Raw genomic sequence first — 55947 nt, forward strand, 5'->3', positions numbered from 1 at the left:
CCGGTCGAACTTGCCGAAGAAGCCCTGGAACGACCATTGCTCCTTCTCGACATGAACTTCGTGGCGCGGCTCGGCGGCCACGAACAGCACGGCCGTGATGCCGACCAGTGCAGTGATGCCCTTCAGGAGCAGAGATTTGGCGCTCATCAGAGCTTCTCCATCGGCTTGGGCATGGTTTGGGCAATGGCGGCATGGCTGCCACCCGCACCAAGGACCGGGCGTGAGATCGAGAGGGGAACCGGCAGTGCACGTTCGAAGATCGAGAGCAGCGGCAGGATCACCAGGAAGTAGCCAAAGTAATAAAGCGTCGCTAGCTGCCCTATAGTGATGATGCTTAGGCGCAGACCGAAATTTATCCCATCGGTCCCGAACGCGAAGAAGAGTATCTGTCCGCGCCCGTCGTCAGGTCCGATCGAGAATGTCGCCGGATCCCAAATCCAATCCGGGGCGTTCTTGCCGCAGATGACCAGGATGGCGCAATCGAACACCAGCATCCAGAAGAACCATTTGAAGGCCGGACGATAGGTGCCCGAGCGGACCGGCGAACGGTCGAGCCAGGGCAGCACGAACAGGACCAGGATCGAGGCGAACATGGCGATGACGCCGAACAGCTTGTCCGGGATCGACCGCAGGATCGCGTAGAACGGCAGGAAGTACCATTCCGGCACGATGTGCTGCGGGGTCGAGAGCGGATTGGCCGGGATGAAATTGTCCGGATCGCCCAACGTCACCGGTGCATAGAACACCCAGTAAGCGAAGAAGATCATGAACACGCCGAGGCCGAACAGATCCTTCACCGTGTAATACGGGTGGAAGGGGATGCTGTCCTGCGGACCCTTGGTGTCGATGCCGATCGGGTTGTTGGAGCCGAAGCGGTGCAAGGCAACGACATGCAGCACGACGACACCCAGCAGCACGAAGGGCAGCAGGTAATGGAGCGAGAAGAAGCGGTTGAGGGTCGGGTTATCGACCGAGAAACCGCCCCATAGCAACGTCACGATCGACTTGCCCACGACCGGCAGGGCCGAGAACAGGTTGGTGATGACGGTCGCACCCCAGAAGCTCATCTGGCCCCAGGGCAGCACATAGCCCATGAACGCGGTGGCCATCATGAGGAGCAGGATGACGACGCCGATCTGCCACAGCAGTTCGCGGGGTGCCTTGTAGGATCCGTAGAACAGGCCGCGGAACATATGGACGTAGACGACGATGAAGAACATCGACGCGCCGTTCATGTGGATATAGCGCAGCAGCCAGCCGTAATTCACGTCGCGCATGATGCGCTCGACCGAATTGAAGGCGTAATCGACATGGGGCGTGTATTGCATGGCAAGGAAAATGCCCGACGCCATCATCACCATCAGCATGAAGCCGGCGAGGCTGCCGAAGTTCCACCAGTAGCTGAGGTTCTTCGGGGTCGGATATTCGTTCGCTTCGTGATGCAGGAAGGTAAAGACCGGCAGACGATGGTCGATCCAGCGGATGACCGGGTTCTTGAAATTGGCGCTCATCTTTACGCGCTCCCTCAGCCGATCTTCACGACGGTGTCGCTCACATACTGGTAGGCCGGAACCTCCAGGTTGAGCGGCGCGGGGCCCTTACGGATACGGCCCGACGTGTCGTATTGCGAGCCGTGGCAGGGGCAGTACCAGCCGCCAAATTCGCCCTTGGGCTCGGCGTCCTTCTGTCCCAGCGGCACGCAGCCAAGATGGGTGCAGACACCGACCAGAACCAGGAAGGCCGGCTTCTGGGCGCGGACTTCGTCTTTCTGCGGATCGCGCATCTCGACAGTGTCGTCTTTCACCGCCTGCTCGATCTCGGCCGCCGTGCGATGGCGGATGAAGACCGGCTTGCCGCGCCATTTGACCGTGATCGCCTGGCCTTCGGCCACTTGGCTGATATCGACCTCGATCGATGACAGCGCCAGCACGTCCTTCGACGGGTTCATGCTGCTGACGAACGGCCACACCGCGGAGGCTCCGCCAAAGGCGGCCACCGATGCTGCGGTCAGATAAAGAAAGTCGCGGCGCGTGCCTTCTACGCCCGAAGATTGCCCACTGGGCGCTTGCGCGTGATCCGCCATATGTCTTGTCCCTCCGGCAAGAGAAACCTGCCCGCGCCTATCACCACATTTGCCGTGGCTCTGGGAACGCAGACAAGCTTTGAATACCCAAAATTATCTGGGGTTTATACCACGGCGCCAGAAACCGGCCGCAGGCCCGAGACGCGACAGAACGCCGCATTAGGACAGCATTACGTCCCCTCACAGCATCCCGATCCCTGGCCGCGACCCGACAGGCCCCGGCATTCCCCCTTAACCGCGCCAAGGGTATAAACATTTCCACTTGATTTGCAAGGCAGGGCCACTTCCCCTCCGCTCTGCAAGGATTACTGAAAGCATAACCGAATCATGCGCTTGGTCTTGTTTGAGCCGGACATTCCGCAGAATACCGGGGCGCTGTTGCGCCTAGCCGCCTGCTGGAATCTCAGCGTCGACGTGATTTTCCCCTGCGGCTTCATCTTCGACGACAAGCGCGTGAAGCGGGCGGGCATGGATTATGTGGCCGAGGTCGACATCAAGCGCCACAGTTCCTGGGCCACCTACCAGGCTTGGCGCAGCGAAAATCCGGGCCTTGCCGGACGGCTCCTGCTGCTCTCGACCAAGGCTGCATCCCCCTATCAGGACTTTGCCTATCGTGCCGATGACAGTCTGATGGTCGGGCGCGAATCGAGCGGTGTGCCGGAGGCGGTGCATTTGGCCGCAGATCACCGGCTGGTCATTCCGTTGCGCGCGGGCATGAGATCGCTCAATGTTGCCATGGCCGCCGCCATCGTCACGGGCGAGGCCCTGCGGCAAACCGGATTTTCGAGCATTTCATGATTCTCTATACCGACCAGGCGCCCTGTCCCACGGACTACCAGGCACAGGCGCAAAGCTGGTTCACGACCCTCCGCGACGAGATCTGCACGAGCTTCGAACAGCTTGAGAATGCGTACGAGTCGCACCCAAATCTGCCCGCCGAATCGACCCCCGGCCGATTCGAACGCACGAGCTGGGAGCGCGATGGTGGCGCCCAGGAATCCGGTGGGGGTGGCACCATGTCGGTGATGAAGGGGCGCCTGTTCGAAAAGGTCGGCGTCAACATCTCGACCGTCTTCGGCACCTTCTCGCCGGAGTTCCGCCAGCAGATTCCAGGGACCGCGGAAGACGGCACCTTCTGGGCCAGCGGCATCAGCCTGGTGGCGCATATGCGCTCGCCCCATGTGCCGGCGGTACATATGAACACGCGCCTCATCGTCACCAGCAAAGCGTGGTTTGGTGGCGGCGCCGACCTCACGCCGACGTTTCCAGACGCCCATGCGGCGGATGCGGCGCTGTTTCACCAGGCACTGCAAGGTGCCTGCGACGCCCAGGACGCCAGCTATTACCCGCGCTTCAAGAAATGGTGCGACGAATACTTCTACCTGCCCCATCGCCATGAGCCGCGTGGCGTGGGTGGCATCTTTTATGATCAGCTGAATTCCGGCAGCTGGGAGCGCGACTTCGCCTTCACGCAATCGGTGGGGAAGGCCTTCCGGGATATCTATCCAGAGATCGTGCGCAGGAACATGGAGCGTCCCTGGTCGGCAGACGAGCGCCGCCAGCAACTGATCCGTCGCGGTCGCTATGTCGAGTTCAACCTGCTCTATGACCGCGGCACAACCTTCGGCCTGAAGACCGGCGGCAACACCGAAGCGATTCTGATGTCCCTGCCGCCGGAAGTGATCTGGCCTTAAGCCAGCAGCGACCGCGCTTTCTCGAGGCACGCTGCGCGGTCGGCGGTGAAATCGCCGGCGATCCACCAGGCTTCGATCTCGGCGAGTTTGGCGCCGAGGTCGGGACCTGCGGTGTGGCCGAGGGCCAGGAGATCGCGGCCGGCCAGGGGAAATACCGGCTTTGGCCAATTGCGGATGATGTCGAGCGCGCGGTGCCAATCGCTCTCCAGACCCGCGCTGGCCCAATCGAGCAGCAGCAGATCGAGCGCCCGCGCATTGCCAAGATCGTAGATCTGCCGGCGCACCAGATGCGCGTGCGACACATTGAAATCGGGGCGCACGCCGCTGGCCATTTCCAGCCGGCCGCGATCGGCGTTGGAGAGTTTTAGCGTTTCGGCGATGGCGGGGCCGCTTCCCGTCACGGTGAGGGCCGCCAGGCGCCGCAACGGATCGGGCGTCACCGCCAATGTCGCCTCGAGCCCCGCCACCTTGATCAAACGATCCTGGCTGGTGGCCCAGGGCAGATAGCTCGGCCCGAAATCGCGCAGCAGCATCTCGCCCCAGATGTCGACACCGCGCCGGGCGACGAGCAGCTTCAATGTTTCCTGGCGCAGGCGCTCACCCGACAGGCGCTTCAATTCATCCCGGCGGGCGGTGGCAGCCACAATCGCCGCCGCATCGAAATCGCCCGCCGCATAATCCGCGTGGAAACGGAAGAAGCGCAAAATGCGCAGATAATCCTCGTCCATGCGCTGTGCCGGATCACCGACGAAGCGGACACGGCCGGCCTTGAGATCAGCCAAGCCATCGAAATAGTCATAGACTTGACCCGCTGCGTCGCAGAACAGCGCATTCATGGTGAGGTCGCGGCGGGCTGCGTCCTGCTGCCAATCGTCGGTGAAGGCGACCACCGCATGGCGCCCGTCGGTTTCGACATCATGGCGGAGCGTGGTCACTTCAAAGCCGACATGATCGGCGATGGCGGTGATGGTGCCGTGCTTGATGCCGGTCGGCACCGATTTGAGGCCGGCCGCTGCCAGGGCTGCGATGACCGCCTCAGGGGCCAGATTGGTCGCGATGTCGAGATCGCGCACGGGCCGGCCGAGCAGCCCATCGCGCACGCAGCCACCGACAAAGCGCCCTTCGCCGCCAGCAGCGGCCAAAGCGTGCAGCACCTTTTGCGCCGCCGCGGCATGCGGCCAGGAATGAGGATCGAGGGTCGCCGTGATTCGCATGCCGGCATCCTAACTGAGAGGTGACAGCTCTGATAGATCATCTGGCCCGTTGATCATCTGGCCCGGCGGATCATCTGGCCCGGGATTATCTGGCCTGCCCCTCGCTTCGCCATTGGCTCTTGCCAGCAGGTCAGCTTCCTGGCCTAGGATCGCTGCCATGCAGCAGATCCTCCTTGCCATCAACGCCGGTTCGTCCAGCATCAAGTTCCAGGTCTTCGCCACGGCCGGCGACAAGCTCACGCGACGCGTGATTGGTCTGCTGGACGGCATTGGCAGCCAGCCGCGCCTCCTCATCCGCAACGGCAGCGGCGACACACTTGTCGAGCATTCCTTCGCCACCGATGCGGTCGCCAGCGTGGAAGCAGCGCAGGAGATCGTCGCCGACTGGCTCGAAGGGCCTGCTGGAACCACTGCCATCGGCGGGCCGCTCACCGCCATCGGGCACCGCGTGGTCCATGGCGGGGCGGATTTCGCGGGAGCCGTGCGCATCGACGATGAGGTCCTGGCCCGCATCCATGCGTTGACGCCCTTGGCGCCCTTGCACCAGCCCAAGAATCTGGCGCCGATCCTCAGCTGGCGCAGGCGGCAACCGCAACTGCTGCAGATCGCCTGCTTCGACACGGCCTTTCATCGTGGCCACAGCGAGCTTGCCGACCGGTTCGCCATTCCGGACGAGCTCTATCGCGAGGGCGTTCGACGCTATGGCTTTCACGGCCTGTCCTATGAATATGTCGCACAACGGCTGCTAGAGGTGGCGCCCGACATCGCCGACGGCCGCATCATCGTGGCGCATCTGGGCAATGGCTGTTCGCTGTGTGCGCTCAAAGACGGGCGCAGCGTCGACAGCACCATGAGCTTCACCGCCCTTGATGGCATTCCCATGGGGACACGGCCGGGCGCCATCGATCCCGGCATCGTGCTTTACCTGATGCGCGAGAAGGGCATGGACGCCGCCGCGATCGAGCGCTTCCTCTATCATGAATGCGGCCTCAAGGGCCTCTCGGGCATCAGCAACGATGTGCGCATCCTGGAAGCAAGTGACGACCCGAAGGCGCGCCTTGCCTTGGATCATTTCGTCTATCGCATCACCAAGGAAGTGGGTGCCCTGGCGGCTGTCCTTGGTGGTATCGACGCCCTCATCTTCACTGCCGGCATCGGTGAGAACGGCGCCGATCTCCGCCGGCGGATCGTCGCCGGTTCGGCTTGGCTCGGCCTGTCGCTCGATTCCGATAAAATGCATCCGCGCGTGCTCATCATCCCCACCGATGAGGAACTGATGATCGCGCGCCATACGCAGCGTTTGCTGCAGCCGGCCCGAGCCTTCAATTTCAGCCGAACAGCCGCGCCGGCACCAAGGCGAGATTGTTGAGAAATTGCTGGGTTGCTGCCCGCCAGGAGAAGCGCTCGGCTTCTGCCCGGCATTGTGCCCGCGGGATGTTGAGCGCCCGCTTGATCGCCTTGCCGAGATCAAGATCGAGAGCGCCGGAAACGCCTTCACGCAAAATATCCTTCGGTCCGGCCACGGGAAAGGCTGCGACCGGGACACCGCTTGCCAGGGCTTCCAGGATCACCAAGCCGAATGTGTCAGTGAGGCTGGGGAAGACGAAGACATCGGCTGCGGCATAAAGCTGTGCCAGATCGTCGCCGACCTTCTGGCCGAGGAAGACCGCCTTGGGAAAACGCGCCTTGAGGTCGGCATGCTGCGGTCCGTCGCCGATCACCACCTGGCTGCCTGGCAAATCGAGCTTCAGGAAGGCTTCGATATTCTTCTCGACAGCGAGGCGACCCACATAAAGATGGACCGGGCGCGGGAGATCCGGGAGCGGCGGCGCTTCGTTGGCTTGGGGCCGTGGCCGGAACTGTCTGGTATCGACGCCCCGCGACCAGCGGCGGATCTTCATGAAACCCCGGCTGCGCAGATCGGCCTCGATCGAGGCTGTGGCCACCATCGTTGCCTGCGCCGCCCCGTGAAAGCGCCGCAGCCAGGCATAGCTCAGCCACAAGGGCAGGCCGAAGCGGGCCGCCACATATTCCGGAAAGCGCGTGTGATAGGCCGTGGTGAAGGGCAGGCCACGGCGCAGGCAATAACGCCGAGCCGCCAGCCCCAACGGGCCTTCGGTCGCGATATGAATGGCATTGGGCGCCAGCGCATCGAGCCTTGCCGCCAGCCGCCAATAGGGAAAGATCGCCAGGCGGATTTCCGGATAGGTCGGACAGGCGATTGAGCGGAAGGATTGCGGGGAAAGGATCGTCGGCCGGTGCCCAGCCTGTACCAATTCGTCCATGGTGCGGCCGATGGTGCGCACGACACCGTTGGTCTGTGGCGCCCAGGCATCGGTGACGATGGCGATGTTGAGGGATTTCATTGATCGAGTGCCAGCTTTGCCGGCAGCAGGGCCGGTGTCAGCATCGACAATTGCCGGTTGGCAGCCCATTCGACGATCTCCAACCTGCCGTCACGATGCTCTACCAGTGCGGTGCAGCTTTCCACCCAGTCACCGTCATTGGCATAGAGAATGCCATCGATATCCTTGAGTGCTGCCTGATGGATATGACCGCACACCACGCCGTCGAAGCCGCGGCGCTTGGCCTCGGCCGCGACCGTATGTTCGAAATCGCCGATGAACTTGACCGCATCCTTGACCCGCGATTTGAGATAGGCCGAGAGCGACCAATAAGGATAGCCCAGCACATGGCGGGCGCGGTTGAACCATTGATTGAGGGCAAGTGCTGCCGTGTAGGCTGAATCGCCCAATCTTGCGAGCCAGGGCGCATAGCGCATGATGCCGTCGAAGGCATCGCCATGGATGATCAGCAGACGCTTGCCATCGGCAGTGACATGCACCGCCTCGTTCATCACCAGCACATCACCGAAAGCATGGTCGTCATAGTCGCGTAACGGCTCGTCATGATTGCCCGGCACATAGATGACTTGCGTGCCTTTGCGCGCCTTCCGCAGCAGCTTCTGCACCACGTCATTATGGCTTTGCGGCCAGAACCAGCCCTTGGACAGGCGCCAGCAATCGATGATGTCGCCCACCAGATAGACGTAATCGGCTTCGTTATGCTTCAGGAAGTCGAGCAGATACTCGGCCTTGCAGCCGCGCGTGCCCAGATGCACGTCGGAGATGAAGATCGCGCGGTAGCGCGTCGTATCGCTCGCCATCTGGGACATCGCGTTCATATCGCCCGTTCCGATTCGCAAAGCTCTTAAGTCACTGCTCTTAAGTCACTGGGCTCTCAATCCGTGGCCCGCACTTAGCGTCTATTGCGTTGCAGGATGATGACGCGGCGGGCGCGCAGGCGAATTTGCAAATGATTTCATGGGGGCGTCATGGGAAAGACGCGGATATGTCATGAGGCATAGCGCCTCACTCCCCGACCCTCTCAAACCCCCGACGAATGTCGGCCTTCGCCGGCTGCGGGGAGGGAGCAGAACGCCGCGACCGAGGGGAAACATTTTTCAGCTGTTTAACGCTTGACCAGCTCCGCGAGTGCATATTAGTTTGGATCCATGGATCCAAAGTCAATTTTCAGCGAACTGCAAGACCAGATCGAGTCGGGCGAATTGGCGCCAGGCTCCGTTCTCAAGCAGGAGTTGATCGCCGAGCGTTTCGGGGTCAGCCGCCAGCCCATCAGGCAGGCCTTGGACCGGTTGCTGGGGTGTGGCTTGGTCGTGCGGCGTCGCGACCGGAGCCTGGTGGTAGCGATCCTCTCAGAACGGGAGGCGACTGAACTTTCCGAACTTCGGGCTATCCTGGAAATTGCTGCCTTGGAACAGTCGGCGCCGTTGCTCTCGCCTTCCACCTTGCGGGCGGCCAAAAGGCTCAACGAAGAACTATTCGCAGAATACGATCCGCTGCGGATTGAAGAGCTGGACCAGCAGTTTCATCGCACCCTGTACAGCGCGTGCAAAAATGCGCGACTGCTTACAACCCTGGCGGGACTTCGCCGAGAAGCCCGGCGAACGTGTTTTCATCAAAAACGTGGCGCCAAAGAGCGCACTGATTTTTACGAGGAGCACGCCGCAATCATTGCTGCTTGCGCGAAGGGAGATGTCGACGCTGCCGCGCGGCATCTTCGCCACCACCTCACTCAAACGGCTGCGAAACTTCTTTCCATTCCGACAGAGGATCTACCATGAAAATGACCGTCGAAGTGCATTGGGAGCGAGAAGGCGCAGTATTTACCGACAAGCGTTACAGCCGCGCGCACATTTGGCGCTTTGACGGTGGCCAAGTCGTGCCGGCGTCAGCTTCGCCGCATATCGTGCCACTTCCTTATTCTGTGGAAGCCAACGTCGATCCAGAGGAGGCCTATATCGCGGCGATCTCCAGCTGCCACATGTTGACTTTTCTCTCGCTCGCGGCGCCCAAGCAGATCGTCGTCGAGAGCTATACCGACAACGCGACCGGCGTGATGGAAATGGTCGACGGGAAATTGGTCGTCAGCCGCGTTGAACTCAATCCGATCATCGTCTACGCCGGGACGGCGCCAACCGCCGAAACCCAGGCGGAACTGCATCACTCGGCGCATGAACAGTGCTTCATTGCCAATTCCGTCAAGACGGACATCCAGCTAGCCAGTTGAGACACCATTTTCCGTCGCGATGCTCTGTCGCTATCGCTGATCCACCGGGCAGTAAAACGTCGACCGCGCACCCTGGGTGATCTTCTTGATCGGGCCGCCGCAGACGCGGCATTTGTCGCCCTCGCGGTCATAGACTTTCCAGCGGTGCTGGAAATAGCCGAGCTCGCCATTGGCCTGGACATAATCACGCAGGGACGAGCCGCCGGCCTTGATCGCTTCCTTGAGCACGGTCTTGATCGCGGCGGCCAATTTCTCGGCGCGTTCGCCCTGGATGGTGCTGGCGCGGCGCTTGGGGCTGATGCCGGCACGGAAGAGCGATTCCGAGGCWTAGATATTGCCGACGCCAACAACCAGCCGCTGATCCATGATGGCAAGCTTGACCGAGGTCTTGCGCCCTTTCAGCATCGCCGCGAGCGACGCACCGTTGAAGTCCGGCGACAGCGGTTCAAGACCCAGACTGCGAATGAGCTTGTGGTCGCCAAGTTCCGCCGCACTCACCAGATCCATGAGGCCGAAGCGGCGCGCATCGTTGAAGCGGACGCAGGTGCCATTGTCGATGTCGAACACGACATGGTCATGGCGGTCGAGGAGCGCCGGCCGCTTTTCGTTGACGACCATCGAGCCGGACATGCCGAGATGAACCAGAAGGACCATCCCGTCATCGAGCTCGATGATGATGTATTTGGCGCGCCTACGGATGGCATCGATGCGCCGGCCCGTGAGGCGCGCCACGAAGCCTTCGGGGAAGGGAAAGCGCAAATTGGGACGGCGCTGCTCCACGGCCGCGAGACGCCGGCCCAGCAGCTTCAGCGCCAGCCCGCGACAAACCGTCTCAACTTCAGGTAATTCAGGCATGATTTGCTAGCGGTAATGGGGCAAAAGGGCGTCGTCAAGTTATTGATCTCAAAGACTGGTATCAGGCGGCAGCAACAGCTAAAGTCCCGGCCAAACGGGAAAGAAACATGCCGGTCGAAACACCCTCTGATCACGAAACTAACGGTAACGACAGCACCTGGTTCGGCTTTCGCCGCATCGAGGCTGGGCAGAAGGCCGCCTTGGTGCAGGGTGTGTTCTCGTCGGTTGCCGGCAAATACGACCTCATGAACGATCTGATGTCGGGCGGCATCCATCGCCTGTGGAAATCAGCCATGCTGGACTGGCTCAGCCCCCGTCCGGGCTGGAACAGCCTGGATGTGGCAGGCGGCACGGGCGACATCGCCTTTCGCATCCATGAGCGCCAGYCCAGCGCCCATGTGACCATCTGCGATCTCACCCCTGCCATGCTGGAGGTCGGCCGCGACCGCGCCATCGACAAGGGTATCCTTAGCGGCCTCGACTGGGTCAGCGGCAACGCCGAGGACCTGCCCTTCGAGGACATGCATTTCGACAGCTATACGATCGCCTTCGGCCTGCGGAATGTCGGGCGCCAGCAACGCGCCCTTGAGGAAGCCTATCGCGTGCTGCGGCCGGGCGGGCGGTTCCTGTGCCTGGAATTCAGCCATGTCGCCCTGCCAGCACTCTCCAAGCTCTACGACGTCTATTCCTTCAAGGTCCTGCCCTGGCTGGGCCAGCAGGTCGCCGGCGATCGCGATTCCTATCAATATCTGGTGGAATCGATTCGCAAATTTCCGACCCAGGACAATCTTGCAGGCATGATGAGCAAAGCAGGCTTCCGCAACGTGACCTATCGCAATCTCACAGGCGGCATCGCGGCCCTTCATTCCGGCTGGCGCGTCTGATGCTCCGCACGCTCCGCTCGCTCTATCGCCTGTTCGTCATCGCCCGCGTCTTTGCCCGGCACGGCGCCCTCGCCCCATTCGAGGCCGCCTTGTCCAATGCGGGCCTTGCCCCCGTCCTGCTGTTCTTCGCCCGCATCCTGTTCGGGGGTGAAGTGGCTGGCCAGCGACCCGGCGAGCGTCTGGCGGCAGCCTTGGCCGAGCTCGGTCCCGCTTTCATCAAACTGGGCCAGGTGCTCTCGACCCGCTCCGATCTTCTGGGCGAGCAGGTGGCGGCCGACCTTGCCAAATTGCAGGACCAGCTGCCGGCCTTCAGCTCCTTTGCTGCGAAATCGCGCATCGAATTGGAATTGGGGGCACCGCTCGCCACCCTTTTTGCCAGCTTCGACGACGAGCCGGTCTCCGCGGCCTCGATCAGCCAGGTGCATTTCGCTGTCACCACGCCGGAACTGGATGCACTCGACGGCCGCCCTGTGGCGGTGAAAGTGCTGCGGCCGGGGATCGAAGAAGCGTTCCAGTCGGATATCGACCTCCTCATGTGGATCGCTGAAATCATCGAGCGCACGCAGCCGAAGCTCCGGCGCCTGAAGCCGGTCGAGGTGGTGAAGACCTTCGCCGCCACCGTGCATATCGAAATGGACCTGCGGCTTGAAGCCGCCTCCGCCTCGGAACTCCGCGACAATTTCGAAGGCGATCCCAGCTACCGTGTGCCGGCGATCGATTGGGCGCGCACCGCCAGGCGTGTCATGACCCAGGAACGCATGACCGGCATTCCGATGGATGACGGCCCCGCCATGCGCGCGGCCGGCCTCGACGTTGACGATGTGCTGACCAAGGCCGCCAACATCTTTTTCAACCAGGCTTTCCGCGACGGCTATTTCCACGGCGACCAGCATCCCGGCAACATGACGGTCGGCTATGATGGCGCCATCCAGGTGGTCGATTTCGGCATCATGGGGCGCCTTGAGAAGAAGACGCGCTTCTATCTCGCCGACATGCTTCTGGGCTTCCTGGAGCGCGACTATATCCGCGTCGCCAAGATGCATATCGAGGCAGGCTATCTGCCGCAGAGCCAGTCGATCGACGAGTTTGCACTGGCCTTGCGCTCGATCGGCGAGCCGATCCAGGGCCGGCCGCTCCACGAGATCAGCTTTGCCCGCATGCTGGGCCAGCTGTTCGCCATCGCCGAGACCTTCGACATGGAAGTGCAGCCGCAATTGCTGCTCCTCCAGAAGAACATGCTGATGGCCGAGGGTGTTTCGCGCCAATTGAACCCGACGCTCAACATCTGGACGCTGGCGCGCCCGCTTATCGAACAATGGATGATCGAAAATCGCGGTCCCAAGGCACGCATCGAGCAGGGCATTGCCGATTTCCTCGACGTGGTCGAGCGTGGCCCCACCGTGTTGCGGACCGTCGAGCGATTGGTCAGCCATCTGGCAGATGGCGGCCTGAAGCTCGATCCCGAGGCCCTGCGCGTCATCAACCGCCAGGGCTCAAACTGGTGGCTGTGGCTGCTCATCGCCGTGCTGACCGCGGCACTGCTGTTCCGCTGATGCCTGCGTTCGAGTCGATCCTCTTCGACCTCGACGGCACGCTGACGGATCCCAAGATCGGCATCATCGGGTCGATCCGCTATGCGTTGGAGAAGATGGCGGCCGTCATCGATCCCGCGGACGATCTCACCTGGTGCATTGGCCCACCGCTTCTGGGCAGCTTCGAACGTTTGCTGGGTGACCCTGCCTTGGCGAGCACGGCGCTGCAGCATTATCGCGACCGTTTCGGCGTGACCGGCATGTTCGAGAACACGCTCTTTGCCGGCATCACCGCAACGCTTGCCGACCTCGTCGCCGCTGGCACAAGATTGTTCGTGGCAACCTCGAAACCGCATTTCTACGCACGGCCGATTGTCGATCATTTCGATCTCACGCGTTTCTTCATCGCCGTCGAAGGGGCCGAGCTCGACGGGACCCGGGCCGATAAGGGCGCGCTCATTGCGCATGTCATCTCGACGCACAAGATCGATGCGGCGCGTGCGCTAATGGTCGGCGACCGGGAACATGACATTATCGGCGCAAAGAAGAATGGCCTGCGAAGCCTCGGCGTCCTCTATGGCTATGGCAGTGAAGCGGAACTGGCCAGGGCCGGCGCCGATGCGCTCTGCGCCACGCCGGCAGAGCTCATGGCCAGCATCCGTCGTCTTGCATGAGCCTGCTTGCCTATCTCACGCTCTTCCTGTCAGCCTTCGGCGCCGCCACCATCCTGCCGGGCTTTTCCGAGGCTGTCCTCACCACCTTGCTGCTGGAGCAGCCGCAAGCGTGGCTCCCGGTCCTGCTGGTCGCCACGGCCGGCAACACGCTGGGCGGTGTCGCCAATTGGCTGCTCGGCCGCTATCTCCTCCACTGGCAGGATCGGAGATGGTTTCCGGTGAGCCGGCAGCGTCTGGACCAGGCGAGCCGGCTCTTCCAGCGCTATGGCTATCCCCTGCTGCTCTTGTCCTGGGTTCCCATCATCGGCGATCCGATCACGCTTGCGGCCGGCATGCTGCGGGCACGGTTCCTGCCCTTCTTCATTCTGGTCCTCATCGGCAAGGCAGCGCGCTATGCCTTCATCGCCTGGGTCATTCTGGGCGGCCTCCAGCTCGGCACGCCGTGACGGATTTCGTGCTAATGATAAGCATGCGCATGACTGAGGCTTACAGCTATCGCAGCGATCCGGCAGTGCCGGCCTTTCCGGATGAACACCCGCTGATCGTGTTCGATGGGGTCTGTGCACTATGCTCCGGCTTTGTGCGCTTCGTGCTGCGCCATGACAAAGTGGGCCGTTATCGCTTTCTCGCCGCGCAATCGGATCTGGCGGCAGCACTCTATCGTCACTACGGCCTGCCCACCGATCATTGGGAAACCAACCTCCTGATCCAGGAGGGACGCCTGTTCGTCCGCAGCGACGCAGCAATCGAGATCGTGCGCGGATTCAGCGGTCTCTGGCGCGCCTTCAAGCTCCTGCGTCTGATCCCGCGGCCCGTGCGGGATTGGCTGTATGACCGCATCGCCGGCAACCGCTATCGCTGGTTCGGCCGCCACGATCTCTGCCTCGTGCCAGACGCCGGGCAGGCCGACAGGTTTCTGTCGTAGAAGGCTGTGACAGAGAGGGTACGGAATTCGCCCTGGATTGTCCTCGATATGTCACTTAAATATCTGATTTAAAACAGAAAATTTAAATTCTGATATTCTTTCTTTAAGCCTTTCAGGGCTATTTCTGCAGTGCACCAAGCTGTCGCCTCGGCCGCTTGCATGCCCTTTGCAGAGAGATGTCATGCCCGTCCGTTACATATCCCCTACCGGCGCCGGTCTCATGGATGGATCGTCGGCCGCAAATGCCGGCACCTTGGCCAGCCTGTCGAAACTGATCGCCGCGGCCGGGCCGGGTGGCGAGGTGCGGTTGCTGGCCGACCAGGGCACCTATCATCCCAGCGGCCAGATTTCCGTGAGCGCCGGCGGCACCGATGCAGCACCGGTCACGATCCGCGGCGTCGATAGTGCTGGCCATGACATGGCAGCGAACATCAGCGGCACCCGGCTGGAGCATTGGACCACCGGGCAAAGCGAGGGAACCGAGCTGTTCCGCCTGCTGGACGGCGCCGACAATCTTCGCTTTGAACATTTGTCGGTCCGCAATGTCGGCGATGGTGCGTTCCGTATCGGCGCCGATATCGAGAATCTGACGATCGAACATGTCGATGCCCACAACGTCTATCGTTTCATTGGCGACAATGTATCGGGGGCGGAGACAACCGCCACCGTCAGCGGCCTCACCGTGCGCGATGTTGACATCACCGGCTATGCCAGGGGCGCCATCCTTCTCAAATATGACAGCCACGGAATCCTGATCGAAGATTTGACGGCGACCGGACCGACCAAGACGAGTGAATCCTATATCGGCGGCGTGGTTCTCGATGGCACTGCCCACGATGTTCTTCTGCGCAATGTGGAGATATCGAACAACCGGGCGACGGGAACTGCCGACAGCTACTGGAACGGCGACGGCTTCACCACCGAGCGGGGCGTTTACGATGTGCACTTCGAGAACACGGTGGCGCGCGGCAATACCGATGCCGGCTATGACATCAAATCGAGCGACACGGTTCTCGTCGGCGCCGTGGCGGAGGATAACAATCGCAGCTTCCGCTTCTGGAGCGATTCGGTGACGCTGGAAAACGGGACCAGCATCACGCCCACGCATAGCGGCGGCATCGCCGGCACCGCACATGTATGGTTCGGCGCAGGCGCTGCCGCCACCATCGACAATTTCCATTTCACCGACGACACCACGCCGCACACACTGTTTGACCTGTCGCAGGGCGGTGCCGTGCTGACCCTGCTCGACACCGCCATACCTGCCGCCTACACCGAACTCGTCTGGCTGTTGAAGGGCTCCCACATCGTGACAGCAGCGAGTGATGCCGATAGCACGCCCCACAATGACATCATCAATGGCACAGCGGGTGCCGACTTATTGCGCGGCTATGCCGGCAACGATTCCTACCTTGTCAACAATGGCGGTGATGTCGTGACGGAAGGCGTCAATGCCGGCGTCGATATCGTTACCACGTCTTTGGCACGGTATAATCTCACCGCCAATGTCGAAAACCTGACCCATCTTGGGACCGGCGATTTCGCCGGCATCGGCAATCAACTCAACAACAAGATGCTCGGCGGAAACGGCGCCGACGAATTCCATGGCGGAAAGGGCCAGGACACGCTCATCGGCGGCGTCGGCTCGGACCTGCTTTTCGGCGACAGCCGCAGCGATGTGCTCTTTGGCAATGCCGGCTATGACAAGCTCCATGGCGGCGGCGATGACGACCGGCTTGCCGGCGGCAATGGCAGCGACCGCCTATATGGCGAAAACGGCAACGACACGCTCGGCGGCGGCAACGGGTTGGACAGGCTCTTCGGCGGTGCTGGTGACGATACCTTCGTGTTCGATACGGCACCCCGCGCCGGCAATGTCGACGTGATCCACGATTTCAGCGCCGCTGCCGACACGATCCGGCTCGATGATGTGGTGTTTGACGATATCCACGCGACCGGCCAATTGGCGGCCGGTGCTTTCGCCCATTGGCAGCATCCCGGCCAGGCTGACGACAGAATCGTCTACGACCAGAACAGCGGGAAACTCTATTACGACCCGACCGGCGGCGCCCATGGCGATGCCCAGCAGTTCGCGACGCTCACCAACGCCCCGGACGATCTCAGCACCAAGGATTTCATCATCCTTTAGAGGATAAATTTCCGGTCCGTGCCGGCAGGTTGAGGTTTCCCCATTGTGAACCGGAGATGCTAACGTTCACTGTGGAATTAACGACAATGAACCCAGCCGGCACCAGCGCGCCCTTGCCGAGACCGCTATATGCCCGCGTGCTCGGGCCCGCTTTCGCGCGACTGCCAGCGCCCGTGCAGGCGATGCATGCCTTCACGGCAGATGCCCATGTTGCCGGGCGCGGCAGCGTGCGGCGGGGTGGCAATCTACTGGCCCGCTTGGTGGGATGGGCGTTCCGCTTCCCACCCGCAGAGGAGGATGTCCCCGTCGCGGTGACCTTTACACTGGATGAGGTAGGCGAGACCTGGTGGCGGGATTTTGCGGGCCGGCGCTTTCGCAGCCGCCTCTCCTCGCGCGACAAGGACGGCCATACGATCCTCACCGAGACTTTCTGGCCCTTCACCTTCGATTTCGATCTGCACGCCCATGAAGCCGGGTTGGAGATGGAAATCCGTGCCTGGCGCATGCTCGGCCTGCCACTGCCACGGCGCCTCGCCCCGCAGATCAGCGCCCATGAACGGGTCGCCTATGGGCGCTTCACCTTCGATGTCCGCATCGCCCTGCCCCGGGGAGTGCTGGGGGGACCGCTGGTCGTTCACTACACCGGCTGGCTGGAATCCTGACCCTCCTGATTGCCGGGTTATTTCCCAGCAAACCCATGGGGTATCTTGAATTTCTCCACAGCAAACAGTAAATACTAAAGTTCACTGTGGAATGAATGATCATGAGCTCAGCCGATACCAATTCTGGCAAGCGGGTCCTTCTCATCATCGCCGGCGGCATCGCCGCCTATAAGGCGTTGGACATCATCCGGCGCGGGCGCGAGCGTGGGTTGGCGTTCCGGGTCATCCTGACCAAGGGCGGCGAGCAGTTCGTCACCCCCCTGTCGGTTGCCTCGCTCGCCGGCAGCAAGGTCTATACCGAGCTCTTCTCCCTCACCGATGAAGCCGAGATGGGGCATATCCGCCTGGTGCGGGAAGCCGATCTGGTGCTGGTGGCGCCCGCCACCGCCGACATCATCGCCAAGATGGCCCATGGCCGCGCCGACGATCTGGCCAGCACCGCACTGCTCGCCAATGACCGGCCGGTGCTGATCGCCCCCTCGATGAACGTCGTCATGTGGACCAACCCCGCAGTCCAGGAGAATGTCGCCACGCTGCGCAAACGCGGTATCGCCACCATCGGCCCCGGCGCTGGGGATCTGGCCTGTGGTGAAGTGGGCGACGGACGTCTCGCCGAACCCCTGGATATCGTCGCCGCCGTTCTTGCGCGCCTGGCGCCCGGACCGCTCACCGGCTTGAAGGCTTTGGTGACATCCGGTCCCACTTATGAGGCGATCGACCCGGTGCGGTTCATCGGCAACCGGTCGTCCGGCCGTCAGGGCCATGCGATTGCCGCTGCCTTGGCTGCAGCCGGTGCCCATACCACGCTGATCACCGGCCCCACCGCCCTGCCCGACCCCGCCGGCTGCCAAGTCCATCATATCGAGAGTGCTGCCGAAATGCTGGCGCAGACCCTCCATCACCTGCCCGTCGATATCGCCGTGGCGGCAGCAGCCGTCAGCGATTGGCGGCCGACAGCGCAGGCTGACCAGAAGATGAAGAAGCGCGAGAACGCAGCGCCGCCCCGGCTCGAGCTCACCGCCAATCCCGACATTCTGGCCACCATCGCTGCCCCCGGCCCGAACCGGCCCAAGCTGGTGGTGGGTTTTGCCGCCGAAACCGAAAAGGTCGTCGAGCACGCCGTGGCCAAGCGCCAGAAGAAGCAATGCGACTGGATTCTTGCCAACGATGTTTCAGTAGACACGGGCACCTTCGGCGGCGCCGACAATAAGGTCTATTTCATCAACGGCGCCGGACCTGAGGAATGGCCGCGCTTGAGCAAGACCGAGCTTGCCCAGCGCCTGGTCGCCCGCATCGCCGCCGAATTCAAGAAAGCTGTTTCATGAGCGAGATCAAAGTTGCCATCAGCCGCCTGCCCCATGGCGCCGATCTGCCGCTGCCGGCTTATGCAACGGCGGGTGCCGCCGGGCTCGATCTGCTGGCTGCGGTGGCATCCGAGGTGACCTTGCCGCCGCTTGGCCGCGCCCTGGTGCCAACCGGCATCAGCATCGCCTTGCCGCTGGGCTATGAGGGCCAGGTGCGGCCGCGATCGGGTCTTGCGTTGAAACAGGGCGTCACCGTCCTCAATGCGCCCGGCACGATCGATGCGGATTACCGCGGCGAGGTTGGCGTCATCCTCATCAATCTTTCCGATGCACCGGTGACCTTGAAGCGCGGCGAGCGTATCGCGCAATTGCTGCTGGCCAAAGTCGAGCGCCTTGCCTGGGACGAGGTCGCGACCTTGCCGACCACCGAACGCGGCAGCGGCGGCTTCGGCTCGACCGGTCTCAAGACGGCCACATCATGATCCAGAAGCGATAGAAACCAGAGCGGGGAAGCTCCGTGCTACATCCATCCAAACGACTGCTGTTCGCCATCGAAGCCGTGCTCGACATCGCCTATTACGGCGGATCGCAGCCGGTGCAATCGGGTGACATTTCCGCGCGCCAGGGAATTCCCAGACGCTATCTGGAACAGGTGCTGCAGCATCTTGTGCGCACCAACATCCTGGCCGGCCACCGTGGCCCGAAAGGCGGCTATGTGCTGGCGCGCGAAAAGCGCCGGATCACGCTGGGTGAAATCGTCCGCGCGGTACGCCAGTTCGAGGGTTCGCCCGACCCGGTGCAGACGGCGGCAGGATCACGGGTGGCGCTGGAGATCGTGCGGCCGGTCTGGCGCGAATTGCAGCAGGAGATGCTGACCAAGCTCGACGACATGACGCTTGAGGATCTCTGCCAGAAGGCCCAGGCCGCCGGCATCCAGACAGACGCGCTGCAGCGCCTCGATTTCAGCATCTGAAGCAGACAGAATATTTGACTCAAGGAACATCAAGATGAGCACCTTCCGCGGCAAGATCTATGACAATTTCCTCGCCACCATCGGCGCAACACCGATCGTGCGGCTGGGCAAGCTGGCGCGCGCCGAGGGAGTGAAGGGCGATCTGCTGGCGAAGCTTGAATTCTTCAACCCGCTTTCATCCGTGAAGGACCGCATCGGCCTTGCCATGATCGAGGCGCTGGAAGCCTCCGGCAAGCTGCAGCCGGGTGGCACGCTCATTGAGCCCACCTCGGGCAATACAGGTATCGCACTTGCCTTTGTGGCCGCGGCCAAGGGATATCGCCTCATCCTCACCATGCCGGAAAGCATGTCGCTGGAGCGCCGCAAGATGCTGCGCCTGCTGGGGGCGGAACTGGAACTGACGCCAGCGGCGCGTGGCATGTCTGGCGCCATCCAACGCGCCGAGGAGCTGGCGGCCGCGACACCGGGCGCCGTCATCCCGCAGCAATTCAAACATGCCGCCAACCCCGAAGTGCACCGCCGCACCACGGCGCAGGAAATCATCGCCGATTGCGGCGGCAAGCTCGATTATTTTGTCTCCGGTGTCGGCACGGGCGGCACCATCACCGGCGTCGGCGAGATTCTGAAAAAGGAAATCCCCGGGGTGAAGATCGTCGCTGTCGAACCCGAAGACAGCCCGGTCCTCTCAGGTGGCCAGCCCGGCCCGCACAAGATCCAGGGTATCGGCGCCGGCTTCATTCCCGACATCCTCAACCGCGGCATCATCGACGAGGTGCTGCGCATCTCCAACGCCAATGCCTTTGCCATGGCGCGCAAGATCGCCAAGATCGAAGGCATGCCGGTCGGCATCTCATCGGGGGCCGCCTTGACCGCCGGCATCGAAATCGGCCAGCGTCCCGGCCATGAGGGAAAGCGCATCCTGGTCGTTCTGCCCTCATCGGCGGAGCGCTATCTGTCGACGCCCTTGTTCGAAGGGCTGGAGTAAAGAGCCCCCTCACCCCAACCCCTCTCCCCGGAGGGGCGAGGGGCTATTCAGATTGACTTGGTTGGATAGCTCCCTCGCCCCGCGATAGCGGGGAGAGGGCGGGGGTGAGGGGAACTTGCAACATCGAGGCTTCCATGACCGACCTTACCGACCGTCAGCTGGAACGCTATGCCCGCAACGTCATCCTGGATGAGGTGGGCGAAGAGGGTCAGCTGAAGTTGCTGGCCGCCAAAGTGCTGGTGGTGGGTGCCGGTGGGTTGGGCGCGCCGTTGCTGCTCTATCTCGCTGCCGCCGGCATCGGCACGATCGGCGTCATCGACGACGACACCGTCGATCTCACCAATCTGCAGCGCCAGGTGATCCACGATTCAGCCTCGGTCGACCGCCCCAAGGTGGAGAGTGCTGCCGCCCGCTTGCGCGCGCTCAACCCCGACATCGTCATCGAGCCCATCGCAGCACGCCTCAAGGCCGAGAATGCCGCGGACATTATCGGGCGCTTCGACCTGGTGGCCGATGGCAGCGATAATTTCAACACGCGCTATCTCCTGAACGATCTGTGTTACCGGCTGAAAAAGCCGCTGGTGTCCGCCGCCCTGCTGCGCTTCGAAGCGCAGCTCTCGACCTTCAAGGCGCATCTTGGCAGCCCTCACCCCTGCTATCGTTGCCTGTTCCCGGAACAGCCGCCGGAAGATCTGATCCCCCGCTGCGAACAAGCCGGCATCCTGGGACCTGTCGCCGGTGTCATGGGCTCGCTGCAGGCAACCGAGGTACTCAAGGAGATCTTGGGTCTTGGCGACAGCCTCTCCGGCCGCCTCCTTATGTACGATGCCCTGGGTCCCGCCTTCCGCGAAGTGCGCTTCAAGCGCGATCCCCAGTGCCAGACTTGTGGCAACTAAGAATCATGCGAAACGCCGCCCGGCCTTTGGGACCGGACGGCGTCACGCAGGATCGCCAGCCTATTTGTACTGAAACCCGTTATTGCCTTCGTCGGATTCCTTGATCCGGTTCGGGCTGTCGACTTTGATTTCGATCTGCTGGGCGGAGCTTGCCGTCACACCCAGCTGTACCAGCACGACTTGAGACGTGCCCGGATCGACCACCGGTACCGACGTGCCGCGGATGACCGTCTCACCATTCTTCTGGCTGATGGCCTGCAGATTGGTGGGCGTCGACGGGCCGGTGCCGACATTGGTGATCTTGACGAAGACCTTGCTCAGCAAATTCGCGGCCGGCTGTACATCTTCGACAACGAGATCGGCAAGGTCGGGCTTGGCGTTGAGGCCGCCCACGGTTTCCGCCATGCATTTCACCGAATAGTCGGCGATGTTGGAGAGTTTCTTGTGCGGCGACAGGACCTCAAGCTGGAAATAGCCTTGTTTGAGATCCGGATCATTGGGCGCCACCAGGCCGAACGCACCACCCTGCGCTGCCGGTGCCTTGAAGCCGAGATCGGCCGGTTTGCCCTTGTCATCGATGGTGATGACGTGATCCAGGAACTTCACCTCGGACTTGGTGAAGTTGACCTGGAATTCCTGGGAATGATGGCCGAGCTGGTCAATAAAGCGATAGCGCACGAGACCCTTGCCGGTGGCTTCGATGGTTGGGTTGAGATGGAGCTTCGCGGGACAGACCCCTTCATACTTGTTGGGCGTGATGGCCAGTGCCGCCTGGTTGACCTGGAATCCCATGGCGATGTCGTCGCTGCCGGTGGGCTTCGGGGTCGGGTCGCCGACGACCTCGCGGCTCGCATCATGCTGGCAAGTGACGCCGATATTGTACCAGGTCTCCTGTGATTGCTTCCATTCACGCGACGACGCGCCGGCCTCGACCACGTCGTGATTGTCGTTCTTGTGGCCCACGCGCGCCACATAGCGGAACGGCGTCGGTAAAGTGGTCTGGCGATCCTGGCCAAATATCTCGTCATGGCTGAGACCCTGCTGCGCCAGATCCTTGCGCAGATTCCGGCAGGCATTGCGCGCCCGTGTGCCGAGGCTGTTATTGCCTACTGCAACCCTCCACCAGCCATCCATATCGACCTTCTTCGTCGGACCATGGTCGATTAGGGCGGCGAAATTGGCTGGGTCGAATCCGTTCAGCGAACCGCAGCAGGAGCCGATCTGGCTTCCGGAATCGATCGGCGCTATGCCGATGACGATGTAGGATTCCTTGATCCGCCATTTGCTCTTGCTGACTTCCGTCTTGAGATGGAACGGCAGCGCGAGGTTGGTTGGCTTGGCGGTGGCATAATCATCCTTGTCGGGCACCACAACAATCAGGTTATGGGTGCCAAATCCTGCCGCCTGTTCATTCTGGGCAGGGCCGATTTCAGGATTCGACAATGCTTCCGACGTCGGCGTGTAGATATCTGCCGACGCGGTGGCGCTGGCCGTCAGGGAAAAGAGAGCTGCGGTGGCGGTACGCGTGAGGTGTCGATACGTCATCATGACCTGCCTCCTATGGACCCGCCGTGCCGGGGGGAATCCCGGCTTTCATGTCGGATGGGTTCCAAGAGCAGTCGTCAGGTGTCGCCCAGGCGTTCGACCCGTTCACGCGATCGTCAGACAGAGGCGCTGGAATGTGTCGTGGGTCACAGTCCTTCGCGCCGGCGCTGCGCCAGGATCATCTCGCGGTTGGCGGCACTAAGCTTCTTCAGCGTCAGCGCATTCTCGTCCAGCACGCGCCAGACCGGCGTGATCCTGGAGAGCGGCATGCCCTGTTGATGCGCTTCGAACGCCGCCTCGGCACAAGTGCGCAAATGATAGCCGGTATAGACGGGGCAGGCGCCATCGGCACCGTGGCGCTTGGCCAGTTCGGCGCGCATCCCGGCATTGCTGACGGATGTCCGCCGCGGGATGGCGCGGATGAAATCGTCGATCATGCGGGCAGACGGCAGCAGCATGAGGCCACCCTTCTTGACGCCGGCGCGGGTCACCGGCATGCGCTTCACTTGGTGCGGCGCCGGGTTTGCCAGCTTGTCGATCCAGCTCTTGGCCATCGCGCTCCTCCTTCGAAGACGGCAAGAATAGCGTCAGCTTCTTTGACAAATCTTGCGCATAATCTGCGTGCCGGACCCCAGGATGTGCGGTCGCACTAAGAGCTATCTCGCCCGAGAAGCACCCAGATGTGCGGCTTCCACCAAAACGACGCGCACGATCACGATCCTGCCTCCCATCACCAACTTTTGCATGCCTCGGCGCGACAGAGACATAGAGCAAGGGGCAACCCGCCCGTTTGCAGGTCAGCATGGAGGCTCAGATGTACAGCATGTATTACTCGGCGCCGTTGCCCATCACGTCGCCACGTTATTACTGGGGTACCAATGATGCCGATATCATCCGGGGCGCCAGTGTCACCTACAATTACGCCATGGGCTATGGTGGCAATGACTGGATGTTCGGCAATAGCGGTACCGACCAGTTCGATGGCGGCAGCGGCAACGACAATATTTATGGCTATGACGGCAACGATTCTCTCTGGGGTGAGGATGGTCGGGACTGGATCGAAGGTGGCGCTGGCGACGACGAGCTGAATGGTGGCGCCGGCATCGACAATGTCTTCGGGGGTACTGGAGACGACCAGATATTCGGCGAGAGCGGCGACGACTGGCTCTATGGCGGTGGCGGCTACGACAGTATCTATGCCGGCGCCGGTGACGATCATGTTTTGGCTGGCGATGAGGGCGCCGACAAGGTCTATGGCAATGACGGCGACGATACGGTCTTTGGCAGTGTCGACGGCGACTATGTCGACGGCGGCAATGGCGGCGATTGGGTTTACGGCGACAATGGCAACGACTACCTCTTTGGCAATGCTGGCGATGACACATTGCTGGGTGGTTTTGGCAATGACATCATTTGGGGCAGCTATGGCGATGATGATCTCGATGGCGGACCTGGCAACGACCAGCTGGCCGGATCATATGGTCATGACAAGCTCAGTGGCCTGGATGGCGACGACGAGCTCTGGTGCTTGAACACGGATATCGGGGACGACTTCATCCATGGTGGCAGCGGCATCGACACACTGTTCTTGGCATCCAACAGCACGTTCAATCTCTATGACAATACCGCCTATATCGACGGCATCGACCGTATCGACGGGAACTATGCCTCGGTCTCGGTGAGCCTGGTGCCGAATGATATCCTTGAAATGACGGATTCGGGTTGGCTGTTATTTACCGGTGACAGCGACGATACCGTAAAGGCCATCGGCTTTGTGCTGCAGGATACCGGCAATTACACGGAAAATGGCCAGCTGTTTGACTCGTACGGGGCGTCTGTGAACGGCCAGCAGGTCTATCTCTCGGTCGATCAGGACGTCACCGTCGTCCTCAGCTGACCCCAACAAGGAAACGGCCCGCTGCGATGATCGCGGCGGGCCGTCGCTGTCAGAGCAAGGCTTCCAGCACCCGGTCCGGCGGCTTGTGGCCATCGGCGAAGGTCTTGATGTTGATGATGACCTTCTCGCCCATGTCGACGCGGCCCTCGATCGTGGCCGAACCCATATGCGGCAGCAGCACGACATTGTCGAGCTTGAGGAGTTTCGGGTTCAAGGCCGGCTCATGTTCGAACACGTCGAGGCCGGCGCCAGCGATCTCGTTCTTGTCGAGCATGCGGGTCAACGCATTCTCGTCGACGATTTCACCGCGCGCGGTGTTGACGATATAGACATGCTTCTGCAGCAGCTTGAGCCGCCGCGCGGAGAGGAGATGATAGGTGGCCGGCGTGTGCGGGCAATTGACTGAGATGATATCCATGCGCGAGAGCATCTGATCGAGGCTCTCCCAGTAGGTGGCCTCCAGCGCCTGCTCGACCGCGGTGCTGACACGGCGGCGGTTGTGATAATGGACCGAGAGGCCGAAGCCCTTGGCACGCCTGGCCACTGCCTGGCCGATGCGGCCCATGCCGATGATGCCGAGGCGTTTGCCGTAGATGCGGTGGCCGAGCATGCTCATCGGCCCCCAGCCCTGCCATTTGTTGGAACGGATCAGGCGCTCGCCTTCCGACACGCGCCGCGACACCGCGAGGATCAGCGCCATGGTCATGTCGGCCGTATCCTCGGTGAGGACGCCGGGCGTGTTGGTGACGGTGATGCCGCGCTGGCGGGCGGTGGCGAGGTCGATGTGATCGACACCCGTCCCGAAGGACGCGATGAGGCGGAGCTTGTCACCGGCCTGGGCCAGAACCCCGGCGTCGATCCGGTCGGTCACGGTGGGCACCAGGACGTCGGCGATCTTCACCGCCTCGATAAGCTCGGCCTGGGTGAGCGGATGGTCGTCAAGGTTCAGCCTGACGTTGAACAGTTCCATCATCCGCGTCTCGATGACATCGGGCAGTTTCCGCGTCACCACCACCAAAGGCTTGTTGCTCATGGTCCAAACATCTCCCGGCACGGATCAGGTCGCCCGTTTATAGAGGAGAGTGGTAGCAAGCGGTTGGCTTCCTTGTCGAGGGGCAGGCGCGGCACGGCCCGAATCGGCGCTTTCCTGGCTTAAATGCGGCTGCAACTGACGCAAAGGCGCCGTCCGGTGCCTCTCTTATGGTTTCAATGGCTTGACCCGGGCCGTGCGCCCCTTTATCGCGTGGATATGGGCGCGAATCGGACACTTACCCCCCTGGCTCCCCGTGGCAACCGGCCAAGCCGGCTGGCGCGGCTGGCCTTGCTTGCGCTGCTCCTCCTGTGCCTGCAGCCGGGTGCCGGCCTCCGCGCCGAGGACAAGCTGCCCTTGCCGCGCTTTGCCAGCCTGCAGTCGAACGAGGTCAATATGCGGGCGGGGCCCGGCGAGACCTATCCGATCATCTGGACCTATCAGCGGGCCGGGCTGCCGGTCGAAATCATCGAGGAGTTCGACATCTGGCGCCGCATCCGCGACCATGACGGCGTGGTGGGCTGGGTGAAATCGACCCTGCTGGTCGGCAAGCGCCATGTCCTGGTCCGCGACGAGCAGCGCCCGTTGCGCAAATCCGCCGAAGCCGGCGCCCTGCCGGTCGCGCTCATCGACCCCGGTGTCATCCTCAAGGTGCTGGAATGCAGCGGCGATTGGTGCCGGCTGGAAGTCCAGGGCTATAAAGGCTGGATGATGAAGACGGAGTTCTGGGGCGTCTATCCGGCTGAGGCGCTGGAAGACTAGTCCAAATCCCCCGCGAGGGCCGCGCGCGTTTCTTCGCCGACCACGGCCATATGGGCATAGGCCGGATGGTCGAAGCCGAGGATGATCTGCTGGCCCGGTTGTTTGAACGCGGCAGCTTGGCCGTCGCTCAGCGGGAAGTGGACGAACTGCACGGATGAGGCCTTGCCCTGTTCGTTGGTGCGGTCCTGGTCTTCCTCCGGCACGCCTTTCACGATCTCCCCGTTGAATTTCAGAAAGGCCGTGTGCTCGACGCCACCGAGGCGGTTGAGGAAATTCGTGCGCCGCACCGGATCGTCGATCTCGAACATCACGGTCGCCACCAGTTCGCGGCCCTTGGGGATGAGCGGGTTATAGGCGCGCAATTCGTCGGCCAGCTGCGCATCACCACCCTTCTCGATATAGAGCATCTCCTGCACCTGCTGCAGCATGGTGTCGTAGCTCTCGAAATAGAAGGTCGCGACCGGCCCCACTTCCATGCGCCGCGTCTTTTTGAGCGCCACCACCGCCTTGCGCTTCTCCGACCGGATCTTGATGTAATCCGCGATCGGCAGGATGTCGGCTTTGGTGATTTCTTTTTTGCGGGTGGCGGTCATGTCAGCGTCCGTTCGGTCTAAAGCTCTCTCCCCTACGTGGGAGAGGGTTGGGTGAGGGGGTCTATCAGCCCATTCGCTCTGTCCACCCCCTCTCCCCGACCCTCCCCCACGTAGGGGGGAGGGGGAAGCTCTTCAGCGAGGCAGATCGTTCGTGCGGCGTCCTACATCAACCCATAAGCCCTGGCAAACAGTTCGATCGGGTGTGGCGCTTCCTCCGCCGGCTGTTCGCCGGGCTGGAGGACGCCGATCCCTTGCAGGATATGGGCGCCTGCCAGCGGGCATTCCGACGAGATCTGGCGCTTGCCCGAATTCATCGCCTGGCGTGCCACCGGTTTACCGACCTTGAGGGCCACATCGAAATTCTCCTTCAGCACACCCCAGGCGCCGCCATGGCCCGAGCAGCGCTCGATGACGGCCAGGTCCGCATCTGGAATGAGCTTCAGCATCTCGGCGGCCTTCTGGCCCATATTCTGCGCGCGGGCATGGCAGGCAATATGAAGGGCGACGCCGCCCTCCATCGGCTGCAGACCCGGCGCCAGGCCATTGCGCTTGGCGATGTCGACGACATATTCCGAGATGTCGAAGGTGGCTTGCGAGAGCCGCTTGATCTTCTCTTCATCGGGCAGGATGAGCGGCCATTCGAATTTCAGCATGAGCGCACAGGACGGCACCAGCGCCACCACGTCGTAGCCCTGCTCGACATAGGGCAGCAGCGCGTCCGCCACGGAATGGGCGTGTTCGGCGACACGGGCGATGTTGCCCTGTTCCAGCTGCGGCATGCCACAGCAGCGCGGATAGACCACTTCCGTCTCGACGCCGTTCTTCGCCAGCACCTCTATGGCGGCCACGCCGATATCGGGATTGTTGTAGTTGGCAAAGCAGGTCGCATAGATCACAGCCTTGCGGCCATAAGCGGGCGCTGCGGTATTGAGTTCCGGCTTGTTTTCCATGGCGCGCATGACCAGGGTGCGGCCGTGAAATTTCGGCAGATGGGCGCGATGGTCGATACCGACCACCTTTTCCATCACCTGGCGCGCGGGGCCGTTGTCGGTGAAGGCATTGGCGATCGGTGCCAGCATGCCGGCGGCCTTGCCGTTGCGGTCGGTCTCGGTCAACTGACCATAGACCTTGTCGTTCTTGCCTTGGTGCAATTCGGCAGCACGGTAACGCAGCATGAGATGCGGGAAGTCGACCGCCCATTCATGCGGCGGCACATAGGGGCATTTGACCATGAAGCAAAGATCGCAGAGCGTGCAGGCATCGACCACCTGCTTGTAATCGTCGGTCGCGACGCCTGCTACTTCATCGGGACTGGCATCCACGAGATCGAACAGCCTCGGAAAGGAGTCACAGAGATTGAAACAACGACGGCACCCATGGCAGATGTCGAAGACGCGATGCATCTCCGCATTGATCTTGTCCATGTCGTAGAAATCGGGGTTCTGCCAATCGATCTTATGGCGGAACGGTGCCTCCAGGCTGCCTTCGCGCATGGACCCATCCCTCGCACGTTCGGTTGCAGGAGCGAAAACTCAGACTCCAACGGCTGCACCGCCGGCTCTGTTGGAACCGGCAGTGTCAGCGATCGGACAACACCTATCTGGAAGATAGGCGGTTTTAACCCAGCGTATCGAGCGCCTTCTGGAAGCGCCCGGCATGGGACTTTTCGGCTTTGGCGAGCGTCTCGAACCAGTCGGCGATCTCGTCGAAACCTTCTTCGCGCGCGGTGCGCGCCATGCCCGGATACATGTCGGTGTATTCGTGGGTTTCACCCGCGATCGAGGCTTTGAGGTTCGGCGCGGTGGCGCCAATGGGCAAGCCCGTCGCCGGATCGCCGACTTCCTCGAGGAATTCGAGATGGCCATGGGCATGGCCCGTCTCGCCTTCCGCCGTCGAGCGGAACACGGCGGCGACGTCGTTATAACCTTCGACATCCGCCTTCTGTGCGAAATAGAGGTAGCGTCGGTTAGCCTGGCTTTCGCCGGCGAATGCGTCCTTCAGATTGCCCTCAGTCTTGGAGCCCTTCAGAGCGGCCATTTTTGTCTCCCTAGCTAAATGGGTTGCGCGGGTCTTGGTGCGGGATCCCATCTTGTAAGTGGGGCGGGACGCGCCGCGACAAGCTTGGTGGTGGGCCAGAATCTATGCCTCAGCCCAAACGCTGTCAACAGATTGGAATCGTTTTAATGAGATCGTTTAGTGACTGATCTGATTGGCGAATTAATTATCATTCGCAAGTCGGACAATGACATCGACGCGCGACACTTTCATGCCAGCGGGAGCCGCCGGCAGCTGGCTTAGCGCCACCTCCGAGGCGGGGATATCAATGAGCTTCCCCTCGCCTTCGATGAAGAAATGATGATGCGGCGTGATGTTGTTGTCGAAATAGGACCGGCCGGGTTCCACCACCACTTCCCGGAGCAGGCCAGCGCTCGTGAACTGATGCAGCGTGTTGTAGATCGTGGCCAATGACACGGAGATCCGGCTGTTCACCGCCTCGGCGTGCAATTCTTCCGCGGAGACATGCCGGTCACCGCCTTCGAACAGCAGCTTGGCGAGAGACAGGCGCTGGCGGGTCGGCCGGAGGCCGGCATCCTTCAGCTTGGCGAGGATCGAGGTGAAGGGGCGTTTGATTTCCATGTGTAAAACCCTAATCCAACCCGATCAGCATGAAAAGCCGGAATCTATAATTGCTCAAATTCGTGATCGGACGGGAAATTCCGTGGATAAGTACCAATAGACAGGCATTGGCCACCCGCTATTGATAGAACTCGAAATTCCGCAGAAACCGGCGCTTCGGCGCCGCCTGGAGGCCTGCCCGTGTCCATTCAGTCCATGTCCATTGAAGTGCTGGACCTTGTCGAGCTGGCGCAAAGTGTCCCGGTCGATACCGATCATCCGATCACCAGCAATCCGGTGGGCGAGGTGCTGATCATCCGCCTTGGCCCCGGATATGACTATCCGGAGGAAGTCCACGCCGGCGCCACCGAAACCATCACGGCGCTCTCCGGCCGATTTGCGATTATCGCCGACGGCAAATCCTATCCCGTCCACCAGGGCCAATGCTGCCGCATTCCGCCCGGACTGCACCATCGCTGGGCAGCGGAATCGGAAGCAATCGTCCTGGTTCATTTCGGCACGGCGGTCCCGCACTAGGGACGGGTCAGTTGCCTGCCTTCAGGCGCTCGAGAAACGCGGCGGCGGTATAGTATTCAATGTAGTGATAGACCTTGGTCTCGAGCGTTGCCGCGAAATAGGCTGCGGCCTTCATCTTGTCGCCTTTGCTGAGATAGCGCTCGCCGAGATAGAAATTCGCCTCGCACAGCTGGTTCTGGATATCCTGCCCGGTGCCCTCATGGGCCTTGCGCAGCAACATCTCGTCGTCGAACTTGCCGAGCATCCAGCGCAGCAGCATGCCGGGCCAATCGCTGCCATGGGCCTTCAATGTCTCGCTCAGCAAGGTGCGCGCAGCCCCGGACTTGCCCTGGCGCGTCAGCAGCAGCGCCTTCCATATCTGGCCATAGCCATAGCCCTGGTCATTGGCAATCAGGCGATCCGTCATCGCCAGCGCATCCTTGTCGCGTTCGGCGAGGTAGAGGACGGCAATGCTTTGCAGGCCGTAGCTGCTACCGTCCACACCGATGGCGCGCATGGTGAAATCGACCGCTGCTTTTGCGTTGCCCTCTGCAAGGGCTATGAAGCCGCGCGCGGAGAGGAGGTCGAAACTCTCCTCGAGTGCCAATGCGGCGTCGAGATCGGCGCCGGCCCCGGGCGGATCGTTGCTATAGAGCTTGGCAAAGCCGCGATTGTAGAAGTGCCAGCTGTTCTTGGGATCGAGCTTGATCGCCAGGTCATAGGCAGTCACAGCCCCGGCATAGTCGCCGGCATCCGACAAAGCGAGGCCGAGATTGGCTGGATAGACCGGCTCCGCCGGGTCAAGTGCGATGGCCGCGCGGTATTTTTCCTGCGCCTCGGGATATTTCTGCAGATCATAATATGCGCGCCCCACTTCGTTGGTGAGGTCTCCGCGCTGGGCGTCGTCGAGGCCATTCTTATGGAGCGCATTCTGGCAAGCGCCCAGCCGATGCGCGGCATCAGCGTTTTCGTCACGGCACATTTTCTCAGCCGCATCCGGATCGATCGGCACATCGACGGCGGCACCAGCATTTTGTTCCGGCTCGGCTGCCGGCGCTTCGGCAGTGTCCGCAGCAGCCGGCGCTTCGCTCACGGTGGGCTGTGTTGGCACCTGATTTGCTGATTTTGTCGCTGGCGTCCCGCTCAATTTAGCCAGGCGAACCTGCGCCAGCTCGACAAAATTTCCTTCCGGAAATTTCTCCAGATAGGCGTTGAAATCTGCCGGATTCCTACTGTCTTTCACCTCGTCCCAGAAGGCGAACTCCAGCGCGCGTTGGTCGTCCGAGGCTTGCGTACCAGCGGGTTTAGCTAACTTGTCCGGCGTCACAGGCTTTTCGCTCAGCAACGTCAGGCGGTTCTGCGCCAGCTTGGCGAAATTGCCCTTGGGAAACTGTTCTAGATAGGCGGCGAAATCCGCCGGGTCCTTGCTGTCTTTAACCGAATTCCAGAAAATCAGCTCGACCGCACGCTGGTCTTCCGCGGCGTCGGCTGCTGCAGGTGCCGTCCGATTTCCTGCCGGGGTTACAGGCGGTACCGAAGCCTGCGCAGGCATGAAGAAAAAGGGCGCAGTGAGGGACGAGGATTCCCAGGGCGTCTGGGCATTTCCGGTTTCCGAGAGCACGCTGCCGCGCACGGTGCGGAAAGCTTCTTCGATCGAGAGGCCAGGCGTGATGATGGCGGTGGCGAGCGCTGCGGTATAGGGACTGTTCTTGCCCGTGCCGTCGCTTGCCACATCGCCAGGTGCCGTCGAGTAGGCGACGAAGGACCCGCGCGGTGCTTCAATACGCGCAAGGCCCATTTGCGCGGATTTGAACGTGCGCGGCAGCGGATTGTTGCGGCAGGCATCAAGGATGATGATGTTGACGCGTGCATCGGCGAACTGCATCTGCTTCAATACGGTGTCGGCAGAAACAGCTTCCAGATCGACATCGGCTTCCCGCGCAATCTGCGCATTCACCGGGATGAGATAATTGTCACCACCAACCTGCAGGCCGTGGCCGGAGTAATAAAAGAGCGCCGTGACCTCAGGCCCGGCAGCGGTCAGGCGTTTGCCGAACTCGCTGATCGCGCGCTTCATCGCCTTCTGGTCGGCGTCCGTAATCTCGATCACGTCGAAGCCGGCTTGGGTCAGGGATTTTTTCATCAGCGCGGCATCGTTGGCCGGATTGGCCAACCGCCCGATCTCATTGCCGTAATCGGCATTGCCGATCACCAGTGCCACGCGCGGCTCGGCCAACGCACCGGGCAATCCGACCAGCAGTGCAAAGCCCAGGCCCAGCACGGCAGCAGCACAATGCGCGATGGTGCGTATGGCTCTCATGTCGATACAGCTACCCCAATCGACTTATCAATAACCTGATCCACGGATTTTGACCACGCCCCTCCCGTGACCCAATTCCTGTGACGATGCAGACGACGCCACAAACTACCAGGTGGTTCTCCCGGCAGCGGCTCGCTATGCTGGCGGACTATATCCCTCCCCCTACATCCAGTGCAGATTGTCCACCATGTCCGCCCCCGCTCTCGCTGCCGATCGTCCCGTGTTCGCCATCCTGTTGATGAATCTGGCGGTTTTGATCTTCACCTCGATGGATGGGCTGATCAAGTACGTGTCGGAGACATATCACTATCCAACCGGCGAGCTGATTTTCGTGCGCAACCTCTTCGCCTTTCTGCCGCTGCTGGGCTACATGCGGGTTGTGGAGAAGCGGCTGCAGTTGAAGACGACACAGCCTTGGGGACATTTCTGGCGCGGCGTGGTCGGCGTTTCGGCCATGTACTGCTATTTCCTGTCCTACAAGTTGCTGCCGCTCTCCGATGCCATTGCCTTGGGCCTTTCCGGGCCGATCTTCCTCACCATTCTGTCCGTGCCGCTGCTGGGCGAGAAAGTCGGCTGGCGCCGCTGGAGCGCTGTCACGGCCGGTTTTGTCGGAGTCATGATCATGACGCGGCCGGGTACCGGCGTGTTCGATCCTTACGCTCTCATCCCGCTGCTTGCCGCCATCTTTTATGCGCTCGCGATGATTTCGATCCGCAAGATGTCGGCGACCGAACCGCCCACCACCATCGTCTTCTACTTCACGGTGTTCGCCATGATCGCCTCTCTGTTCACCTTGCCTTTGGGCCTCATTGATCCGGACCTTGCCTGGCGGCAGCCGCGCGGCTTCAACGAGATCGGCTTATTGGTGCTGATCGGCACAATGGGTGGCGCCGCACAGATTGCCATGACCACGGCCTTTCGCCGCACCTCGGTCTCGGTCGTGGCGCCGTTCGAATACATGGCATTGGTCTACGGTTTCCTGCTGGGCTTCCTGCTGTTTGACGAATTGCCGGATGAGTATCTGATCATCGGCGGCGCGGTCGTCGTGGGCAGTGGCATCTACATCATCCACCGCGAAACACTGCTCGCCCGCCAGCGCCGGCGGGCGGCGACCCTGCCCTCCTTGCCAGTGATCGAGTAGCGTCATCGGATAGGAAAATCGCCGACAATTTTCCGACCTCCCACCATGATCGGCAGGTTTTTTTGAATTCCCGTTGGGATTCAATGATGACTTATTTCATGCCATAAAACCTAGCCTTTTCAATACACTAAGCTCCTCAGCAACGTCGTCTCATGACGCAAATCGGGGGAGTACGCGACCATGGCAACCATCTATGGCACCAACGTCTCTGAGGAAATTCTCGGCACCGAACTTGCCGACACCATCAATGGCTGGGCTATTGCCAACGCACCCGGCGATCTCGGGCCCAATGACGATAACGATTCGATCTTCGGCTTTGCCGGCAACGATGTGTTGAACGGCGGCAATGGCGACGACGCGCTGGTCGGCGATGTCGGGATCGACACGCTTAGCGGCGGCAACGGCAATGACGGACTGTGGGGCGGTGATGACAATGATTCACTGCGCGGTGACGCCGGCAACGACCAGCTTTATGGCGATGCCGGCAATGACTACGTTTCCGGCGGTGCCGGCAACGACAATATGTGGGGCGGCGCGGGCATCGACACGCTGAAGGGCGAAGATGGCGACGATTTCATCGCGGCCGATGCCGGTGACGATTTCGTCAATGGCGGCAATGGCCAGGACAGTCTGTGGGGTGGCGAGGGCAACGACCAGGTGTCGGGTGGCGAAGGCAATGACGCCATCGTCGGCGAGAATGGCAATGACAAGCTCTACGGCAACAATGGCGACGATCATATCTGGGGCGAAGCCGGCGATGACAAGATGTATGGCGAGGCCGGCAATGACGAACTGACCGGCGGCATCGGCAATGACACGCTGGATGGCGGCGACGGCAATGATGGGCTCTGGGGCGGCGACGGCATCGACACGCTCGCCGGCGGCAATGGCGATGACAGTCTCATCGGCGACGCGGGCAATGACACGCTTTCTGGCGGTGCCGGCAACGATCATCTGTGGGGCGCCGATGGGACCGACAAGATGTCCGGCGATGCTGGCGATGACTGGCTCGAAGGCAATGACGGTCACGATTCCCTTGATGGCGGCACCGGCGCGGACACGCTCCTCGGCGGTACCGGCAATGACAGCCTGACCGGCGGCGACGGTGTCGACGGCCTGGTCGGTGAGGCCGGCAATGACTCGCTCTACGGCGGCAATGACGGCGACACGCTGTGGGGGTCGGAGGGCGAGGACCGGCTGTTCGGCGATGCCGGCGACGACTACCTCATTGGCGGTGCCGGCAACGACACACTGACCGGCGGTGCCGGTGCTGACACATTCCAGCTGTCGCTGGAGCCCGGCATCGATTCCATCAAGGATTTTCTGGCTGCCGACGACACCATCGCCTTCGACCGGGCGAGCTTCGGGATCGATGAATCCGCGTCGATTGACGATTATCTGCTGATCTCGGCTACCAAGACCTTGCCGACATCGCCCGATGCCGGTCACGGCTATTTCCTGGTCTCAAATAGCGCGATCTGGTGGGATTCGGATGGCAGCGGGTCGGATGCGGCTGTGGCACTGACGCGCTTTACCACCCCTGCGACCGACCTCACCAACGCGGATTTCCAACTGGTCTGAGGGCCTTAGGCCTGAACATTTTCCCATCGCAACAGCTCCATGGATCACCAGGACTCACGGACCGCCAGCTTTGCTTGCGGTCCGTGAAATCCCTCGTCTAGACTGATCAATCAGGCGCGAAGCCCTGGATCTTTAGCCTGAGATCTCTCTGGGGAGAGCATGGCTGCGATGGTGGAGTCATATTCGCCACAACATCGCGCGCGTGCGCGATCTATCTTGCAATCGCTCGACCTCATGTCGCGCTTGCTGACGGCCAGCTGCTACTGTCATGGATTGAACCCGGCGCAGTGGAGCGCCCTGCGCTACTTCGCCGAAGCCGGCAGCAAAGACTCAACCCCCAGCGCCTTTGCCCGCACCCACCGCGCCACCAAGGGCACGGTTTCACAAACATTGATCGCTCTCGCCCGCAAGGGTCTCATCGACAAGATCACCGATGCCAAGGACGGCCGCAGCATCACCATAAGGCTGACCGCGGCCGGCACAGCGCTGCTGGCACGGGATCCCTGGCTGGCCTTTGAAGATGCGCTGATGAAAAGCCCGGATGAATCGCTCCGCCATGTGGCACGCCTGGCCGACATGCTAGCAAGGCTTGATGTGGCGGACGATTCCTGAGTCGCAGCGTTATAGCCGTTCTTCGATAGCGTCCCAGATCTGGTCTTCCAGCATTACGCCGTCGAAGCGGTTGATCTGTTGCAGGCCGGTGGGCGAGGTCACGTTGATCTCGGTGAGATAGTCACCGATGACGTCGATGCCGACGAAGATGAGGCCACGCTTCTTCAGCTCCGGGCCAATGATCTCGCAGATTTCTTCTTCGCGCTTGGTCAGCGTCGATTTCACCGCGACGCCGCCGACATGCATGTTGCTGCGCGCCTCGCCGGCCGCCGGCACACGGTTGATGGCGCCCGCCGCCTTGCCGTCGATGAGGATGATGCGCTTGTCGCCCAATCGCACCTTCGGTTCATAGCGCTGGATCTGGATCGGTTCGCGGTAGAACTGGGTGAACATCTCCAGCAACGAGGCAAGATTCTCGTCGTCGGGCTTCACATGAAAGACCCCGGCACCGCCATTGCCGAACAGGGGCTTCACGATGATGTCCTTATGCTCGGCCCGGAAGGCCATGATCTCCTGCCGGTCGCTGGTGATCAGCGTCGGTGGCATGACATTCTTGAATTCGGTGACCGACAGCTTCTCCGGCGCATTGCGCACATGGGCGGGGTCGTTGACCACCAGCGTATCCGGATGGATGCGCTCCAGGATATGCGTCGCGGTGATATAGGCCATGTCGAAGGGCGGATCCTGGCGCATCAGGATCACATCCAGATTGGCAAGGTCGATCACCTCTTCCGAACCCAGGGTCGCGTGATTGCCGCGCTCGCGCCGGAATTCAACCGGCCGTGCCCGCGCCGTCACCTTGCCATCGCGCCAGGAGAGTTGGCGCGGATGATAATGATAGAGCTTGTAGCCGCGCCTCTGCGCCGCAAGGCCGAGGACGAAGCTCGAATCCCCGTCGATATCGATGCTTTCAACGGGATCCATCTGGATGGCGACGACAAGCGACATGGTATTTGCTCTTCGATGAAGGAGATGGCCGGGAATGAGGTCGGGGCAGTTTAGCGACGCGCGAGGCGGAAGCAATGCCCCAACTATTGCAATCTCTGCGTGATGTCCTGCAGCAAACGCGCGACCTGGTGGCGCTGAGCTTCATTGTCCGAGGTTTCGAGGAAACGCGACAAGGCAAGCTTGGCCGCCAGCAGATTGCCAAGACGCGAATGGATGAGCCCGGCTTCGCGCCAGATGGCGGCGGCCCCGGGGGCGACCAGCAGCATGCGCTCGGCCACAGCGGCGGCACGCGGCAGGTCGCCATCCTGGATCAGCCGTACTTTGATGTTGTTCTGCAAGCGCAGCAGGATGTCGCGGTTGCCGACGGCGGCGTAGTGGCTGGGTTGCAATTCCGCCTTGTCACCGATCGCGGTCTTCAGGCGCTGCCGCAGGTCGCCTGTCTCCAGCACGCGGCCACCGTCGAAGGGATCGAGGATTGCGGCCTTGCCGTCGTGGAACAGGCGGATGACGAAATGGCCGGGAAAATTGACGCCCTCGATGGCCCAGCCCTGGCTGCGCGCGGCATGCATGTAAAGGATCGCCAGCGCTACCGGCAGTCCCTGGCGCCGATCAATGACTCGCATCAGATCGGCATTCTGCAGATCGTCATAATTGACGCGGTCGCCACGATAGGCGAATTCGCCGGCCATGATGTCAGCAAGCAGCCGACAGCGCGCATCGAGCCCGGCCTGGGATGGCAGCGTCATCTCCGGCAGGGCCGCCGCCTGCTTCATCGCATCGGCAATGGCCGCAAGATGCGCCCGGTAGACATGGCGGCCAAGTTCCGGCCGGTCGAGCGCTGCCAGCGCCAGGGCAGCCTCGGCCAGGTCGATCTCTGAATCGCTCTGGCCGCCGATGCGGGCGAGGTCGCCCTCGATATCCATGGTGCTGCTCATGCTGCCGTGATCTTGTCGCTTTGCGCGGTGGGCTTCAAGCCACGGGAAAATTGGGCCGGAGAGAAATCAGAAATCAAGACAGCAACCTAGCGGTCGGCGCGCGATGGCGGCGGCTTGGGGGGTGGGTTTTTGCTCGCCGTCAAAACCACATTCGCTTCCGGCGGCTTCACGTCCGGGACCGGTGGCAATGGATCGCTCACTACCCGCACGCGGTCCACCACTGAGCGCACATAAGCGATATCGCGGGCATGATCGACCACCCGCTGGCGCTCTGTGTCATCCTGCGCCACACCCATGAGATAGATGGTCGAGCGGATGCAATCGATGCTGAAATTGTTGGCACGGACCTGGCTGTCTGCCATCAGCTTGACGCGCAGGCGCGCGATCAGCCAGGCATCCTCGCTGTAATCGCCGGCATCCAGGCCGCGGCCGATCTTGATCTCGTTCATCACCTCGCGGACACCGCTCGACTGCCAGGCGATGGCAGTCGCCTCGACCCGGTCTTCGGGCTTCTGCACGAAGCCGGTCAGCAGTACGCGGCCTTCATGGACCTGGAGGCTCACCTTCTGGAACAGCTTCTGGTCATGTTCCAGCAGCCGTCGATTGATGCCGACCCAGGTGACGTTGTCATCGACGCCCGTCACCAGGCCGCGTTCCTGGGTCGCCAGATTGATGGTGGTGGCCGCAACGCCGACGGCTGTCCCGATCGGGGAGCAGGCAGCCAAGGTACCGGCGGCCAGGACAACTAATGCCAGGGTAGGCAAAGCCGGGGCGGGCAAACGATACCGCCCTGCGACACTGGCAAGGAAATGCCGGGATCGTCTCTGATTGCTGGAACAAGAGGGCGGCGGCGCCGGATTCATGAAGCGAATCATGCCCTAAGACCGATTCGACCTCAAGCGAGGCTTGATGTCAGCCTCATGTCAGGCTGGTCTCAGGCTGGTCTCAGGCTGGCCTCAGGCTTCTGGCCGCCAGGCATCCTTGAGGTGGATCGGCCAGCCAAACCGACCCAGGGCCATGATATCGCACCGAAGATCGAGGCTGCCAAGCTCCGGCCGGGTCTTCAGATAATGCGACAGTGCCCGGAGCAGACGCTGGCGCTGCTGCGGCAGGACGGCGCCGCTGGCGAGCCCCGTATCGGCGCGGGTCTTCACCTCGACCAGCACCAGGATGCCGCCTTTGCGCACCAGAATATCGATCTCGCCCAGCTTGGAGCGCCAATTGCGTTCGAGGATGCGGTAGCCTTTGAGGCGCAAACAGGCGACCGCCAGCGCTTCTGCCAGACGGCCGCGGCGCCGGGAATTGGCACCACGCAGCTTTTTATGCGCCGTCGTCATTGCCATCCGTCTGCTGCTTCAGCTCCAATGCCCGCTGATAGACCTGCCGTTTCGGCAGGCTGGCCGCCGCCGCCACCGCCTCCGCCGCCTCCTTCACCCGCATCACCTGGAGCGCCTTCAACAAGGCAGCATCGAGGTCGATCGCGGCACCTGCGGCCTCGGCCAGCGGCGGGCCGATGACGATCACGATCTCGCCTTTGGGGGGTCCCGCCTCGGTGTAGTGATCGAGCAGCTCCTGCAAGCTGCCGCGGCGCACCTCCTCGAACATCTTGGTGAGCTCGCGGGCCACTGCGGCCGGCCGGTCGCCCAGCACCGCCCTGAGGTCGCCAAGCGCCGTCACCAGGCGTGGCGCGGTCTCGAACAGGATGAGCGAGGCGCGCAATCCTGCCACCTCCTCCAGCTCCGTCCGCCGCGCCGCCGATTTGGCGGCGAGAAAGCCTAAGAACAGGAAGCGGTCGGTGGGCAGACCGGAGAGGATGAGCGCCATGATCGGCGCCGAAGGGCCGGGCAGGGCCGTCACCGGAATGCCGAGTGCCGCCACCTCCCGCACCAGCTTGAAGCCGGGATCGGAAATCAGCGGTGTCCCGGCATCCGACACCAGCGCCATTTTTTCGCCACGCTGCAGGCGTTCGATGAGCCGTGGCCGCATCTCGTCGGCATTGTGGTCGTGATAGCTGAGCAAGGATTTTTTGATCCCCAGATGCTGCAACAGTCGGATGGTGATGCGCGAATCCTCGCAGGCGATCGCATCCGCCGCGCGCAGATAGTCGGCGGCGCGGACCGAGAGATCACCCAGATTGCCGATCGGCGTTGCCACCAGGCCCAATTCTCCGATCCCGGCATCGCGGGACGATGCGGGCGTCCCAGAGGCCGAAGCCCCAGGGGCTGAAGACTGGGCCGGTTTACTTAACAGGGCTCTGTCGTTAGGCTTCGCCATCATTGCTCATTTTATGATTTGCCGGAGTTATCATGTTTGACGCGTCGAAATCGCAGCGCCCCCTAACTGCCTTGGCGGGCCTCGCTTTGTCGAGCTTCATGCTGCTCAGCCTGTCAGCCATTCTCCTCACGGGCTGCGCGCCCAACGTAGCGCCCCCGCCCCCGGTTAGCCAGCCGGCCCCGGCACCAGCCCCCGCACCCACCGCCCAGGCGCCCAGCACCAGCGTGGAACCGGTCGATACCGACATCAAGGTCGGGCTGCTATTGCCCCTCTCCGGCCAGCAGGCCAGCCTCGGCCGCGCCATGCTGCAGGCGGCCGAAATGGGCCTGTTCGATGTCGGCGGCGACAATTTCAAGCTGGTGGTGCGCGACAGCGCCACGTCAGGCGGGCCGGCAGCAGCAGCCCGTGATGCGCTGGCTGACAAGGCTGACATTGTTCTTGGCCCCCTCTTCGGCGCCGAGCTGAAGCAGGCGGCGGCGCCTGTGCTCGCCGCGCATGTTCCGATGGTCAGCTTCAGCAACGATAATTCCCAGGCGCAGCCGGGCGTCTATGTGCTGGGGGTGACGCCGGAGAGCCAGATCAACCGGGTCGTAACCTATGCCGCCTCGCAACAGGTGAAGCGCTTTGCCATCATGGCACCCAATTCACCCTTCGGCCGATTGGTGCTGAGCGCCTATCAGGAATCCGTGGTGAAAGCTGGTGGTACGATTTCGCAGGTCGTGTTCTACGATCCGAAATCCCCCGACCTCACCCAGCCGGTGCGTGAGATGGCGGATGCCTATAAGCGCAGCGGCTTCGATGCACTGATGATCCCGGAAGGCGGCCAGAAGTTGCGGGCCTTTGCCGCCATGCTGCCGGCCTTCGAAATCCCCACCGGCCTCGTCCGGCTGCTCGGCACTGCGCAATGGCAGGATCCGGCCATCGCCAGCGAAGGTGCCCTGGTCGGCGGCTGGTTCGCAGCCTCGGCCCCCGACCGCCTGCAGGCCTTCAACCAGCGCTATGCCAGCCTCTATGGCACGCCGCCGGACTCGCGTGCCGCGATCGTCTATGACGCGGTCACCCTGGCGGTGGCCCTTGCAGGGTCCAAGGAAGGTGGCGACTTCTCAGCCCAGCGCATGACCGATCCGTCCGGCTTTGCTGGCGTCACCGGCGTGTTCCGTCTGGGCGCCGACGGCAAGGCGGAACGTGGTCTGGCCGTCCTCGAAGTGGCGCCCGGCACCTTCCTGGTCAAAGACCCGGCGCCGGGGACCTTTGCCGCTGTGATCAACTGATCAATTGACCTCTCTCCGGAAATCGCACCCCAGTGCATGGCCGAGCGCTAAATCGGGGTAAGTTAAGGAAATCGCTCCTAAATTTCGCATATTGTACAGTCGCGCAATAATCTTTCATTAGCATTTATCTGACATAACCGGACAACGGCAGGGGGCAGCCCGCCACGGCGCAGTGACGACGTGGGCGAACGATTTTGCCCCGCGCCAACTCTTTTCCGGAGACGCCCGTTTATGTTCAAGAAAATTTCCATCGCCGGCCGTGTCACGATCGCCATCGCCGCTTTTCTGGTGTTGCTTTCCGGCGCCCTGATCTACACCGCCTACCTCCTGGTCTCGGATAAGATGGAAGTTCAGGCGACCAGCGCGCAGCAGACCAATATGCGCGTGGCCTGGGATGTCCTGAAGCAGAGCGGTACCGAGTTCAGCGTCAAAGACGGCAAGCTTTATGCCGGCGACGTGATGCTCAACGACAACCTTGCGATCGTCGACAAGATCAAGGAGTTGGTCGGCGGCACAGCCACCATCTTCCAGGGCGACACACGCGTCGCCACCAATGTGATGAAGCCTGACGGTTCGGGCCGCGCCGTGGGCACGCAGCTCGCCAAGAACGCCGCCCACGATTCCGTGCTCGGCCAGGGAAAGCCCTATAACGGCACGGTCGACATCCTTGGCCAGACCTTCTTCACCGGCTATGACCCGATCAAGAACGCCGCCGGGGAGACCATTGGCATCCTTTATGTCGGCGTGAAGAAGAGCGACTATTTCGCCATCGTCGACAGTCTGCTGTTGAGCTTCGGCATGGTGACGCTGGCCATCGTGATCGTGCTGGCGGGCCTTGGCTTTGTCGTGACACGGCGCCTTTTGAAACCACTGACCGAAGTGCGCGAGGCATTGTCGGCGCTAGGGGCGGGCAATCTCAATGTCGAGATCAAGCATATCGAGCGCAGCGACGAAATCGGCGTCATGGCCCGCACCGTCAACATGTTCAAGGACAATGCGGCCGAACGCAACCGGCTGCAGGCGGCACAGGAAACCGAACGCGCCGCGGCTCAGGCTGACCGCGCGCGCGCCCTCCAGGGTGTCGCCGAACAGTTCCGCCAATCTGTCCTCGGTGTCGTCGACCGTGTGGCGGACGCCACCAACAATCTACGCGGCGGCGCCGATTCCGTGGCCCTTCAAGCCGGCAACACCACCGGCGATGTCGGTTCTGCCAACGAAGCAGCCGGCCGCGTCGCGCGCAATGTCGAAGCGGTGGCTGCTGCCACCGAAGAACTCACCGCCTCGATCGGCGACATTTCACGTCAGGTCGCAGAAACCTCGGCAGCCGCGGATCGCGCGGTCTCCGAGGCCAACGAGACCAGCAGCACCATGCAGAATCTGGCCGCAGCCGCCAATCGCATCGGCGAGGTCGTGCGTCTCATCAACGAAATCGCCAGCCAGACCAATCTGCTGGCGCTCAACGCCACCATCGAAGCCGCCCGCGCCGGTGATGCCGGCAAGGGCTTTGCCGTGGTCGCTTCGGAAGTGAAGAACCTCGCAACGCAAACTGCCAAGGCCACCGAGGACATCCAGGCGCAGATCCAGGACATCCAGACGGAAACCAAGAAGGCCGTGGGCGCCATCGACGGGATCGCCACCTCGATCAACGATATCAGCGCCAAGGCCAATGCGGTCAGCGACGCCGTCGGCCAGCAGATGGAAGCCACCAACGAGATCGCCCGCAATGTGCAGCAGGCCTCCACGGAATCCGAGACCGTCAGCAAGCGCATCTCGACCGCGGCTGCCGGCGCCGGTGAATCCGGTTCCGCCGCCGCCAAGCTCCGCGAAGAAGCCGTGGCGCTGGCCAGCGATGTCGATCAGCTGCGCACCCTCTCCGGCGATTTCATCAATCGGATCGCGACGGTTTGAGGACAATTGCCCAGACAGCGGCCGTTTTTCAGGCTGGCGACTATTCTCCTAGAATGTCAGGAGCGGTGACGGACTTTATTCGCATGGCATTTATGAACATCTAAGAAGTCTATCCGAAAACACACCAGCGGCAGCAGTTTTGCATCTTCTCGATTGCTGTGCCGTCAGGACTGACCCTAGGCTACGCCGATATTTTTGGCATAGGCCTCTCAGGCAGTTCAGATGTCCAGCAACACGAAGATGCTCTTACGGCGTTCTGTGGGGCAGACTTTCAGGCAGGTAAGCCGGACACTGCCCAATTTATGGTTCATCAATTACGCTTTGGCCCTGCCACATTTCTGGCGTGGCAATAAAAGAGTTCCGCGCTCTTTCAGCGATCCCCGCGCAACGCTAAACGACATCATCTTCCATCGCATGATTCGAAACAGCTGGTCGGTCCTGCACCAATCATGCGTCGACAAGGAATATGCGAAAATATTGGCCCAAGCCAAGGCGCCTTGCGTGAAAATCGCCAAGGTCGAAGCTGTCTTGCGATTGCACAAGACGACAACACCCGCGGATGTGGCCGCCTGGTTGAAACCCTTTCTCGGTCGAAAGCTCGTGGTCAAGCCGACACACAGTTTCGGCGCTATCCTCTACCTCGATGAGCCCATCGACGAGGCACAGCTGAGAAGGTTCGTGCGCTTCTCAAAAAAGAGCTTCTTTCCACTCACGCGTGAGGCGCAGTATAACGGCCTGGAGAAGAAGCTCATCATCGAGCAAAACGTCGCCTCCACCACGGGGCTGACCGACTATAAATTTTCCTGCGCCGATGGGCATATCCTGCATGGCCGGATGGATGTTGATCGCTGCATGCCATCGCATCGTCGCGCCCTCTTCACCGTGCCCGACTTCAATATCATCCCGGTATGTTGCGGTGGCGTCGAGCGCCTTGAGACCATCGTCAAGCCGCCGCATTTTGCCGACATGATCGAGATTGCTTCCCAGCTTTCGCGCGGATTCGATTTTGTCCGCGTCGACCTCTACGATACCGACGAAGGCGTCTATTTTGGCGAATTTACCTTCACGCCAGCCGCCGGATCCTGCAGTTATTCGGATGAAGAGATTGCCATCGAAATGGCCCGTAAGCTGCGCGCCGTCGGCACGGCCAAGCTACCGCTGGAACCCAGCCTGAGCACGCCGGAGATGCTGGCGCTCCGTCAAAGCTCAGCTCAGCAATTCGCCGAGCACAGCGTCGAGACGCTGCCGGCCGGCAGCGGTGGCGTGGAGCCGCTCGGCCCGGATATCGAGGAAACCCCCTTGGCACAGGCGCTGTAAACGAGGGGGGTCGAGGCAGTCGGCAAACGGCCGGCCGGCCTCGGCCTCGAAACGCGCGAGCGGAATTCCCTCGGCAAGACGCAGTCCCATCATGGTGAGCTCGCTGATGCGCGCCTCGGTGTTTACCTCGTCATATTGCCGTGTCGCATGGCCCTGTTCTGCCACCATCTCCAGCCAACGTTCCGGCGACCGGTGCTGGCGTGTCGCGAATTTTCGGCCATCCAGCGTCAACCGCCCGTGGGCACCCGGCCCGATACCGACATAATCGCCGTAGCGCCAGTAAGTGAGATTGTGTCGCGATTCCGAACCCGGTCGCGCATGGTTGGAAATCTCATAGGCCGCCAATCCGGCATCGCCCAACCGGGCCTGCGTCAGCTCAAACAGCTCGGCCTGGGTATCTTCGTCCGGCAGCACGAAATCGCCGCGCGCATAGGCCTGCTCGAACATCGTCCCGGTCTCGATGGTCAGCTGGTAGAGCGAGATGTGATCGGCGGCGAAGGTCAAGGCACGCTCGAGCTCCTGATCCCAAAGTGCCGGCGTCTGGCCAGGCCGCGCATAGATGAGATCGAAGGTGAATCGGTCGAAGGTGCTGGCGGCAAGATCCAGCGCCGCCAGGGCCTCGCTTTGATTGTGCTGGCGGCCGAGGGATTTGAGGTCGCCATCGTTGAGCGCCTGGATACCCAATGACACGCGGTTGATGCCGGCTGCACGGAAGCCTTTGAGCTTGTCGGCTTCGACCGAGGTCGGATTGGCTTCCAGCGTGATCTCGATGTCGTTGGCCACCCGCCAATGCCGCGCCACCGCATCGATCACCGTCTCCGCCGTGGCGGGGTCCATCAGCGACGGTGTGCCACCACCAAAGAAGATGCTGGTGACGGTCCGGTCCGGCGTCAGCGCTGCGTAATGCGCCAGTTCCTTGAGATATGACTCCCGCCAATCCCTCTCCTCGATCCGCTCACGGACATGGGAATTGAAATCGCAATAGGGGCATTTGGCCTTGCAAAAGGGCCAATGGATATAAATGCCAAAGCCGCGCGGATCGTGGTGAGAGGTCATGGCAAATTCGCCAGCAAATCGGCAATGACACCTTCCGGATTTTTCAACACTTCATTGTTCCAATAGCGCTTCACGCGATAGCCATTCTGATTGAGCCAAGCTGTTCTAGTTTCATCGCCAGCAGACTCTGCATGTTGACCGCCGTCCGCTTCGACCACGAGCTTTGCGTCTGCGCAGTAGAAATCAACGATATAGGGACCAAGCGGAACCTGCCGACGGAATTTCCATCCCATTAGCTGACGATCGCGTAGCAGCGACCATAATTTCTTCTCTGCGTCCGTCGCATTGCGCCGCAGAACTTTTGCCTCTGCCGTCTTTGCCACGGCAACACCCCCTCACCCTGACCCTCTCCCGCAAGGGGAGAGGGAATGAGATCTGCCGGCAGAACCGGGCCCAGCAAGCAGATGGTAATCGAAATGTGCGGCAAAAGCCCCTCTCCCCTCGCGGGAGAGGGGTTGGGGTGAGGGGGGCGCCCGAAGAAAGCGCTACCCCCGCCGGCGGTTGCGGCGGCGACCGTCGTCGCTGCCTTCGGGTTGAGTGGCCACCTTCGGCAGCGGCAAGTTCACCGCCTTCGCCAAATGCGGATAGGGTGCCGTCTTGTGAGGAAGCGCCATCGCTTCGATGAAATGCTCCTGGAACTTCGCCTCGACCGCGGTCTCGATCTTTTCGACCTGCTTCACCACCTTGGCGATCTCGTCGCGAGCGGCACGGTTGAGGAGGGCGATGCGGGCGCCGGTGCCGGCGGCATTGCCGGCTGAGGTTACCTTGGCCAGATCACAATCCGGGATCATGCCCAGGACCATCGCATATTTGACATCGATATGGCTGCCGAAGGCACCCGCCAGTGTAATGCGATCGACCTTGTCGACACCGAGCTTGTCCATGAGCAGGCGCGCGCCGGCATAGAGGGCGGCCTTCGCCAGCTGGATGGCGCGGATATCGTTCTGCATGATCTTCAACTGCGGCTGACCATCATGCAGCAGATAGAAGAAGGTGCGGCCATCGGCCTGGATGCGCGGGCTTTTTGCCGCCATGCCGCCATCGATGACGCCGTCTTGCGTGAGGATGCCCGCCAGGAACATCTCCGCCAGTGCCTCGATGACACCCGACCCACACACACCGGTCACACCGAAAGCTTCCGTTTCCTTGGCGAAGTCCGGGTGATCCGACCAGAGGTCGGACCCGATCACCTTGAAGCGTGGCTCCAGTGTCTCGCGGTTGATGCGCACGCGCTCGACGGCACCGGGGGCAGCGCGCTGGCCACAGGAAATCTGCGCACCTTCAAAGGCCGGGCCGGTCGGCGAGGAGGCCGCGAGCAGCCGATGACGGTTACCCAGCACGATTTCCGCATTGGTGCCGACATCGACGATAAGCGTCATCTCATCGACGTCATAGGGCGTTTCCGAGAGGATGACGCCAGCAGTGTCCGCTCCCACATGGCCTGCAATACAGGGCAGCACATAGATGCGCGCATTGGGATGGACCTTGAGGTCGATCTCCGTGGCCCAGATCTGCACCGGCCCGTCGGTCGCCAGCGCGAATGGCGCCCAGCCGAGTTCGATGGGATTAATGCCAAGCAGCAGATGATGCATGATCGGGTTGCCGACGAAGGTGCATTCCAGCACATCCTCCTGCGTGCAGCCGGCTTCCTTGACCACCGCCTGCACCAGATCGTTCAGCGCTTCGCGGACAGCCTTGGTCATGTCGACCTCGCCGCCCGGATTCATCATGACATAGGAGACGCGGCTCATCAGATCTTCGCCAAAGCGGATCTGCGGATTCATGAGACCGGAAGACGCCACGACCTCGCCGGTCCCGAGGTCACAGAGATGTGCGGCGATGGTGGTCGAGCCCACGTCGACGGCCAGGCCATAGATCTTGTCGTGGAAGCCCGGCCAGACGGCGGTGATCTGCTTGCCCATATGGACGGCGACGGTCACCTTCCACTCGCCTTTGCGCAGGGCCTGCTGCAAACCCTGGATCGCGCGCACGTCGCAATCAAGGCCCTCAAGGTCCCATTGCGCCTTCAACGCCTTTTCCAAACGCTGCAGATCGCCGGTCGGGTCATGCATGTCGGGCTCCTGTACCTCGACATAGTGCAGGCGGATGACCGGGTCCAAGGTGATGTCGCGCATTTCGGCACGCTTGCGCACGACCTGCTTGTGCACCTGGCTATCGGCCGGTACGTCGATGACGAGATCGCCCAGCAATTGCGCCGAGCAGGAGAGGCGCCGGCCCGGCTTCATGCCACGCTTGTCGGCATAGCGCTGCTCGACGCTGGAGAAGTCGGAGAGGTGATGAGCGTCCGACGTGACGCCGAGCTTGGCGAATTCGCCTTCCGACACCACCACCTGGCAGCGCCCGCAGATGCCGCGGCCGCCGCAAACCGAATCGATATCGACACCGAGCTGGCGCGCGGCGGTCAGGATCGGCGTGCCCTTGACGAAATGGCCACGCTTGCCGGACGGCATGAACACCAGCGATGCCGTTTCAGCGCCATTGTTGCTGCCGTTTTCCAGTGTCGCCGTGCTGACATCCGCCATGACGTTGTTCCTGCAATGATCGTAGGGCCTTTCGGGCCCTGAAAATGCCAAACCCCATCCTTGGGAGCAAGGATGGGGAAGAGTCTTCAGTCGCTCCCCCTCTCCCTAACCCTCCCCCACGTTGGGGGGAGGGAACTCGATCGAGTTCTTTCTTCTCCCTCCCCCCAACGTGGGGGAGGGTCGGGGAGAGGGGGGCTTTCTTTTCTCTGCCGTCCGTTACGCCCCCGCCGTCTCCGGCGTCGCACCGCCGGCGGCACCGCCGCCACGACGGCCCGACCGCTCGCGGCGGCCGCGATCGCCTTCGGCTGCCGGTTCGCGGAAGCGCTTGATCCAATGCGCACAATGCGCATCCGTGCCCATCAGCACGTCGGCGCCCCAGATGCCGGTCATTTCTTCCATGTGCAGCGGGTTCATGATGGCCGAGGTCATGCCGGCACCGATCGCCATCGAGAGGAACGCCTGGTTGAGGCTGTGGCGGTTCGGCAGGCCAAAGCTGATGTTGGAGGCGCCGCAGGTCGTGTTGACCTTGAGCTCTTCCCGGAGGCGGCGGATGAGGCTGAACGCGGCGCGGCCGGCCTGGCCCAGCGCACCGATCGGCATCACCAGCGGATCGACGATGATGTCGCTATAGTGGATGCCGTAATCGGCGGCGCGCTGGACGATCTTCTTCGCCACTTCAAAGCGCACGTCGGGATCTTCCGAGATACCGGTTTCGTCGTTCGAAATGGCGACGACGGCAGCGCCGTACTTTTTGACCAGCGGCAGCACGACTTCGAGGCGTTCTTCTTCGCCGGTCACCGAATTCACCAGCGGCTTGCCCTTGTAGACGGCAAGGCCCGCTTCCAGCGCCGCCACGATCGAGCTGTCGATCGAAAGCGGCGTGTCGGTCAGCGACTGCACCAGCTGGATGGCTTCAGCGAGGATGCGCGGCTCGTCGGCCATCGGGATGCCGGCGTTGACATCGAGCATATGCGCACCAGCTTCGACCTGGGCCAGGGCATCGGACTTCACGCGGCTGTAATCGCCGGCCGCCATTTCAGCTGCCAGCAGCTTGCGGCCCGTGGGATTGATGCGCTCGCCGATGACACAGAAGGGGCGATCGAAGCCGATCACGATTTCCTTGGTGGCCGAGCTGATAACGGTATCGGTCATAACTGATAGTCCTTTCTGAAACGCAATTACTTGTGCTTTAGCTCACACCAAGACGCTGACGGGTTCCGCCGGTCGCGGTGCGCGCTTGGGCTGGCGATTCTTCATCACGCCGGATGCGTGGATGATGTCGTTGACGAATTCTTCCTGGCGATAGGCCATGACATGCAGGCCATGCACGCCCTCGATCTCCCTTATCTCCTGGATGAGGTCGATGGCCAGCTGCTTGCCTTCCGCCTTCTCATTCTTGGATTTCTCCATCCGCTCGATCACCGCATCGGGAATGTGCACCCCAGGCACATTGCTGCGCATCCAGCGCGCTGTCTTCGAGGAGGGCAAGGGACCGACGCCGATGAGGAAAAACGCCTTCTCATGCAGACCCTGCGCGCGCACCTTGTCCATGAATGTCCGCAGCATCGGCACGTCATAGCAATATTGCGTCTGGATGAACTGCGCGCCGGCAGCGATCTTCTTGCCGATATGCGTGGCACGATGTTCATAAGGGGGCACGAAGGGATTGGCAGCACCACCGAGGAACACGCGCGGCGGCACCGTGATCTTGCGGCCCGACAGGAACTTGCCGTCGTCGCGCATGCCGCGGATGCAGCTCAACAGCGAGGTGGAATCGAAATCGAAGACCGGCTTCGCCTCGGGCTGGTCACCGGCCTGCACACCGTCGCCGGTGAGGCAGAGGATATTCTGCACACCCATGGCAGCCGCCCCCAGCACATCGCCCTGGATCGCGATGCGGTTCCGGTCGCGACAGGAGATCTGCATGATCACCGAATAGCCGGCACGCGTGAGGAGCGAGCAGATGCCAACCGATGACATGTGGCAATTGGCACCGGAGGCGTCGGTCGCGTTGATGGCATCGCACACTTCGGAGAGCACCAAAGCGCGGTCATAGACATCGCGCGGGTCGGCGGAATCCGGTGGGTTGAGCTCGGCCGTCACGGCAAAGCGGCCAGAGCGCAGGATGCGTTCCAAACGGCCGCCGGACGAATGGCCAGGCAGGCTCGGCAGCGGGGCGGAGGGATCGATTTGCGGGTCCATCACGCAGCCTTCCCTTCACCACCAGGCGCCGGCGCAGTGGCCGGCTTCGGCGCATCGCCAGCCGCAGCCGGCTTTTTCGCCGGCGGTGCCTTGGGCGGCTTCGGGGCAAACTCGCCCACCTTCTTGGTCATGCGCACGACGCGCAGCCAGGCGGAACGACCCTTGATCGCATTGTTGACCTGGACCTGCACGTCCTTGATCTTCTCAAGGTTGCCGTCCATGCGCTCGGCACCGGCCCAGCCCTGCACCCAGACGCATTTCATCTCGGGCTTCACTTCGCAATGGCCATTGGGGCGAACACCGCCGCAGGGACCGTTGCGCAGGGTTTTGGGGCAATTCATCGGGCAGGACATGCCGGTCGAAGAGAGGGCACATTGCCCGCACATCTGGCAGTCGAACAGGAAACCCTTGGTGGTCTTTTCCAGCACCTGGAACGGTGCCTCAAGCTTTTCGTAGCCGATCTTGTTCCACAGCGGATGCAGCGCCACCATGGCCTTCTCGAAGGCCTGGTAAAAGCGGTTGAGACCCTTTGCGTGGCGCACCGACCAGAGGCGCACTGCGTACATGGGATCAGCCCTCGACAGGGGCGGTGGCAAGACCACCGCGTTCAACGAATTCTTTCAGCGTCTCTTCCGGAAAGGCCGCCTCGATCTCGGCCTGCGCCTTCTGGGCTTCGGCTTCGAGATCGTCGCTCACCTCAACCGGCGCCGCGCGGCGCCATTCGGCAAGATAGGAATCGGTGTCACGGAGCTTCGCGCGCATGGCAGCCCGGTCGATCGCCTTTTCAAAGCGCTCGTCGAGCTGCTTCTTGGCGCTGTCGCGGCCCTTCTTGACGATGACCTGGGCGGGAATGTCGCGCCAGTAGACGACGATGAGCTGAGCCATCCTGAATGATCCTATTGTTCTGATCCAACCGCCACGGCCTTCGCCATGAAGGTCGCCATCTCACCGTAACCCGTAAATCGCCGCTCGAAATCCAGACCTAGTCTCTTGGCCCCGGCCACAGCCTTTTCCGTCAAGGCCGGGTCGTCGATCTGTGCCAGATAAACGACGCGCCGGTAATGGCCGAAATAGGCATCGCGCAATTCCGGATGGCGATCCAGGCCCATGCCCTGCCAGATCAGCCGGTCGAAATGCCGGGCCATGTAGTCCGTGAGGAAGAGCGTCCCCAGCTCCTCCTCCATCATCTGATCGAACACCGCGTGTCCCGCAAAAAAATCGTAACAATGCGGCCCGTCGATCCGTTCGACCCCCTCCTCCTTCAACACCACGTCCAGCATGCCGCCGGTGCCACAATCGCCATAGAGCACGAAAATGCGCTTGAAGCGCTTCTTGCCCCAGCGAATCTTGGCCCTGACCCCCGCCGGAATTTTCTCCGGCCGGTTATGCCAGATGCCTGGCAGGCAGGTCACCGCCAATTGCGCATCGGTCCAACCATTTGCCGCGCGCACCGCGACGAACTCCTTCGCCAGCGCGCCGCAGGCGATGATCAGGCATTCCCCCATCTTGCCGGGGGCCTGATCACCCGCGTCCTTGGCCCGCGTCTCCTTGGCTTTGGCGTCGATCTCCATGCCGGCACTCGCTTTCGCCTCATTGGTAGGCTGAAGGCCCCACTATGGCTGCAATTGGGGCGACCGCTGATAGTCGATTAACGACTAGCTGTCATGTCGCAAACTGAACTTTTCTCAACCCGAGGTGAGGCGGTGTTATGGGTCCGTGGCGTGCTGAGGAAAGCCGAGGGCCGAGCCGACATCTAGGGATAAAAATCTACCCCTAGGCTTACTATCATGAAGAGTGCCCTGGCTGATAGAAAATAGCTCGGCAGGCCGATTTTAGAGGTCTTTATTCCTAAGATTAATGCCTTTTAACTAATTGAAACATATCAGTTATTTTTCGACCCTTCTGATCCAAATCAATTTGCGGGAGACCATCTGTAGGCACTGTCAGCCAAACAAGGCCAGTACGACAAATACGGGTACCTGCCTGCCGCCGGGTGGACAGGCATTCAGCAAAAGGGGCTACCCTTGCACGCCTTCAAACAGGATCTGCACATCGCCGAACGGCTTTCCTTCTCGGGCATCGACCAGAAAGTCCTGGCCTGTATCGGTGGCTTCCGGGCCGAGATCGAGGCCGTCCTGCCGGCTGCGATCGCCGATTTCTACGGCCATCTCGCCAAATATCCGCAGCTGACCAGCATGTTCTCCGACCCGGCGCGCATGGAATTTGCGAAATCCGCCCAGGTTACCCATTGGAAGCGCCTCTTCTCCGGCAATCTCGATGGCGACTATTTCCAATCCGCCCTGAAGATCGGCCTCGTCCATGCGCGCATCGGGCTGGAGCCGCGCTGGTATATCGCTGCCTATCACCGCACCTTGTCGCATCTCATCCGCAAGGCGGTGGTCGCCTGCTATTCGCGGCTCCATGCCCATCGGGCAACCGTTGAGCTGGGTGATCTCGTCTCGGCGATGACCCAGCTTGCCATGCTCGACATGGACATCGCCGTCTCGGCCTATTTCGAGGAATTGCAGAACCGCCATGCCCAGGAGATCGTGCGCATCGGCGAAGACTTCCGCGGCAAGGTCGGCGGTGTCATCACCGCCCTGAAAACCGTCTCCACCCATCTGCAATCCGGCTCAACCGAACTCCTCTCCAGCGCCAGTTCCGCCGCTGCCGATGCCCAGGCCGTGTCGGAAGCCTCGCAGATCACGGCACAGAATGTCGAAAGCGTCGCCGCCGCCGCCGAGGAATTGACTTCCGCCATCGCCGAGATTCAGCGCCAGACATCGAACGCCAGTTCCATTGCCCATCAGGCCGTCGATGACGCCAACAAATCCAATGCTTCCTTCAGCACGCTGGAAACGGCGGCGGGGCATATCGGCAATGTGGTGAAGCTGATCGACGACATTGCCGGCCACACCAATCTGCTGGCACTCAATGCGACGATCGAGGCAGCACGGGCCGGCGATGCCGGCCGCGGCTTCCAGATCGTGGCGGCCGAAGTGAAGGGCCTCTCGCGCCAGACGGCCGACGCCACCAGCCAGATTTCCGGCGAGATCAAGGCCATGCAAGCGGCGACAGGGCAATCTGCGGACTCGATCCACGCCATTGCAAGCACCATCGGCCGCATCAGCGACACCACCACGGCGATCGCCGCTGCCGTCGAGCAGCAGGGGGCTGCCACCAACGAGATCGCCCGCAGCGTCGAAAACGTCTCGCAGAGTACCAGCGCGGTCAATGATCGTATTGCTGCCGTCGCCACCTCGATCGCCGTCGCCAACCGCATCGCCGACACGGTGGCCCATGAGATCCAGGACCTGATGACCCAGACCGGCGCCCTGGAGCAGGAGGTGGAAGGGTTCCTGGCCAGCCTATCAAGGAAGGGTTGAGCGATCAGCAGCCGAGTAACGGATTATTTTCTCAGTGATTGGCACGCCCTCGGCCGCCGCTAGGATTCAGTGCATTGAGATTGAGGCGAAAGGCCAATGGATCACGCCGAACCATTAGGCGAATCTTTATCTGGCAATGACATGATGAAGCACCTTGCCCGTCGTTGGGGACGTGCGAACTCAGGATTCTTCCTCATGTTTCTGACGCACGTTGATTGGTTTCTTGTTCAAAGAGCGGAGCAGAAATCGTGAAGAACCTGCGCATTGGCGTCAAACTGGCCATCGCCATCGGTATTTTGCTGCTGGGCCTGATCGTGCTGGGTGGCTTGTCGATCTACAATCTTTCGGTGGTCAACGACCAATCGACCATCATTGCCGTGAATTGGCTGCCGAGTGTCGATATCACCGACAAGCTCAACATGAATACCTCGGACTATCGCATCGCCCAGGGCACGCACATCATGTCGACGGATGATGCCGAGATGGCCAAAGCCGAGGCCGCGATCGAAGCGCAGGCCAAGATCATCGCTGAGAACCGGAAAATCTACGAGCCGCTCATTTCCTCTGATGAAGAACGGCTGCTCTATCAGACATTCGCCAAGCAATGGGATGATTACTTGGCGGTCAGTGCCAAGGTGCTCGACCTTTCGCGCAAGAACGCCAATGCTGAGGCCGCCGCCTTGTTCAAAGGCGAAGCCAGCCAGCATTTCGATGACGCTTCCAATACTTTGGCGCAGCTCGCGGCCTTGAACAAAAATGGTGCGGACGATGCCAGTGCCACGGGTGACGCCATCTATGCCCAATCGCGCCTGATCATCATCAGCGTCTTCGCGGTGATGCTGACGTTCGGCGTCGTAGTGGGTTGGGCCCTGGTGCGTGGCATCAGCGGGCCAGCCCGCGATATCGCCGGTTGCCTGCAGACCATGTCGACCGGCAATCTGGAGGTGGCCGTGCCGGGTGTCGAGCGCAAGGATGAGATGGGCGACATCGCCAAGGCCAGCCTGGTGTTCCAGGAAGGCATGGTGAAGGCCAGGGATCTCGCCGCGGCACAACGCGCCGAACAGGAGCGGCAGATCGAACGCGGCAAGCAGATGGAGATTGCGATCGGTCAATTCGACAAGGTGATCAACGAAGTGGTCGCTGTGGTAACTTCCGCGGCCACGCAGTTGCAGGCGACCGCCCAGGTGCTCACGGCCACGGCCGAGGAGACCTCGCGCCAATCGAGCGTCGTGGCAGCAGCTTCCGAAGAGATGACACAGAACGTACAGACCGTTGCCTCCGCCACCGAGGAACTCTCCGCCTCGATCAGTGAAATCTCGAACCAAGTGGTGGAATCGACCCGCATCGTGGGTGAGGCCGTCGACCAGGCAACAGACACCAACGCCAAGGTGAAGAGCCTCTCCGAAGCGGCGCAGAAAATCGGCGCCGTGGTCGAGCTCATCAACAGCATCGCCAGCCAGACCAACCTCCTGGCCCTTAACGCCACCATAGAAGCAGCCCGCGCCGGCGAAGCCGGTAAAGGCTTTGCCGTTGTGGCGTCGGAAGTAAAGACGCTGGCCACGCAAACAGCCCGCGCCACCGACGAGATCGGGACCCAGATCCGCTCGATCCAGGACGCGACAGACAGTTCCGCAACCGCCATTGGCGCCATCACCCAGACCATCGGACGGGTCAATGAAATCTCGACCACCATTGCCTCGGCTGTCGAGGAACAGGGGGCGGCGACCCAGGAGATATCCCGGAACGTGCAGCAGGCAGCGGCCGGCAGTGCCGAGGTCGCCGCCAACATCACCGGCGTCACCGAAGCATCGCAGCAGACCAGCGCCGGCTCCGCCCAGGTCCTGGGGGCTGCCTCCGAACTCGCCCGCAACGGCGTCCGGCTGAAGTCGGAGGTCGACAGCTTCCTTCAAAAGGTGCGGAGTTTGTAGCGAGCATAGGCTCATCGCCCTTTCTCGTCGTCGCGCCTTCCGCGCCATCGCATCCTCGATCATCATCCCCGGGCTTGATCCGGGGATGATGAGAAAGAGGTGTATATTATGCTCTTAGCGGCATTATACGTAAAATGTTTCACGTG

56 protein-coding genes (1 of these 56 running past the window's edge) are annotated in these 55947 nt (G+C 61.7%); 28 read left to right on the forward strand and 28 right to left on the reverse strand.

The annotated features are described in order from the left end of the window. The 3 genes in view from AC1DWZ_RS20750 to petA are tightly spaced (at most 14 nt apart) and all read right to left on the reverse strand, a layout consistent with a single transcriptional unit that may run on beyond the window. Nucleotides 1-147 carry the beginning of a cytochrome c1 gene (locus tag AC1DWZ_RS20750; RefSeq protein WP_477170849.1) on the reverse strand. 648 nt of this gene lie to the left of the window's left edge, so the window shows 147 of its 795 coding nt (coding positions 1-147); it begins with the start codon at nucleotides 145-147; its stop codon lies beyond the left edge, outside the window. After that, nucleotides 147-1511, reverse strand: a complete 1365-nt coding sequence (locus AC1DWZ_RS20755) for a cytochrome b (protein ID WP_477170850.1) — start codon at nucleotides 1509-1511, stop codon at nucleotides 147-149. Before AC1DWZ_RS20755 ends, AC1DWZ_RS20750 begins: the two co-directional genes overlap by 1 nt. Nucleotides 1512-1525: 14 nt before the next feature. Further along, nucleotides 1526-2083: a ubiquinol-cytochrome c reductase iron-sulfur subunit gene (gene petA, locus AC1DWZ_RS20760; protein ID WP_477170851.1), complete on the reverse strand. Its 558-nt coding sequence runs from the start codon at nucleotides 2081-2083 to the stop codon at nucleotides 1526-1528. A gap of 327 nt (nucleotides 2084-2410) precedes the next feature. On the opposite strand from petA, the gene AC1DWZ_RS20765 reads away from it, so the two are divergent. Together AC1DWZ_RS20765 and hemF are read left to right on the forward strand one after the other, a co-directional pair. Further along, complete coding sequence (locus tag AC1DWZ_RS20765) at nucleotides 2411-2881, forward strand: tRNA (cytidine(34)-2'-O)-methyltransferase (RefSeq protein ID WP_477170852.1); 471 nt, start codon at nucleotides 2411-2413, stop codon at nucleotides 2879-2881. Continuing rightward, nucleotides 2878-3777: an oxygen-dependent coproporphyrinogen oxidase gene (gene hemF, locus AC1DWZ_RS20770; RefSeq protein ID WP_477170853.1), complete on the forward strand. Its 900-nt coding sequence runs from the start codon at nucleotides 2878-2880 to the stop codon at nucleotides 3775-3777. The genes AC1DWZ_RS20765 and hemF overlap by 4 nt, the downstream gene beginning before the upstream one ends. Here hemF and AC1DWZ_RS20775 read toward each other — a convergent pair. After that, on the reverse strand, nucleotides 3774-4991 hold the full coding sequence (locus AC1DWZ_RS20775; protein WP_477170854.1) for a CCA tRNA nucleotidyltransferase: 1218 nt from the start codon (nucleotides 4989-4991) through the stop codon (nucleotides 3774-3776). The genes hemF and AC1DWZ_RS20775 overlap by 4 nt on opposite strands. Nucleotides 4992-5148: 157 nt before the next feature. On the opposite strand from AC1DWZ_RS20775, the gene AC1DWZ_RS20780 reads away from it, so the two are divergent. Continuing rightward, nucleotides 5149-6360: an acetate/propionate family kinase gene (locus AC1DWZ_RS20780; RefSeq protein WP_477170855.1), complete on the forward strand. Its 1212-nt coding sequence runs from the start codon at nucleotides 5149-5151 to the stop codon at nucleotides 6358-6360. Here AC1DWZ_RS20780 and AC1DWZ_RS20785 read toward each other — a convergent pair. Both AC1DWZ_RS20785 and AC1DWZ_RS20790 read right to left on the reverse strand, forming a co-directional pair. Then, complete coding sequence (locus AC1DWZ_RS20785; protein WP_477170856.1) at nucleotides 6320-7357, reverse strand: glycosyltransferase family 4 protein; 1038 nt, start codon at nucleotides 7355-7357, stop codon at nucleotides 6320-6322. The two genes, AC1DWZ_RS20780 and AC1DWZ_RS20785, sit on opposite strands and share 41 nt — an antisense overlap. Then, nucleotides 7354-8175: a UDP-2,3-diacylglucosamine diphosphatase gene (locus AC1DWZ_RS20790; RefSeq protein WP_477170857.1), complete on the reverse strand. Its 822-nt coding sequence runs from the start codon at nucleotides 8173-8175 to the stop codon at nucleotides 7354-7356. Before AC1DWZ_RS20790 ends, AC1DWZ_RS20785 begins: the two co-directional genes overlap by 4 nt. 330 nt (nucleotides 8176-8505) lie before the next feature. Between AC1DWZ_RS20790 and AC1DWZ_RS20795 the strand changes: the two genes are divergently transcribed. Next, nucleotides 8506-9135 carry a GntR family transcriptional regulator gene (locus AC1DWZ_RS20795; protein ID WP_477170858.1) on the forward strand — a complete coding sequence of 210 codons (630 nt, stop codon included), beginning with the start codon at nucleotides 8506-8508 and terminating at the stop codon, nucleotides 9133-9135. A 2-nt stretch (nucleotides 9136-9137) separates the two neighbouring features. Beyond that, a complete protein-coding gene (locus AC1DWZ_RS20800; RefSeq protein WP_477170859.1) occupies nucleotides 9138-9581 on the forward strand; it encodes an OsmC family protein in 444 nt (147 codons plus the stop codon). 30 nt (nucleotides 9582-9611) lie between these two features. On the opposite strand, the gene mutM is transcribed toward AC1DWZ_RS20800, so the two are convergent. Continuing rightward, the gene (gene mutM, locus AC1DWZ_RS20805) at nucleotides 9612-10436 is read right to left on the reverse strand and encodes a bifunctional DNA-formamidopyrimidine glycosylase/DNA-(apurinic or apyrimidinic site) lyase (RefSeq protein ID WP_477170860.1); all 825 of its coding nucleotides are present in this window, start codon (nucleotides 10434-10436) and stop codon (nucleotides 9612-9614) included. Between the two features lie 107 nt (nucleotides 10437-10543). On the opposite strand from mutM, the gene ubiE reads away from it, so the two are divergent. The 12 genes from ubiE (at nucleotide 10544) to AC1DWZ_RS20865 (ending at nucleotide 21420) form a co-directional block, all read left to right on the forward strand. Continuing rightward, complete coding sequence (gene ubiE, locus AC1DWZ_RS20810; protein WP_477170861.1) at nucleotides 10544-11320, forward strand: bifunctional demethylmenaquinone methyltransferase/2-methoxy-6-polyprenyl-1,4-benzoquinol methylase UbiE; 777 nt, start codon at nucleotides 10544-10546, stop codon at nucleotides 11318-11320. Next, nucleotides 11320-12873 carry a 2-polyprenylphenol 6-hydroxylase gene (gene ubiB / locus AC1DWZ_RS20815; protein ID WP_477170862.1) on the forward strand — a complete coding sequence of 518 codons (1554 nt, stop codon included), beginning with the start codon at nucleotides 11320-11322 and terminating at the stop codon, nucleotides 12871-12873. The genes ubiE and ubiB overlap by 1 nt, the downstream gene beginning before the upstream one ends. Beyond that, complete coding sequence (locus AC1DWZ_RS20820; RefSeq protein WP_477170863.1) at nucleotides 12873-13526, forward strand: HAD hydrolase-like protein; 654 nt, start codon at nucleotides 12873-12875, stop codon at nucleotides 13524-13526. Before ubiB ends, AC1DWZ_RS20820 begins: the two co-directional genes overlap by 1 nt. Further along, nucleotides 13523-13972, forward strand: coding sequence for a YqaA family protein (locus tag AC1DWZ_RS20825; protein ID WP_477170864.1), 450 nt, complete (start codon nucleotides 13523-13525; stop codon nucleotides 13970-13972). The genes AC1DWZ_RS20820 and AC1DWZ_RS20825 overlap by 4 nt, the downstream gene beginning before the upstream one ends. Nucleotides 13973-14001: 29 nt before the next feature. Then, entirely contained in the window at nucleotides 14002-14451 is a 450-nt protein-coding gene (locus AC1DWZ_RS20830) for a thiol-disulfide oxidoreductase DCC family protein (RefSeq protein WP_477170865.1), read from the forward strand. A 181-nt stretch (nucleotides 14452-14632) separates the two neighbouring features. Continuing rightward, on the forward strand, nucleotides 14633-16600 hold the full coding sequence (locus AC1DWZ_RS20835; RefSeq protein WP_477170866.1) for a hypothetical protein: 1968 nt from the start codon (nucleotides 14633-14635) through the stop codon (nucleotides 16598-16600). Nucleotides 16601-16686: 86 nt separating this feature from the next. Then, nucleotides 16687-17262, forward strand: a complete 576-nt coding sequence (locus AC1DWZ_RS20840) for a DUF4166 domain-containing protein (RefSeq protein ID WP_477170867.1) — start codon at nucleotides 16687-16689, stop codon at nucleotides 17260-17262. A 101-nt stretch (nucleotides 17263-17363) separates the two neighbouring features. Then, nucleotides 17364-18587, forward strand: coding sequence for a bifunctional phosphopantothenoylcysteine decarboxylase/phosphopantothenate--cysteine ligase CoaBC (gene coaBC, locus AC1DWZ_RS20845; protein ID WP_477170868.1), 1224 nt, complete (start codon nucleotides 17364-17366; stop codon nucleotides 18585-18587). After that, nucleotides 18584-19048, forward strand: a complete 465-nt coding sequence (dut, locus tag AC1DWZ_RS20850; RefSeq protein WP_477170869.1) for a dUTP diphosphatase — start codon at nucleotides 18584-18586, stop codon at nucleotides 19046-19048. Before coaBC ends, dut begins: the two co-directional genes overlap by 4 nt. A gap of 35 nt (nucleotides 19049-19083) precedes the next feature. Beyond that, entirely contained in the window at nucleotides 19084-19539 is a 456-nt protein-coding gene (locus tag AC1DWZ_RS20855; protein WP_477170870.1) for an RrF2 family transcriptional regulator, read from the forward strand. Between the two features lie 34 nt (nucleotides 19540-19573). Next, nucleotides 19574-20524, forward strand: a complete 951-nt coding sequence (gene cysK, locus AC1DWZ_RS20860) for a cysteine synthase A (RefSeq protein ID WP_477170871.1) — start codon at nucleotides 19574-19576, stop codon at nucleotides 20522-20524. Between the two features lie 134 nt (nucleotides 20525-20658). Next, the gene (locus AC1DWZ_RS20865; RefSeq protein WP_477170872.1) at nucleotides 20659-21420 is read left to right on the forward strand and encodes a HesA/MoeB/ThiF family protein; all 762 of its coding nucleotides are present in this window, start codon (nucleotides 20659-20661) and stop codon (nucleotides 21418-21420) included. Between the two features lie 60 nt (nucleotides 21421-21480). Here AC1DWZ_RS20865 and AC1DWZ_RS20870 read toward each other — a convergent pair whose 3' ends face one another. After that, nucleotides 21481-22968, reverse strand: a complete 1488-nt coding sequence (locus tag AC1DWZ_RS20870) for a CARDB domain-containing protein (RefSeq protein ID WP_477170873.1) — start codon at nucleotides 22966-22968, stop codon at nucleotides 21481-21483. A gap of 143 nt (nucleotides 22969-23111) precedes the next feature. After that, complete coding sequence (locus AC1DWZ_RS20875; protein WP_477170874.1) at nucleotides 23112-23519, reverse strand: hypothetical protein; 408 nt, start codon at nucleotides 23517-23519, stop codon at nucleotides 23112-23114. A 248-nt stretch (nucleotides 23520-23767) separates the two neighbouring features. Here AC1DWZ_RS20875 and AC1DWZ_RS20880 point away from each other — a divergent pair, with 248 nt between their 5' ends. Continuing rightward, entirely contained in the window at nucleotides 23768-24862 is a 1095-nt protein-coding gene (locus AC1DWZ_RS20880) for a calcium-binding protein (RefSeq protein ID WP_477170875.1), read from the forward strand. Between the two features lie 49 nt (nucleotides 24863-24911). Here the strand turns inward: AC1DWZ_RS20880 and AC1DWZ_RS20885 are convergent, their stop codons facing one another. After that, nucleotides 24912-25895 carry a 2-hydroxyacid dehydrogenase gene (locus AC1DWZ_RS20885; RefSeq protein WP_477170876.1) on the reverse strand — a complete coding sequence of 328 codons (984 nt, stop codon included), beginning with the start codon at nucleotides 25893-25895 and terminating at the stop codon, nucleotides 24912-24914. Between the two features lie 288 nt (nucleotides 25896-26183). Between AC1DWZ_RS20885 and AC1DWZ_RS20890 the strand changes: the two genes are divergently transcribed. Further along, nucleotides 26184-26654 (forward strand): SH3 domain-containing protein, encoded by a 471-nt coding sequence (locus AC1DWZ_RS20890; RefSeq protein WP_477170877.1) that lies wholly within the window; start codon nucleotides 26184-26186, stop codon nucleotides 26652-26654. Here AC1DWZ_RS20890 and AC1DWZ_RS20895 read toward each other — a convergent pair. The 4 genes from AC1DWZ_RS20895 to irrA all read right to left on the reverse strand — a co-directional run bounded on the left by AC1DWZ_RS20895 (nucleotide 26651) and on the right by irrA (nucleotide 29884). Beyond that, nucleotides 26651-27247 carry a DUF3501 family protein gene (locus tag AC1DWZ_RS20895; RefSeq protein WP_477170878.1) on the reverse strand — a complete coding sequence of 199 codons (597 nt, stop codon included), beginning with the start codon at nucleotides 27245-27247 and terminating at the stop codon, nucleotides 26651-26653. The two genes, AC1DWZ_RS20890 and AC1DWZ_RS20895, sit on opposite strands and share 4 nt — an antisense overlap. A 161-nt stretch (nucleotides 27248-27408) precedes the next feature. After that, nucleotides 27409-28740 (reverse strand): heterodisulfide reductase-related iron-sulfur binding cluster, encoded by a 1332-nt coding sequence (locus AC1DWZ_RS20900; protein WP_477170879.1) that lies wholly within the window; start codon nucleotides 28738-28740, stop codon nucleotides 27409-27411. Nucleotides 28741-28864: 124 nt separating this feature from the next. Then, a complete protein-coding gene (locus AC1DWZ_RS20905) occupies nucleotides 28865-29284 on the reverse strand; it encodes a rubrerythrin family protein (RefSeq protein WP_303979248.1) in 420 nt (139 codons plus the stop codon). A gap of 180 nt (nucleotides 29285-29464) precedes the next feature. Further along, nucleotides 29465-29884 (reverse strand): iron response transcriptional regulator IrrA, encoded by a 420-nt coding sequence (gene irrA, locus AC1DWZ_RS20910; RefSeq protein ID WP_477170880.1) that lies wholly within the window; start codon nucleotides 29882-29884, stop codon nucleotides 29465-29467. Nucleotides 29885-30064: 180 nt separating this feature from the next. Between irrA and AC1DWZ_RS20915 the strand changes: the two genes are divergently transcribed. Then, nucleotides 30065-30400, forward strand: coding sequence for a cupin domain-containing protein (locus tag AC1DWZ_RS20915; protein ID WP_477170881.1), 336 nt, complete (start codon nucleotides 30065-30067; stop codon nucleotides 30398-30400). Between the two features lie 7 nt (nucleotides 30401-30407). Here the strand turns inward: AC1DWZ_RS20915 and AC1DWZ_RS20920 are convergent, their stop codons facing one another. After that, the gene (locus AC1DWZ_RS20920; protein WP_477170882.1) at nucleotides 30408-32699 is read right to left on the reverse strand and encodes a caspase family protein; all 2292 of its coding nucleotides are present in this window, start codon (nucleotides 32697-32699) and stop codon (nucleotides 30408-30410) included. Between the two features lie 187 nt (nucleotides 32700-32886). Between AC1DWZ_RS20920 and AC1DWZ_RS20925 the strand changes: the two genes are divergently transcribed. The 3 genes from AC1DWZ_RS20925 to AC1DWZ_RS20935 all read left to right on the forward strand — a co-directional run bounded on the left by AC1DWZ_RS20925 (nucleotide 32887) and on the right by AC1DWZ_RS20935 (nucleotide 36033). Further along, nucleotides 32887-33840 (forward strand): DMT family transporter, encoded by a 954-nt coding sequence (locus AC1DWZ_RS20925; RefSeq protein ID WP_477170883.1) that lies wholly within the window; start codon nucleotides 32887-32889, stop codon nucleotides 33838-33840. 180 nt (nucleotides 33841-34020) lie between these two features. Beyond that, on the forward strand, nucleotides 34021-35421 hold the full coding sequence (locus AC1DWZ_RS20930) for a calcium-binding protein (RefSeq protein WP_477170884.1): 1401 nt from the start codon (nucleotides 34021-34023) through the stop codon (nucleotides 35419-35421). A gap of 216 nt (nucleotides 35422-35637) precedes the next feature. Continuing rightward, nucleotides 35638-36033 (forward strand): MarR family winged helix-turn-helix transcriptional regulator, encoded by a 396-nt coding sequence (locus AC1DWZ_RS20935; protein ID WP_477170885.1) that lies wholly within the window; start codon nucleotides 35638-35640, stop codon nucleotides 36031-36033. 9 nt (nucleotides 36034-36042) lie between these two features. Here AC1DWZ_RS20935 and gshB read toward each other — a convergent pair whose 3' ends face one another. From gshB to rsmI, 5 genes are all read right to left on the reverse strand, one after another. Continuing rightward, a complete protein-coding gene (gene gshB / locus AC1DWZ_RS20940; RefSeq protein WP_477170886.1) occupies nucleotides 36043-36981 on the reverse strand; it encodes a glutathione synthase in 939 nt (312 codons plus the stop codon). Between the two features lie 83 nt (nucleotides 36982-37064). Then, nucleotides 37065-37916 carry a SirB1 family protein gene (locus AC1DWZ_RS20945; RefSeq protein ID WP_477170887.1) on the reverse strand — a complete coding sequence of 284 codons (852 nt, stop codon included), beginning with the start codon at nucleotides 37914-37916 and terminating at the stop codon, nucleotides 37065-37067. Nucleotides 37917-38002: 86 nt separating this feature from the next. After that, nucleotides 38003-38695: a BON domain-containing protein gene (locus tag AC1DWZ_RS20950; RefSeq protein ID WP_477170888.1), complete on the reverse strand. Its 693-nt coding sequence runs from the start codon at nucleotides 38693-38695 to the stop codon at nucleotides 38003-38005. Between the two features lie 177 nt (nucleotides 38696-38872). Beyond that, complete coding sequence (locus AC1DWZ_RS20955) at nucleotides 38873-39259, reverse strand: YraN family protein (RefSeq protein WP_477170889.1); 387 nt, start codon at nucleotides 39257-39259, stop codon at nucleotides 38873-38875. Then, the gene (rsmI, locus tag AC1DWZ_RS20960) at nucleotides 39237-40070 is read right to left on the reverse strand and encodes a 16S rRNA (cytidine(1402)-2'-O)-methyltransferase (RefSeq protein ID WP_477170890.1); all 834 of its coding nucleotides are present in this window, start codon (nucleotides 40068-40070) and stop codon (nucleotides 39237-39239) included. Before rsmI ends, AC1DWZ_RS20955 begins: the two co-directional genes overlap by 23 nt. Before the next feature lie 152 nt (nucleotides 40071-40222). On the opposite strand from rsmI, the gene AC1DWZ_RS20965 reads away from it, so the two are divergent. From AC1DWZ_RS20965 to AC1DWZ_RS20975, 3 genes are all read left to right on the forward strand, one after another. Then, a complete protein-coding gene (locus AC1DWZ_RS20965) occupies nucleotides 40223-41461 on the forward strand; it encodes a penicillin-binding protein activator (protein WP_477170891.1) in 1239 nt (412 codons plus the stop codon). Between the two features lie 231 nt (nucleotides 41462-41692). Further along, nucleotides 41693-43369: a methyl-accepting chemotaxis protein gene (locus AC1DWZ_RS20970; protein WP_477170892.1), complete on the forward strand. Its 1677-nt coding sequence runs from the start codon at nucleotides 41693-41695 to the stop codon at nucleotides 43367-43369. Between the two features lie 414 nt (nucleotides 43370-43783). Continuing rightward, complete coding sequence (locus AC1DWZ_RS20975) at nucleotides 43784-44686, forward strand: ATP-grasp fold amidoligase family protein (RefSeq protein ID WP_477170893.1); 903 nt, start codon at nucleotides 43784-43786, stop codon at nucleotides 44684-44686. Here the strand turns inward: AC1DWZ_RS20975 and hemW are convergent. The 8 genes from hemW to AC1DWZ_RS21015 form a co-directional block, all read right to left on the reverse strand. Continuing rightward, complete coding sequence (gene hemW / locus AC1DWZ_RS20980; RefSeq protein WP_477170894.1) at nucleotides 44576-45742, reverse strand: radical SAM family heme chaperone HemW; 1167 nt, start codon at nucleotides 45740-45742, stop codon at nucleotides 44576-44578. The two genes, AC1DWZ_RS20975 and hemW, sit on opposite strands and share 111 nt — an antisense overlap. After that, nucleotides 45739-46065, reverse strand: coding sequence for an endonuclease domain-containing protein (locus tag AC1DWZ_RS20985; RefSeq protein WP_477170895.1), 327 nt, complete (start codon nucleotides 46063-46065; stop codon nucleotides 45739-45741). The genes hemW and AC1DWZ_RS20985 overlap by 4 nt, the downstream gene beginning before the upstream one ends. A gap of 162 nt (nucleotides 46066-46227) precedes the next feature. Next, nucleotides 46228-48285, reverse strand: a complete 2058-nt coding sequence (locus tag AC1DWZ_RS20990) for an ASKHA domain-containing protein (protein ID WP_477170896.1) — start codon at nucleotides 48283-48285, stop codon at nucleotides 46228-46230. Nucleotides 48286-48501: 216 nt separating this feature from the next. Then, on the reverse strand, nucleotides 48502-49437 hold the full coding sequence (locus tag AC1DWZ_RS20995) for a methyltetrahydrofolate cobalamin methyltransferase (protein ID WP_477170897.1): 936 nt from the start codon (nucleotides 49435-49437) through the stop codon (nucleotides 48502-48504). Between the two features lie 42 nt (nucleotides 49438-49479). Next, nucleotides 49480-50487: a methylenetetrahydrofolate reductase gene (locus AC1DWZ_RS21000; protein WP_477170920.1), complete on the reverse strand. Its 1008-nt coding sequence runs from the start codon at nucleotides 50485-50487 to the stop codon at nucleotides 49480-49482. Continuing rightward, nucleotides 50487-51053 (reverse strand): methylenetetrahydrofolate reductase C-terminal domain-containing protein, encoded by a 567-nt coding sequence (locus tag AC1DWZ_RS21005; RefSeq protein ID WP_477170898.1) that lies wholly within the window; start codon nucleotides 51051-51053, stop codon nucleotides 50487-50489. Before AC1DWZ_RS21005 ends, AC1DWZ_RS21000 begins: the two co-directional genes overlap by 1 nt. A 4-nt stretch (nucleotides 51054-51057) precedes the next feature. Continuing rightward, nucleotides 51058-51372, reverse strand: a complete 315-nt coding sequence (locus tag AC1DWZ_RS21010; protein WP_477170899.1) for a virulence factor — start codon at nucleotides 51370-51372, stop codon at nucleotides 51058-51060. An 11-nt stretch (nucleotides 51373-51383) separates the two neighbouring features. After that, nucleotides 51384-52058: a DUF1638 domain-containing protein gene (locus tag AC1DWZ_RS21015; RefSeq protein WP_477170900.1), complete on the reverse strand. Its 675-nt coding sequence runs from the start codon at nucleotides 52056-52058 to the stop codon at nucleotides 51384-51386. Nucleotides 52059-52511: 453 nt separating this feature from the next. Between AC1DWZ_RS21015 and AC1DWZ_RS21020 the strand changes: the two genes are divergently transcribed. Both AC1DWZ_RS21020 and AC1DWZ_RS21025 read left to right on the forward strand, forming a co-directional pair. Next, nucleotides 52512-53873 carry a protoglobin domain-containing protein gene (locus AC1DWZ_RS21020; RefSeq protein WP_477170901.1) on the forward strand — a complete coding sequence of 454 codons (1362 nt, stop codon included), beginning with the start codon at nucleotides 52512-52514 and terminating at the stop codon, nucleotides 53871-53873. 248 nt (nucleotides 53874-54121) lie between these two features. Continuing rightward, complete coding sequence (locus tag AC1DWZ_RS21025; protein ID WP_477170902.1) at nucleotides 54122-55801, forward strand: methyl-accepting chemotaxis protein; 1680 nt, start codon at nucleotides 54122-54124, stop codon at nucleotides 55799-55801. Nucleotides 55802-55947 lie beyond the last annotated feature (146 nt).

This window comes from Dongia sp. P2_B8, from assembly GCF_056404715.1.

Bases quoted from the DNA above. Each gene is read 5' to 3' on its own strand.
- AC1DWZ_RS20755 (WP_477170850.1), bottom strand. From the start codon at position 1,511: ATGAGCGCCAATTTCAAGAACCCGGTCATCCGCTGGATCGACCATCGT.
- petA (WP_477170851.1), bottom strand. From the start codon at position 2,083: ATGGCGGATCACGCGCAAGCGCCCAGTGGGCAATCTTCGGGCGTAGAA.
- AC1DWZ_RS20765 (WP_477170852.1), top strand. From the start codon at position 2,411: ATGCGCTTGGTCTTGTTTGAGCCGGACATTCCGCAGAATACCGGGGCG.
- hemF (WP_477170853.1), top strand. From the start codon at position 2,878: ATGATTCTCTATACCGACCAGGCGCCCTGTCCCACGGACTACCAGGCA.
- AC1DWZ_RS20775 (WP_477170854.1), bottom strand. From the start codon at position 4,991: ATGCGAATCACGGCGACCCTCGATCCTCATTCCTGGCCGCATGCCGCG.
- AC1DWZ_RS20780 (WP_477170855.1), top strand. From the start codon at position 5,149: ATGCAGCAGATCCTCCTTGCCATCAACGCCGGTTCGTCCAGCATCAAG.
- AC1DWZ_RS20785 (WP_477170856.1), bottom strand. From the start codon at position 7,357: ATGAAATCCCTCAACATCGCCATCGTCACCGATGCCTGGGCGCCACAG.
- AC1DWZ_RS20790 (WP_477170857.1), bottom strand. From the start codon at position 8,175: ATGAACGCGATGTCCCAGATGGCGAGCGATACGACGCGCTACCGCGCG.
- AC1DWZ_RS20795 (WP_477170858.1), top strand. From the start codon at position 8,506: ATGGATCCAAAGTCAATTTTCAGCGAACTGCAAGACCAGATCGAGTCG.
- AC1DWZ_RS20800 (WP_477170859.1), top strand. From the start codon at position 9,138: ATGACCGTCGAAGTGCATTGGGAGCGAGAAGGCGCAGTATTTACCGAC.
- ubiB (WP_477170862.1), top strand. From the start codon at position 11,320: ATGCTCCGCACGCTCCGCTCGCTCTATCGCCTGTTCGTCATCGCCCGC.
- AC1DWZ_RS20820 (WP_477170863.1), top strand. From the start codon at position 12,873: ATGCCTGCGTTCGAGTCGATCCTCTTCGACCTCGACGGCACGCTGACG.
- AC1DWZ_RS20825 (WP_477170864.1), top strand. From the start codon at position 13,523: ATGAGCCTGCTTGCCTATCTCACGCTCTTCCTGTCAGCCTTCGGCGCC.
- AC1DWZ_RS20830 (WP_477170865.1), top strand. From the start codon at position 14,002: ATGACTGAGGCTTACAGCTATCGCAGCGATCCGGCAGTGCCGGCCTTT.
- AC1DWZ_RS20835 (WP_477170866.1), top strand. From the start codon at position 14,633: ATGCCCGTCCGTTACATATCCCCTACCGGCGCCGGTCTCATGGATGGA.
- AC1DWZ_RS20840 (WP_477170867.1), top strand. From the start codon at position 16,687: ATGAACCCAGCCGGCACCAGCGCGCCCTTGCCGAGACCGCTATATGCC.
- coaBC (WP_477170868.1), top strand. From the start codon at position 17,364: ATGAGCTCAGCCGATACCAATTCTGGCAAGCGGGTCCTTCTCATCATC.
- dut (WP_477170869.1), top strand. From the start codon at position 18,584: ATGAGCGAGATCAAAGTTGCCATCAGCCGCCTGCCCCATGGCGCCGAT.
- cysK (WP_477170871.1), top strand. From the start codon at position 19,574: ATGAGCACCTTCCGCGGCAAGATCTATGACAATTTCCTCGCCACCATC.
- AC1DWZ_RS20865 (WP_477170872.1), top strand. From the start codon at position 20,659: ATGACCGACCTTACCGACCGTCAGCTGGAACGCTATGCCCGCAACGTC.
- AC1DWZ_RS20870 (WP_477170873.1), bottom strand. From the start codon at position 22,968: ATGATGACGTATCGACACCTCACGCGTACCGCCACCGCAGCTCTCTTT.
- AC1DWZ_RS20875 (WP_477170874.1), bottom strand. From the start codon at position 23,519: ATGGCCAAGAGCTGGATCGACAAGCTGGCAAACCCGGCGCCGCACCAA.
- AC1DWZ_RS20880 (WP_477170875.1), top strand. From the start codon at position 23,768: ATGGAGGCTCAGATGTACAGCATGTATTACTCGGCGCCGTTGCCCATC.
- AC1DWZ_RS20885 (WP_477170876.1), bottom strand. From the start codon at position 25,895: ATGAGCAACAAGCCTTTGGTGGTGGTGACGCGGAAACTGCCCGATGTC.
- AC1DWZ_RS20895 (WP_477170878.1), bottom strand. From the start codon at position 27,247: ATGACCGCCACCCGCAAAAAAGAAATCACCAAAGCCGACATCCTGCCG.
- AC1DWZ_RS20900 (WP_477170879.1), bottom strand. From the start codon at position 28,740: ATGCGCGAAGGCAGCCTGGAGGCACCGTTCCGCCATAAGATCGATTGG.
- AC1DWZ_RS20905 (WP_303979248.1), bottom strand. From the start codon at position 29,284: ATGGCCGCTCTGAAGGGCTCCAAGACTGAGGGCAATCTGAAGGACGCA.
- irrA (WP_477170880.1), bottom strand. From the start codon at position 29,884: ATGGAAATCAAACGCCCCTTCACCTCGATCCTCGCCAAGCTGAAGGAT.
- AC1DWZ_RS20920 (WP_477170882.1), bottom strand. From the start codon at position 32,699: ATGAGAGCCATACGCACCATCGCGCATTGTGCTGCTGCCGTGCTGGGC.
- AC1DWZ_RS20925 (WP_477170883.1), top strand. From the start codon at position 32,887: ATGTCCGCCCCCGCTCTCGCTGCCGATCGTCCCGTGTTCGCCATCCTG.
- AC1DWZ_RS20930 (WP_477170884.1), top strand. From the start codon at position 34,021: ATGGCAACCATCTATGGCACCAACGTCTCTGAGGAAATTCTCGGCACC.
- gshB (WP_477170886.1), bottom strand. From the start codon at position 36,981: ATGTCGCTTGTCGTCGCCATCCAGATGGATCCCGTTGAAAGCATCGAT.
- AC1DWZ_RS20945 (WP_477170887.1), bottom strand. From the start codon at position 37,916: ATGAGCAGCACCATGGATATCGAGGGCGACCTCGCCCGCATCGGCGGC.
- AC1DWZ_RS20955 (WP_477170889.1), bottom strand. From the start codon at position 39,259: ATGGCAATGACGACGGCGCATAAAAAGCTGCGTGGTGCCAATTCCCGG.
- AC1DWZ_RS20965 (WP_477170891.1), top strand. From the start codon at position 40,223: ATGTTTGACGCGTCGAAATCGCAGCGCCCCCTAACTGCCTTGGCGGGC.
- AC1DWZ_RS20970 (WP_477170892.1), top strand. From the start codon at position 41,693: ATGTTCAAGAAAATTTCCATCGCCGGCCGTGTCACGATCGCCATCGCC.
- AC1DWZ_RS20975 (WP_477170893.1), top strand. From the start codon at position 43,784: ATGATTCGAAACAGCTGGTCGGTCCTGCACCAATCATGCGTCGACAAG.
- hemW (WP_477170894.1), bottom strand. From the start codon at position 45,742: ATGACCTCTCACCACGATCCGCGCGGCTTTGGCATTTATATCCATTGG.
- AC1DWZ_RS20990 (WP_477170896.1), bottom strand. From the start codon at position 48,285: ATGGCGGATGTCAGCACGGCGACACTGGAAAACGGCAGCAACAATGGC.
- AC1DWZ_RS20995 (WP_477170897.1), bottom strand. From the start codon at position 49,437: ATGACCGATACCGTTATCAGCTCGGCCACCAAGGAAATCGTGATCGGC.
- AC1DWZ_RS21000 (WP_477170920.1), bottom strand. From the start codon at position 50,487: ATGGACCCGCAAATCGATCCCTCCGCCCCGCTGCCGAGCCTGCCTGGC.
- AC1DWZ_RS21005 (WP_477170898.1), bottom strand. From the start codon at position 51,053: ATGTACGCAGTGCGCCTCTGGTCGGTGCGCCACGCAAAGGGTCTCAAC.
- AC1DWZ_RS21010 (WP_477170899.1), bottom strand. From the start codon at position 51,372: ATGGCTCAGCTCATCGTCGTCTACTGGCGCGACATTCCCGCCCAGGTC.
- AC1DWZ_RS21015 (WP_477170900.1), bottom strand. From the start codon at position 52,058: ATGGAGATCGACGCCAAAGCCAAGGAGACGCGGGCCAAGGACGCGGGT.